Origin of the sequence: Candidatus Phyllobacterium onerii, assembly GCF_028331445.1 — a bacterium.
GTDB classification, from domain to species: Bacteria; Pseudomonadota; Alphaproteobacteria; order Rhizobiales; family Rhizobiaceae; genus Phyllobacterium; species Phyllobacterium onerii.
In genome coordinates this window covers 1-45,231 of sequence record NZ_JAQMHX010000023.1, presented here as the reverse complement: position 1 = coordinate 45,231, position 45,231 = coordinate 1, and the positions used below count along the sequence as shown (strand labels likewise).

General features: G+C 56.5%; 39 protein-coding genes and 5 pseudogenes. 9 read left to right on the top strand and 35 right to left on the bottom strand.

What is annotated here, in order from left to right:
• Positions 1 to 895: 895 nt before the first annotated feature.
• On the top strand, positions 896 to 1,276 hold the full coding sequence (locus PHA01_RS27580; RefSeq protein WP_271899462.1) for a hypothetical protein: 381 nt from the start codon (positions 896 to 898) through the stop codon (positions 1,274 to 1,276).
• A gap of 546 nt (positions 1,277 to 1,822) precedes the next feature.
• Here the strand turns inward: PHA01_RS27580 and PHA01_RS27575 are convergent.
• Positions 1,823 to 2,251, bottom strand: a complete 429-nt coding sequence (locus tag PHA01_RS27575) for a MerR family transcriptional regulator (RefSeq protein WP_271899461.1) — start codon at positions 2,249 to 2,251, stop codon at positions 1,823 to 1,825.
• Positions 2,252 to 2,331: 80 nt separating this feature from the next.
• Between PHA01_RS27575 and PHA01_RS27565 the strand changes: the two are divergent.
• Positions 2,332 to 2,991 (top strand): annotated as a pseudogene (locus tag PHA01_RS27565) (aldo/keto reductase).
• 101 nt (positions 2,992 to 3,092) lie between these two features.
• Positions 3,093 to 3,911: pseudogene (locus PHA01_RS27560) on the top strand (alpha/beta hydrolase); the annotation flags it as partial.
• On the opposite strand, the gene PHA01_RS27555 reads toward PHA01_RS27560, so the two are convergent.
• The 13 genes from PHA01_RS27555 to PHA01_RS27490 form a co-directional block, all read right to left on the bottom strand.
• Positions 3,896 to 4,183 (bottom strand): (2Fe-2S)-binding protein, encoded by a 288-nt coding sequence (locus tag PHA01_RS27555; protein WP_334312060.1) that lies wholly within the window; start codon positions 4,181 to 4,183, stop codon positions 3,896 to 3,898. The pseudogene PHA01_RS27560 and the gene PHA01_RS27555 sit on opposite strands and share 16 nt — an antisense overlap.
• Before the next feature lie 110 nt (positions 4,184 to 4,293).
• On the bottom strand, positions 4,294 to 4,575 hold the full coding sequence (locus PHA01_RS27550; protein ID WP_271899459.1) for a hypothetical protein: 282 nt from the start codon (positions 4,573 to 4,575) through the stop codon (positions 4,294 to 4,296).
• Positions 4,576 to 4,815: 240 nt separating this feature from the next.
• Positions 4,816 to 5,094: a hypothetical protein gene (locus PHA01_RS27545; protein WP_271899458.1), complete on the bottom strand. Its 279-nt coding sequence runs from the start codon at positions 5,092 to 5,094 to the stop codon at positions 4,816 to 4,818.
• Positions 5,095 to 5,273: 179 nt separating this feature from the next.
• Positions 5,274 to 5,480 carry a DUF6494 family protein gene (locus PHA01_RS27540; protein ID WP_271899457.1) on the bottom strand — a complete coding sequence of 69 codons (207 nt, stop codon included), beginning with the start codon at positions 5,478 to 5,480 and terminating at the stop codon, positions 5,274 to 5,276.
• A 109-nt stretch (positions 5,481 to 5,589) separates the two neighbouring features.
• The gene (locus PHA01_RS27535) at positions 5,590 to 6,057 is read right to left on the bottom strand and encodes a DUF992 domain-containing protein (protein WP_271899456.1); all 468 of its coding nucleotides are present in this window, start codon (positions 6,055 to 6,057) and stop codon (positions 5,590 to 5,592) included.
• The gene (locus PHA01_RS27530; RefSeq protein WP_271899455.1) at positions 6,054 to 6,314 is read right to left on the bottom strand and encodes a hypothetical protein; all 261 of its coding nucleotides are present in this window, start codon (positions 6,312 to 6,314) and stop codon (positions 6,054 to 6,056) included. The genes PHA01_RS27535 and PHA01_RS27530 overlap by 4 nt, the downstream gene beginning before the upstream one ends.
• A 124-nt stretch (positions 6,315 to 6,438) precedes the next feature.
• Positions 6,439 to 7,095, bottom strand: coding sequence for an IclR family transcriptional regulator (locus PHA01_RS27525; RefSeq protein WP_271899454.1), 657 nt, complete (start codon positions 7,093 to 7,095; stop codon positions 6,439 to 6,441).
• Positions 7,096 to 7,425: 330 nt separating this feature from the next.
• Positions 7,426 to 7,656, bottom strand: a complete 231-nt coding sequence (locus tag PHA01_RS27520; RefSeq protein WP_271899453.1) for a hypothetical protein — start codon at positions 7,654 to 7,656, stop codon at positions 7,426 to 7,428.
• Positions 7,657 to 7,680: 24 nt separating this feature from the next.
• Entirely contained in the window at positions 7,681 to 8,205 is a 525-nt protein-coding gene (locus PHA01_RS27515; RefSeq protein ID WP_334312059.1) for a DUF2231 domain-containing protein, read from the bottom strand.
• A 902-nt stretch (positions 8,206 to 9,107) separates the two neighbouring features.
• Entirely contained in the window at positions 9,108 to 9,299 is a 192-nt protein-coding gene (locus tag PHA01_RS27505) for a hypothetical protein (RefSeq protein ID WP_465248745.1), read from the bottom strand.
• Positions 9,266 to 10,363, bottom strand: a complete 1,098-nt coding sequence (locus tag PHA01_RS27500) for an efflux RND transporter periplasmic adaptor subunit (RefSeq protein ID WP_271899451.1) — start codon at positions 10,361 to 10,363, stop codon at positions 9,266 to 9,268. The genes PHA01_RS27505 and PHA01_RS27500 overlap by 34 nt, the downstream gene beginning before the upstream one ends.
• On the bottom strand, positions 10,360 to 13,524 hold the full coding sequence (locus PHA01_RS27495) for an efflux RND transporter permease subunit (protein WP_271899450.1): 3,165 nt from the start codon (positions 13,522 to 13,524) through the stop codon (positions 10,360 to 10,362). Before PHA01_RS27495 ends, PHA01_RS27500 begins: the two co-directional genes overlap by 4 nt.
• A gap of 751 nt (positions 13,525 to 14,275) precedes the next feature.
• Positions 14,276 to 14,437: a hypothetical protein gene (locus PHA01_RS27490; RefSeq protein ID WP_271899449.1), complete on the bottom strand. Its 162-nt coding sequence runs from the start codon at positions 14,435 to 14,437 to the stop codon at positions 14,276 to 14,278.
• A 342-nt stretch (positions 14,438 to 14,779) separates the two neighbouring features.
• On the opposite strand from PHA01_RS27490, the gene PHA01_RS27485 reads away from it, so the two are divergent.
• On the top strand, positions 14,780 to 15,286 hold the full coding sequence (locus PHA01_RS27485; RefSeq protein WP_271899448.1) for a hypothetical protein: 507 nt from the start codon (positions 14,780 to 14,782) through the stop codon (positions 15,284 to 15,286).
• A 441-nt stretch (positions 15,287 to 15,727) separates the two neighbouring features.
• Here the strand turns inward: PHA01_RS27485 and PHA01_RS27480 are convergent, their stop codons facing one another.
• Positions 15,728 to 16,174, bottom strand: a complete 447-nt coding sequence (locus PHA01_RS27480; protein ID WP_271899447.1) for a hypothetical protein — start codon at positions 16,172 to 16,174, stop codon at positions 15,728 to 15,730.
• Positions 16,175 to 17,010: 836 nt separating this feature from the next.
• Between PHA01_RS27480 and PHA01_RS27475 the strand changes: the two genes are divergently transcribed.
• Positions 17,011 to 18,252 (top strand): DUF6880 family protein, encoded by a 1,242-nt coding sequence (locus PHA01_RS27475; protein WP_271899446.1) that lies wholly within the window; start codon positions 17,011 to 17,013, stop codon positions 18,250 to 18,252.
• A 32-nt stretch (positions 18,253 to 18,284) separates the two neighbouring features.
• On the opposite strand, the gene PHA01_RS27470 is transcribed toward PHA01_RS27475, so the two are convergent.
• The 10 genes and pseudogenes from PHA01_RS27470 to PHA01_RS27425 all read right to left on the bottom strand — a co-directional run bounded on the left by PHA01_RS27470 (position 18,285) and on the right by PHA01_RS27425 (position 29,209).
• Positions 18,285 to 18,743 (bottom strand): helix-turn-helix domain-containing protein, encoded by a 459-nt coding sequence (locus PHA01_RS27470; protein WP_271899445.1) that lies wholly within the window; start codon positions 18,741 to 18,743, stop codon positions 18,285 to 18,287.
• 503 nt (positions 18,744 to 19,246) lie between these two features.
• Positions 19,247 to 21,448, bottom strand: a complete 2,202-nt coding sequence (locus PHA01_RS27465) for a xanthine dehydrogenase family protein molybdopterin-binding subunit (RefSeq protein WP_271899444.1) — start codon at positions 21,446 to 21,448, stop codon at positions 19,247 to 19,249.
• A gap of 3 nt (positions 21,449 to 21,451) precedes the next feature.
• The gene (locus PHA01_RS27460) at positions 21,452 to 21,907 is read right to left on the bottom strand and encodes a (2Fe-2S)-binding protein (RefSeq protein ID WP_271899443.1); all 456 of its coding nucleotides are present in this window, start codon (positions 21,905 to 21,907) and stop codon (positions 21,452 to 21,454) included.
• Between the two features lie 222 nt (positions 21,908 to 22,129).
• A pseudogene (locus PHA01_RS27455) lies at positions 22,130 to 22,898 on the bottom strand (HlyD family secretion protein).
• A gap of 408 nt (positions 22,899 to 23,306) precedes the next feature.
• On the bottom strand, positions 23,307 to 24,284 hold the full coding sequence (locus PHA01_RS27450; protein ID WP_417021055.1) for a beta-ketoacyl-ACP synthase III: 978 nt from the start codon (positions 24,282 to 24,284) through the stop codon (positions 23,307 to 23,309).
• A gap of 8 nt (positions 24,285 to 24,292) precedes the next feature.
• Positions 24,293 to 25,558 carry an adenosylmethionine--8-amino-7-oxononanoate transaminase gene (locus tag PHA01_RS27445; protein ID WP_271899441.1) on the bottom strand — a complete coding sequence of 422 codons (1,266 nt, stop codon included), beginning with the start codon at positions 25,556 to 25,558 and terminating at the stop codon, positions 24,293 to 24,295.
• Positions 25,555 to 26,193, bottom strand: a complete 639-nt coding sequence (gene bioD, locus PHA01_RS27440) for a dethiobiotin synthase (RefSeq protein WP_271899440.1) — start codon at positions 26,191 to 26,193, stop codon at positions 25,555 to 25,557. The genes PHA01_RS27445 and bioD overlap by 4 nt, the downstream gene beginning before the upstream one ends.
• Positions 26,190 to 27,332: an 8-amino-7-oxononanoate synthase gene (locus PHA01_RS27435; protein ID WP_271899439.1), complete on the bottom strand. Its 1,143-nt coding sequence runs from the start codon at positions 27,330 to 27,332 to the stop codon at positions 26,190 to 26,192. Before PHA01_RS27435 ends, bioD begins: the two co-directional genes overlap by 4 nt.
• Positions 27,329 to 28,327, bottom strand: coding sequence for a biotin synthase BioB (gene bioB / locus PHA01_RS27430; protein ID WP_271899438.1), 999 nt, complete (start codon positions 28,325 to 28,327; stop codon positions 27,329 to 27,331). The genes PHA01_RS27435 and bioB overlap by 4 nt, the downstream gene beginning before the upstream one ends.
• A 213-nt stretch (positions 28,328 to 28,540) precedes the next feature.
• Positions 28,541 to 29,209, bottom strand: coding sequence for a GntR family transcriptional regulator (locus tag PHA01_RS27425; protein ID WP_271899437.1), 669 nt, complete (start codon positions 29,207 to 29,209; stop codon positions 28,541 to 28,543).
• 132 nt (positions 29,210 to 29,341) lie between these two features.
• Here PHA01_RS27425 and PHA01_RS27420 point away from each other — a divergent pair.
• A pseudogene (locus PHA01_RS27420) lies at positions 29,342 to 29,680 on the top strand (sulfite exporter TauE/SafE family protein); the annotation flags it as partial.
• Positions 29,681 to 29,807: 127 nt separating this feature from the next.
• On the opposite strand, the gene PHA01_RS27415 reads toward PHA01_RS27420, so the two are convergent.
• From PHA01_RS27415 to PHA01_RS27405, 3 genes are all read right to left on the bottom strand, one after another.
• Positions 29,808 to 30,014, bottom strand: coding sequence for a DUF6494 family protein (locus PHA01_RS27415; protein WP_271899436.1), 207 nt, complete (start codon positions 30,012 to 30,014; stop codon positions 29,808 to 29,810).
• A 1,601-nt stretch (positions 30,015 to 31,615) separates the two neighbouring features.
• Positions 31,616 to 34,522, bottom strand: coding sequence for an ATP-binding protein (locus tag PHA01_RS27410; protein WP_271899435.1), 2,907 nt, complete (start codon positions 34,520 to 34,522; stop codon positions 31,616 to 31,618).
• Positions 34,523 to 34,982: 460 nt separating this feature from the next.
• On the bottom strand, positions 34,983 to 36,182 hold the full coding sequence (locus PHA01_RS27405) for an MFS transporter (protein WP_271899434.1): 1,200 nt from the start codon (positions 36,180 to 36,182) through the stop codon (positions 34,983 to 34,985).
• Positions 36,183 to 37,268: 1,086 nt separating this feature from the next.
• On the opposite strand from PHA01_RS27405, the gene PHA01_RS27395 reads away from it, so the two are divergent.
• Complete coding sequence (locus tag PHA01_RS27395; RefSeq protein WP_271899433.1) at positions 37,269 to 37,820, top strand: helix-turn-helix domain-containing protein; 552 nt, start codon at positions 37,269 to 37,271, stop codon at positions 37,818 to 37,820.
• A gap of 413 nt (positions 37,821 to 38,233) precedes the next feature.
• Here the strand turns inward: PHA01_RS27395 and PHA01_RS27390 are convergent, their stop codons facing one another.
• From PHA01_RS27390 to PHA01_RS27380, 3 genes are all read right to left on the bottom strand, one after another.
• Positions 38,234 to 38,968: a pentapeptide repeat-containing protein gene (locus PHA01_RS27390; RefSeq protein WP_271899432.1), complete on the bottom strand. Its 735-nt coding sequence runs from the start codon at positions 38,966 to 38,968 to the stop codon at positions 38,234 to 38,236.
• 257 nt (positions 38,969 to 39,225) lie between these two features.
• Positions 39,226 to 39,645 (bottom strand): plastocyanin/azurin family copper-binding protein, encoded by a 420-nt coding sequence (locus PHA01_RS27385; protein WP_417021054.1) that lies wholly within the window; start codon positions 39,643 to 39,645, stop codon positions 39,226 to 39,228.
• A gap of 153 nt (positions 39,646 to 39,798) precedes the next feature.
• Positions 39,799 to 40,404 carry a hypothetical protein gene (locus PHA01_RS27380; RefSeq protein ID WP_271899430.1) on the bottom strand — a complete coding sequence of 202 codons (606 nt, stop codon included), beginning with the start codon at positions 40,402 to 40,404 and terminating at the stop codon, positions 39,799 to 39,801.
• 223 nt (positions 40,405 to 40,627) lie between these two features.
• Here PHA01_RS27380 and PHA01_RS27375 point away from each other — a divergent pair, with 223 nt between their 5' ends.
• Positions 40,628 to 40,843, top strand: a complete 216-nt coding sequence (locus PHA01_RS27375) for a hypothetical protein (protein WP_271899429.1) — start codon at positions 40,628 to 40,630, stop codon at positions 40,841 to 40,843.
• Positions 40,844 to 41,346: 503 nt separating this feature from the next.
• On the opposite strand, the gene PHA01_RS27370 is transcribed toward PHA01_RS27375, so the two are convergent.
• The 3 genes and pseudogenes from PHA01_RS27370 to PHA01_RS29550 form a co-directional block, all read right to left on the bottom strand.
• Positions 41,347 to 42,462, bottom strand: coding sequence for an alkene reductase (locus PHA01_RS27370; RefSeq protein WP_271899428.1), 1,116 nt, complete (start codon positions 42,460 to 42,462; stop codon positions 41,347 to 41,349).
• A gap of 506 nt (positions 42,463 to 42,968) precedes the next feature.
• Positions 42,969 to 43,196, bottom strand: a complete 228-nt coding sequence (locus PHA01_RS29555; protein WP_417021053.1) for a gamma-glutamylcyclotransferase — start codon at positions 43,194 to 43,196, stop codon at positions 42,969 to 42,971.
• Positions 43,124 to 43,336 (bottom strand): annotated as a pseudogene (locus tag PHA01_RS29550) (gamma-glutamylcyclotransferase); the annotation flags it as partial. The pseudogene PHA01_RS29550 and the gene PHA01_RS29555, both read right to left, overlap by 73 nt.
• A 497-nt stretch (positions 43,337 to 43,833) precedes the next feature.
• On the opposite strand from PHA01_RS29550, the gene PHA01_RS27365 reads away from it, so the two are divergent.
• A complete protein-coding gene (locus PHA01_RS27365; protein ID WP_271899427.1) occupies positions 43,834 to 43,974 on the top strand; it encodes a hypothetical protein in 141 nt (46 codons plus the stop codon).
• Positions 43,975 to 44,221: 247 nt separating this feature from the next.
• On the opposite strand, the gene PHA01_RS27360 is transcribed toward PHA01_RS27365, so the two are convergent.
• A complete protein-coding gene (locus tag PHA01_RS27360) occupies positions 44,222 to 45,109 on the bottom strand; it encodes an alpha/beta fold hydrolase (RefSeq protein WP_271899426.1) in 888 nt (295 codons plus the stop codon).
• Positions 45,110 to 45,231: the final 122 nt, after the last annotated feature.

The following is a 45,231-nucleotide window of genomic DNA, read 5'->3' as shown; positions in this document are numbered from 1 at the left end:
ACGTAGAGGACGGCGATGGCAATGTCCAATTCCGTCAAAGTGTCCAACAGGAAAATCGCTGAGGTAATGAGTCCTGCAGCAAGAGGTGAAAATCTTGACATGCGATTCCCCCTACAATCCGATTGATTGCAAATAGAAAACAGTAAATCGATTACACAGCTTGGATAATTCTCAATACCATAACTCGCGCAGGTTTACTCCGCCGCAAGGGCGCGTTGCATTGCCACAGGCCAGCAAACTAAAGTATGACTTTTACAAACCAAGGCGCTATTCACCCGCACGTCTGTATGATGGATCATCCACCGTCGCCTCGTTATCCTATATTGACGAGTTGCGAAGGAGTGGCCGCCATGAAGCAGTTCAATACTTGATCATCCTATTCTGCATGACCGTAGCAGCTTCAGCGACGAAGCTCCGTCGGCAGCTCCTGCCTGTTACCGATCCTATTATTCCGGAAGCCGTACGTTTCTGGCTCATCACCACTTCCGCCTGTCTCTGATGAAACATCTTTGAGATCGAGGCGGTCACCCCAGGGCACAAGGATAAGATTATGAAAAAGCTCGATGCGATTTGGATAATGCTGCTTCTGGTCGGGTCGGCGACGATCGTGACCCTGGCATTTACAACAGGAGATGTATTCGCGCTGAATTGAGTTTCGCCTGTGGAGCGATGACGTTTCTTGATCCCGGATATTTGCTTTGCTGACAATGTAATTCACGACCTCTCACATGTAATTTACTTATCGTTACCTTGAATTACGACAAGTATATCATAAATCAGTTTAGCAAGCCGGGAACCGCCGACGATGGCTCGACATTCATCGTGACGCGACGGAACCAGACGGACTTGCAGTAGAGGGCGACGACCTTGCCCTCAAGTTCAGGAGACGCTCAACATGCGCTCTTTAGTATTACGTACGGCATTGGCCGCCTTGCTTGTCACCACACCGTTCGCCTCCGCTTTTGCACGCGGCGGGGGCATGGGCGGAGGCCACGGCGGCGGCATGGGTGGAGGCTTTCATTCGGGCCAGTCTCTCGATAGCTCCATGGGCAGCGTGAATTCATCCCAGTCCATGGGCGGCTCCCGCTTGAACCCTACCGGGAACACCGATCAGGAACCGCTTGGCGACTTCAGGCAAGATTTTGACGGCGTTCCTTTGCAGCGGCCCCATATCGGCACCAGCCATCGGGTGTTTAGTTCGGGATCGAGGATGCACATGAATTCAGTGGACCAATCAACCGCCACTCCGGGTCATACCGCCATCAGGGTGCGCTAGCCAGATTGGACGCCAGAAAGAGAGCGCTCTCTTTCTGGCTCCGCTGGAACGACGTAGGAATCAACCAAGCCATAGCCTTTGTCGTTTCCGAGAGGCGATGTCAGCAGCTCGTCTCGCCGACGTCATCGTGTTTCGCGCCGGGGTGCTCGTCCGGTCGGACGGCAATCTAGCCCACTTTCGCTCTACGAGAGATCCAGATTCTGCAACTGTCTCAACAGTTCCTGAACGCGGTTCTGCGCGTGAACCGCATCAACAGTTGCCGTATGCAGTTCACGACGAATCTCATCTACGTCCGACGCCGAAACGAACGGCGTGGGCCCAGGTCCCTGCCCCGTCACGAGCCACGGCAAACCTATTCCTAGTATCCCTGTCATAAGCGGCATGTGATAGGATTCCGGCGCGGCCCTGTCACACTCCCAATCCATCCAGATTTGTGATGTAACGCCAACTTGGTCTGCGGCCTGCTCGATGGTCTGCATTGCCGATTCGCGGGCAAGCGAAATCCGTCCGCCGAGCGTGTCGTCCTACGCCTGGTAATGACAAAAATCATCGCCCAACATATTGAGGCATCCTAGCGGTGGCGTTCACAAAATCACCAAGCAACGGCTCCTCACCTCTCTCGCCGGCCTCCTGCCATGCAATCTTGGCCCGGACATAAGCTTTGAGTTGATCCAGTTCGGCCGATTTCGCCTCTAGTCGGGCGAGCTGATCCTTCATCATCGCCAGACGGTCCTCGATCGGCAGATCGCCTTTGCGACGCGCCTCTCGTAAGTCGCCGATCTCCCGCAGTGAGAGACCGAGCGCTTGGCCGACGCGAATGACATCGGCGGAATGCACATCGGCTTCGCTGTAGATGAGATAGGGGTGGCGTCCGCCCTTCTGCCCCTCCTGCGGCTGCAGCAACCCAAGCCGCGCGTAGCAACGCACCGTTTCCTTGGCGAGTCCGGTGCAACGGCAAAATTCGGAAATCAGCATGTCTATTGACCATGTAGTGCGCTACGCACTTATACCAAACTGCAGTCCCTTTCTCAAACGCTCGCTTGGAGGATTGCACTATGACCACAGAAAACAGCATCGGCGATTTCCGGATCAGAGGAGACTTACGAGTCGACCGACTCGGCTTTGGCGCAATGCGCCTTACTGGGCCTGGCGTCTGGGGACCACCGGCCGATGTGCCGACGGCTCAAGCGGTTCTGCGCCGCGCGGTAGAACTGGGAGTCAATTTCATCGATACGGCGGCTTGATACGGACCAGGCGACAATGAGCGCCTGATCCACGACACTCTGCGGCCATATCCAGCGGGACTTATCATCGCCACAAAAGGCGGGATGAGGAAAACAGGACCCTCAACCGCGACCTCATGGGGCATCGAGATCGACGGCAGCGAGTCGCACCTTCGCCAAGGCGTCGAAGGTAGCCTCCATGACCTCGGCATCGAACAGATCCAGCTTTACCAGCTTCATCGGGTCGACCCGAACATCCCGATCGAAGAAACGATCGGCGTGCTCGCGCGGCTTCGCGACGAGGGTAAAATCCGCCACGTAGGGCTGTCGCAGGTGAGCATCGACGAGATCGAAAGGGCGCGCACCGTTGTCGACATCGCCACAGTGCAGAACGAATTCAATCTTGCCACGCGCAAGTACGAAGCGGTACTCGAGTATTGTGAGCGCGAGGCAATCGGCTTCATCCCGTTCTACCCGCAAAAGGTCGGATAGTTCGGCGATGCCGAACCTTTGAAGGCGATTGCCGCCCGAAGGCGTAACGCCGGGGATGATAGCCTTGGCATGGGTGCTGAAGCGCTCGCCGGGGACAATTCATCTTTGTCCATGGCTTCAACAACACCTATGCCGACGCCGTCTTTCGCTTCGCCCAGATCGTTCACGACTCGGGCACCGATGCGGCACCGATTCTCTTCGCCTGGCCATCGCGGGCGCGGGTTTTTGACTACCTCTATGACAAGGAGAGCGCCAACTACTCGCGCCGTGCCTTGGAGGACTTGATCATTCAGGCGACCAGGAGCCCTGATGTCGATGACGTGACCATCCTCGCGCATTCGATGGGGACCTGGCTCGCGGCGGAGGCACTGCGCGGTGTTGCCATGCGCGAAAAGTCTATCCCAGCCAAGGTCAAGAATGTCATCCTTGCATCCCCGGACATCGATATCGATGTCTTTCGCCGCCAGTTCATCGAAATGGGACCAAAGCGGCCGCATTTTGCGATCCTGACGTCGACACACGACAAGGCTCTGGAGGTCTCTGGCTGGCTCTCGGGCGGCGTCGACCGTGTCGGTGGCGCAGATCTCAAACCATATGCCTCTGTGCTTGAAGAACTTGGCGTTTCGGTCATCGACACGAGCGCCATCGCCTCGAACGATCCGCTCGGCCACAATGCCTTTGCCGACAGTCCCGAGATCGTACGCCTGCTTGGGAGGCGGCTGTCCGGGCAATCGCTATCGGGACGAGAGGCGTCATTCGCGGACCGCGCGGGAGTGGCAGCTGCAAATTTTGCCGGGTCGGCGGCCCGCGTGACCGTTGCCGCTCCTGTCTCGGTCATCAGCGGCGAGGCCCGCGATGTATTGAAACGCGAACTCTCTCCTTCGAGCGGACAGCTCGTTGACGGTCAGGTCAGGGGATGAAGCCCGTCGGGAGCTCCAATGCCTTCGATGGTTGTGACAACAGAGCCGTTGCGGCCTACGGCGAGCACCAGGCAACTGTTGATCCGATGACCGTTGAGAAGCACCATACATGCACCACATTGGCCGTGATCGCACCCCTTCTTGGCGCCCGTAAGATCAAACTCCTCCCGCAGCAGATCAAGCAGCGTCACCCACGGCTCGACAGTAGCTACCCGTATGACGCCGTTGATGATGTAGGCCACGCGATGTGCTGTGTCTGGTGCCGCATCCATGATGTCACCGAAGTCCCATCCCCTTGGTGTTCGAGTGCGCTTCTTTTGCAAATACTAGGCGCGGATTAACCTCGTGACAAGTTCGGTCCGCCGGTCATCGACAGGGGACCTCAGCCAGGAATCTCAACTGAGTGTTGAAGGAAGAAACGAGCGTTCGGTGTGTCATATAGGATCGTAAAAGCTTGCAAAAATATGCGCCCAAATACCAGCTGGTATGGCCATTCTTTCGCTAACGTGTCCTGTGAAATGATTGGAAGCTGAATAGGCTCCAGTAGGCGCTCAATGAGAACGTGGCCGAGATGGACATTCTGGATTTCAGTAGTCCCATTGACGGGCACTTGTTTGATGACAGGCGCATCCCACTTTTCGAGAAGCCTCTTATCGGCGAACACAAAAGCTGCTCCCGACCTCATCGAAATCGAAGAAAGAGACGGGATTGTTCGGATGGGAGAATCCAAATCGAGCCTTGATGCATGGATGGATCTTGAATGCATTCGCACCCGTTGCTGATCCGAGATGGTGTATTGGTATTTCGATGAGTTTTTTGCAAAAGTCCGCCAAATATTGATTGTCGGGGGATAATTTCAGGATCCTACCAATAAAGATACGCAGTGACGCGGCAATAAGTTTTATTATTTCGTCCTGTTGTTGTCGTTCTGAATAACCGGACTGAAGTGTTGCACCGTGCCGTAGCGCAAGTTCTTGAGTTCTACGATCCCTCCTTCCAAAACGGTATAGACAACTTCCCCGTTTCTGGCGGAAGCGGTGTCGCCGGGCTTTCCTTCACCTCTTAGGATTTTGTTGATGGTAACGAATTGCGATCCGCTGTCATCCTCGGCCAATGCAAACTGTGGATGAAGCAGTCCGAGAGTCATCAGCAAAGGAATAAGAGCGGTTGTTTGTCTTTTCATATTCAGTCCTTCAACAGGGCCCGCTGGTGCCTCTATCGGCCCCGGCCATCGACGCCTGCAAGAGCGTTTAAGCCGTCGCAGGAAGCGTCGGGCCGACAAAAGCTCCTAACATTCCGAATGCCACAGTGGGCAGGGATGCCAATAAAAATATGCACTCTGAGTTCACATGAGCGCAGTCGTCATTGAAGCTTGATTGTCCCGTCAATGGTGTGTGCGAGATCGACCTTCTCCAAAGTGAGCACGATTTTGACGGACAGGCTCTCGCTGCCCGTCAACCGACCATCGCTTAACGCCTCGCGGATGCTCGTCTCGATCTGGCGCTGGGAGGTAATGCCCACCAGTTTGAGGAACTGGCGTAGAGAAGTGTTGAGTGCTTCTTCGTTCATGGCATGCTCGTTGTCAAAAACCGTCACTCGCCAGGCACAGACCCAACTGGTCCGAGGCAGTTCATTTATAAGCCACCAGTATAAGCCACCAGCCGGCCCATGGAAATGATCAAGGTGCCGTGTTCAAAGTGACCGTCGCAACTCCTCCGGCAAAGTTGATGCCTTCCTGGCCCTCGACTGAAATCGGCTGCAGGGAATACGCCTTGCCTGTGCCGCCGACAAGAATGTTTGCGCCCGCGCCCGGGCCGACCGAGGCATTCGCTCGGACACCTGCGTATGCGCCTGCGAGTGCTCCTGCCGGAAGCCCACTGTTCGCCGCAACGACGCCCCAGATCAGGTGGCCTGATGCGACTTCGCCCACTGCGACACCGTATTCGTCGATCGACCCCGTATAGTTATCGGTCTTGCCGCCCTTGTGGGGCTTGAATGTGCAGGACAGTTTTTGTTTCTCCACGACAATCATTCCTATTCCTTGGGAAACGTCGCAGGCGAGTGTTCCAACCTGAACAGATTCCGCACTTGCATCCAAGGGCATCAACGCGGCGGCACCGATAAGAATTTTACGAAGAATGTTCATTTCGTCACTCCTGTGCTTTTGGGATGCAACTGTTTCAGATGAGACCCAGCCACCGCTCCCTTGATGCCGAACGAGTCTAGGACATCCGAGACCGTCGTCGCCAGATCATCCAGAGCTAGAAATTGATCAATGACTTCCTGGCTTGGACGAGGGAACTTTATTTTGGAGATGCGTTCGAGCGGAACTTGCCCCCAGACCCTTCCCGCCTCTTTGTACTCAGAATAATCGCGTTCTACGTCTTTACGTGTCTGACTCATATTTTATGCTCCTTGGATGTTTTGGGCAGCCCTATGCCGCCGGAGAATTCTTGAAGTCTTTTTCGAGTGCGGCAGCTTCGCTTTGGAGTAGCTCCACGTAGCGATTGGTTAAGTCTCCATTCAATTAGCTCAGAACTCCCGCGATACTCATCGCGTCGATTTGGCCAGCCGGACCGCGGACGGGCACGGAGATCTCGAAGCCATGAGGAGTAACTTCTCCATGACTGACGGCAAATCCGCGCTTTGCGATTGCGGCAAGGTCTTCCGTCAGCGCCGCGCGGTCGTTGGCGGCGACGAGTTCGAAAGCTCTTTCTCTGGTATCGTTGTCAGCGTGAGCCAGCAAAACTTCGCTGGTTGCGCCTACGTGAAGGGGTCTGGTCTGTCCCTCCCGTGCAGTGAAACGCAGCGTGTCGGGGGACTCCTCAGCAACCAGCACGATCCGGTGCACCCCTTCGATCCTTGAGAAGAATGCGGTGTCGCTGGTTTGGAAAACCAAACGTTTTAGAACGGGCCTTATCTTTTCTTCCATACGTGAGAAGGGGTTGTGAACCAGTCCACCCAACCGAAATATCGTGCTGCCTAACTCGTATGTGCCGACTTCGACGTTTGATCGAATAAATCCATACCCCTCAAGCGTGCCTAACACGCGCAGCAGACGACTGCGGTTTTGGCCCGTCCTTTCAAAAAGATCCTTGAGACGGACAGGAACGTCACGGTCAAAAGCCGCCAATACCTCTAATGCCGCAGATACCGCCGCAATATGTCGACCGGCTTCTTTCATTTTCTATCCTGTAGAAATTACTTTCTATTTTCTGGCCGTTGCGCGGGGACGCGAATGGGGCATAGGGATATCCTTTCGGCCTGCGCATGAACTGGAAAAGGGGCACGTCGCAGTGCATCCCGATCCCTTCGGGCGGCAGCTTTCTCTAACAGGCAAGGATTTGCCGGCGACACATACGAATTCGGCTTTCTCTTGAAGAACTTGACACTTCCTTGAGGCCGCGACCACATCAGATTTGTTGCAGACACTGCAGGATAAACGCTGTTGGAATTATGTGACGTACGGCTGCATTTTGGATTGCAGCAAAAGGGCGTTCGTTGAACGAAGATATTATAATTGCCTTCTCAGGGATTTGAGATTTTGACGCCGATCGTCAAACAAACCGCCGAAATACGGTCGTTCGACAACGCCGAAGGTCTTTTCCCATTCGACGGCCAGCTCCGGGGTCAGCCCGTCAAGCATGTGCTGCTTGTACCCCGCACTGTATCTCCAGGCGTCCACACCGCTGTATTCGTAACGGAGCGCGCGATAGACCCGGTAGCGATATAGAACCCATTCCATCGGAGCATCCTTTCTGGTGCTGGCCTACCCCAAGCGCAGGACCTCTTGAGTGACATCAACCGGCTGGCTTCGGTTCTCGATCAACAGGGGACGGCTCGACGGTGCCGAGACGCCTACGCCATCGCGGAAAATCATCACGAAGCCCATCCACTCGGTAATTAGGAGGATGACCACAATTATCGCGGACAAGGTCAGGCCGCAGGGAACGACTGAAGTCCAGGCGTCATGCGTGTGGATGAACATGTTGAACGTGGCCAGAACCAGCAGGATCACGCTGCCGACGAGATGGATCCGGACGGATGTCTGAACACGCACGCGGGGCTCACCGAGAAAATCGACCAGTGTGGCTATGAAGGCGAGGCCACCCATGATCAGGCCGACGGTGACGAGCCATGCGGAAAAGTCGGCCCACATCATCTCCGCGGTCCGCGAGTAGGTAATGTCGGTGAGCAGCGCGCCGATGAAGCAGACAATGGGAAAAGGCGCGAGCAAAGCGCGGATCGGTATTCCCGCTATGCGTGCGGTTGCGCGGGGATGTGAATGGGGCATAGGGATATCCTTTCTACCTGCACATGAACTGGAAAATGGACACGTCACAATGCATTCCTATCCCTTTGGGCGGCAGCTTTCTCTTGAAGAACGGGGGAGCTGTTGCGGCGCTGTCTTTGATCGGGCTGACGAGCCCGCGCGCCTCAGCGAAAGCTGCACGTGACGTCAGCCATCCGCCGGTCGCGGCGAAACCTGCTCCGGTGCAGCAAAAGCAGAAGTTACGACGCGGAAGCAGGTGCCGGTTCGATAATGTCATGGTGTCGCCTTCGCTTCTTTGAACTGGACACTCATGCTTAAAACCACAAGCTAGTTCTCGGCGATCGCGCGCTTTGCGTCGAGCAATGCTTCCCGACATAGGTGTGCATTCCCAGCATGATCAGCTGAGCGCGCACGGGCCAATGCCGCCAAGGCTTGTTCGCCTTTCTCACCCTCACCTGCTTCCGCTTCCGCCTGCGCGATCGAATCTGGTGTAGGTTCGTGATGCAATCCCGCAGCTTGGCTCTCAGGGAGTGTAGGCCCAGAGTCCGCCCTTGATTCGATTATGGCGTCGACATCAACCTGGAGGGCTTCGATCTCCTTCGTGCAGGGCCCCGCCTTTGCGACTGTCACGAACGCGAACGTTAATATCGCTTGGACTCCGAGAGCGGCGACAAGAAAGCGGGTTCGCCTAAGGGGCGCGCGTTCAATTGCGGATATGGTTCGTGGTGCTTCTTTTGTACATTGCGCAATAGCATTGTGGTTCTCGGTTGAATCGCCCATAACTTTAACCTTCCTACCGAATATAGCGGCCATATCAAATCGGGTTTGAATAGGAATAACAGACGTCATAGGTTCCAGGATTGAAGCGTAGCGGCGGAGCTGGAACGTTCGAAGCGTATTCGTGGTTACCACGGCCCTGTCCACTATCGCGCTGGTTTAACGGGGACGGGGGCGGCGGCGACGCTGACTTTGGTGCCTTCGACCAGTTGCACGGGCGGGTTGCGGATGACCTTGTCGCCTGGTTTGAGGCCGTCGTTGACTTCAATGGTCGTTCCCAAATCCCTTGCCACTGATATCTTCCTCAAATGAACGACACCATTCTCGACAACTGCCACCTGCAACCCGTCGGAATTGAAGATAAGTGCCTCGGACGGGACTGAAAAACTGGCCGTCTTGCTGGGGATTTGCAGCTCGACGGTGCAGTAAATGCCTGGTTCGAGCAGCCGTCCGTATTGGGCACATCGATTTCGGCCAGCAAAGTGCGGGTGCCCGGCTGCAGCGAGTCCGACATTCGCGTCACCGTTCCGGTGAAAACACGACCCGGGATTTCGGGAACATGGATGATCGTTTTGTCGCCGGGGCTGATCCCGAACGCCGCGTCCTGTGGCACGAAGACCTGCGTGCGGATGACGTCGTCCTGCATCAGGGCGAACATGAAGGTGCCGCTGGTCGTGTCGGCCTGCACAAGGCTGCCCTTGTCGATGTTGCGCTGGGTGATGATTCCGTCAAAAGGTGCGACGACCTGTTGATAGAGCTTTTGCTGGTTGAGAACCTGGAGTTGGTCCTGCTGTGCCTTCACATTGGCCTGGGCTACACCCACGGTCGCCTCTTGTGCCTTCACGGTCTCGACATCGATAGTGCCCTGCTGCTGGGTATCCCAGCCTTTGGTAACGAGCGTCTTGTCGCGGTCCCACGTCACCTGCGCAAGGTCTGCATTGGCCTGCGCCTGTTTGAGCGTTGCCTGCAGCTGTCCCAACGTAGCCTGCGCCTCCAGAATTTGATCATCCAATTCCGGCACCGCAATCTTGGCCAGCAACTGGCCTTTCTTTACGTGATCGCCGATATCGACCTCGCGCTGTTCGATGTAACCGCTGGCGCGTGCGAAGACCTGAATATCCTGGAAGGCTGACGTCGTTGCAGGCAGAATGACGTTTGACGAGTTACCACTCGCCTTTATCTCGGCAACGTGCACGGTAGGCACAAAATTCTGGAGCTGGTTGTGAGTAGCGTTAACGTCTTGGGCCCGCGAATGATATTTCCATGCGCCGAAGCAGAGCAATGCGACGAGCACAAGCAGAGTGCCAAGTCCAACGAGCCGACCACCCCCTCTGCGTGATGTTTGCGGTTGCGGATCCTTGATCTGGCTGTCGTGTCGTTTCGAGGGTTTGGGAGGTTTCATGTGAGGTCCTCCCTAAATACGCCATGAGCGGTCTTGCCATCCTGTCCGCTGCGGAGCACTGCGAAGAGGTAAGGCACGAAAAGGAGCGTCGTGGGAGTTGCGAACAGCAGACCTCCGATAACGGCGCGGGCCAACGCGGCGTTCTGTTCCTCGCCGGGGCCGCCGATGGCCATGGGGATCATGCCGACAATCATCGCAGCTGCGGTCATCAACACGGGTCTGATACGGGTGTGTCCGGCGTCGATGGCGGCTTGATGAGCGGATTTGCCCGATAGTTGCTGCTCCCTGGCGAAGGTCACAAGCAAGATGGAATTTGCCGAGGCAACACCGACCGCCATGATTGCTCCCATCAGCGAGGGTACGTTGAGGGTCGTTCCAGTTATGAAGAGCATGGTGAGAATGCCGCACAAGGTTGCCGGCAACGCCAGGATCACGACAAACGGATCCCCAAAATTCTGGTAGTTCACCACCATCAGCATGTAAACGAACACGGCAGCGAACAGCAGACCAATACCAAGATCGACGAACGCATCGTTCATACTCTGAATCTGGCCTGCTACCTGAATGGTATTTCCTGGGGATAGCTGCTTTTGCATATCAGTGACGATGGCGTTGATCTGGCTTGCAACGGTGCCGAGGTCGCGGCCCTGCACGCTGGCGAAGACCTCATACAGAGGCTGGATGTTCGCCTGGTTGCTGTTGGTCGAAATGCCCCCTCGTTTGAACGTTGCAACGTTGCTGAGAAGTCCGGGGATCTGGTTTCCGGATGAAGATATGGCCGTTGAGACGGGCGTATTTCCGAGGTCATTCAGCGAACTGATTTTTGACTCAGGAGTTTGAACCGCCAAGTAGTAGGGAATGCCGCTTGCGGGGTCTGTCCAAAAATTGGGCGTCACCTGCTCCGAGGAACTCAGGCTCACGTTGATGTTGCTGGCGATGGTGTTTGCATTGAGCCCGAGCTGAGCTGCCCGGGTACGGTCGATCACCGTATTGAACTCCGGTGCATTAACCTCCTGTTGCAGATGGGCATCCACGATACCGGGAATGGCGGCAATACGGCGACGCAGCTCTGTTGCAACCTGCAGGTTCTTGACACGGTCGTACCCGACCGTGCGGACATTGATTTGTGCAGGGAGACCAAAATTGAGAATCTGCGTGACGATATCGGCCGACTGGAAATAGAAGAGGACATCAGGAAAGGCCTGCGGCAGCGCCAACCGCAACTTGCGCAGGTACCCAGCAGTCGGCGCATGGCCGGGTTTGAGGGCAACGAGAATGACCCCGTCATTGACGCCGATCGTCGAGCCGTCGCTGAAGGCTAGGTTATACGACCGTGCGGGCAGGCCTATATTGTCGACGATCAACTCCCGGTCGCTCTCTGGGACTATTTCTCGTATCTTGTCCTCGACTTGCTGGAAGATGCGTTCGGTCGCCTCTATCCGTGTTCCGGCAGGTGCACGGACGTGAAGCTGGATCTGCCCGCCGTCGATTACGGGGTAAAAGTCCCGGCCGACAAAAATCGACAATGTTGCGCCAAGGGCAAGGATCAGGATTGCCACGACCGGCATGATCAGCCGCCGCGTCAGCAGCAACGTCAGCAGTCCCACGTAACGGACGCGCATCGCCTCGAAGCCGTGATCGAACCTCGCCTGAAAGCGGGAACTTGGCGCACCATGGTGCTCGCTCTTGAGCAACAAGCCGATGGAGATCGGGGTGAGCGTTCTCGAAAGGCCATAGGAGGCCAGCATGGCGAATACGACGGCAAGCCCGAGTGGGGTGAAAAGATACTTTGCCGGCCCTTCAAGGAACACCACCGAGGTAAACACGCAGCTGATCGCCAAGGTCGAAACCAGCGTCGGCACCGCAATGCCTGCAGCACCATGCAGCGTTGCCTGCGGAAGTGATTGCCCCTCCTCCGTCAGCAAACGGTGGGTGTTCTCAATCGTCACAGTCGAATCGTCAACGAGGATGCCTACCGCCAGCGCGAGGCCGCCCAGTGTCATGGTGTTGAGCGTCTCGCCGAGGAAATACAGAACGACGATCGACGACAGGATCGCGAGCGGTATCGTTATCATGACGACCAGTGTCGAACGCCACGATCCCAGGAACACAAGGATCATAAGTGCAGTAAGGGCCGCGGCAATGGCACCTTCGCGTAGCACACCCGCAATGGACTGCTTGACGAATACCGATTGGTCGAAGATTTCCTTTATCTCCATGCCGGGCGGCGCGGAGGCACGCGCGGTGACGAGCGCCTTCCGGACTGAGTTTACCACTTCAAGCGTGGACGCGTTACCGTTCTTGATGACGCTAAGAAGCACTGATCGGCGGCCGTCCTCGCGCACGATATTTTGCTGAATGAGCCAGCCGTCATGTACCTGACCTACGTCCTTTATAAAAACCGTCGCTCCATTGACGACCTTGACCGGAATGTCGTTGAGTTCGTCGATTGAAGCGGGTGTCGCATTGGTTCGTACCACATATTGGGTATTGCCGATCTTGGCCGTGCCCGACGGCAATGTCAGGTTCTGCGTGTTGACAGCATTGACGACGTCAAGTGGCGTAAGACCCTTGGCAAGTAGCTTCGAAGGGTCGAGATCTACCATGATCTGGCGGTATTTGCCGCCCGCAGGTGTCGGCAGCGTGAGGCCAGCTATCGGTGCCAACTGCTGGCGTATGCGATAGATGCCATAGTCGTAAAGCTGCTGCTCGTTAAGGGTATCGGAGCTCAGGCTGATCTGCAGGACGGGCACGCTTGATGCGTTGAACTGCACGACGAGCGGTGCCTGGATTCCCGGAGGCAGGAGGGCGCGGACCGAGTTTGTGGCGGAGACGATCTGGGCAATCGCCAGGTCCAGATTGACGTCCTCCTGAAAATAAATCTTCTGAACCGACAGTCCGCTCAGCGTCTGCGCTTCGATATTCTTGATCCCGCTCACGTTGGCGCTGATTGCATACTGGCTATAGGTGGTGACGCGCTGTTCCATCTCCGGAGTGCTGAGACCGATGTAGCTCCAGACCACCGTCACCACCGGAATATTGATCTCGGGAAAGATATCCGTCCGCATCGAATAGCTGGCGACGCCGCCCAAAAACAGTATCAAGCCAGCCAATACATAGAAAGTGTGCGGAAACCTCAGTGCGAACCGAACTATACCCATGGGCGCTGACCGGCAACATTAGTCAGGGTAGTATTGGACTGGGCCAGCGAACTAGGTGCGACTCTCATTGACATGACACCCGAAGCGGCGGAACTTCATATTCGGGTCGCTCCGAAAGCATGTTCAACATTCCATTCCATCTCGATTTTGACATCGACGATAGCATTGAGAAGTCCTTGTCGAATTGCTCAGACGGGCCGGAAATTGGACAATCATATCGGTCGCTTCCATTCGTCACTTATTTTTATCGGGTCTGGAGACTCTTGAAATGCATGCCGCCCTCATCTCAACGCCAGCCGAAGTGTTTACGGCGCATTAACACGAGAGGTTCGGGTTCCATCCTGCAAATCACCTTCACTTCTGGGACAGCAGCTACAGGTTGCCGTGGCAGGGAGGAGACGCCACGGCCGCGGCAACAAGTGGTCAAGCAGTCGGAAGTATCCTGCACTGTTGCAATGGCAATTGGATTGCGCGGACAACTCGTAAATTGGACAAACGTACTGCATCGTCCGGAAACACAGGACCGCGCAACAGCGCTGGCCGCGCTGCGATGTTGACGCCGTCGCTTGCTCGCTTAGGTCTAAGGCTCGTAAAACCAACGTATGATACCGCTCCCCGCCGAGCGTCCCTAAGTCCGGATATGCCCTCAAAGAAATGAAGCAATAATCAGGAGCAAATCATGCGAAAATCGGTATCAATCCTGGCCGTTGCCGCCTTGGGCGTGGCAATGGCGTTGGGCTCGGCGACGGAATCAATGGCCCGCGGTCACGGAGGTCATGGCGGCCACCACGGCGGCGGTTACCAAATCTTCAGGAACCACGGCTTCCACGGTGGCCATCACTTCGGCGGCTTTCGCGGCCACCGCGGCCGGTTCGAACGCCACAGTTTTCACAACCGGGGTCACTTCCGGCATTTCAGGCACCGCGGCTACTATTGGGACAATCCCTACTATTCATGTGGGTTCCCGTTTGTCTTCGGGGGCGGTGATCCTTATTACTGCGGATATTGATGCCCGCAACGGAAGACGCTCTGCGGTGTGTTGAAACCATTCGATCGCTTTGGGTGGGTAAGGAGGGTATTGATGTCAGTACGTGACCTTCCCCTTTTCCCGACGGAAAGTCCTCGACAATAGCGATTAAGCCATAAGACTACATCTACCGAAACCATCGTATAATTAAAGCTTCGCACCGCCGCTCCCATATTTGGGTTTGCCTCCGTTTTAGTTGCGGAAGCTACCAAGTCTAGGAGTGAAATCATGAGAAAATCTGTAACAGCCTTGGCAGTACTGGCCTTGGGCGCAATGGTGGCCGTCGGCTCGGCGACTGAATCGATGGCGCGCGGTGGCGGCGGTGGCGGTCACGGCGGTGGTGGAGGTCACGGAGGCGGCAGCCATAGCGGCGGATTCGGTGGTGGCGGCTTCGTGAGCGGTGGCGGTCACGGCGGCGGCGGATTTGGCGGAGGCCATGGATTTGGGGCAGGCCATGGATTTTCCGGCGGCCGAGGCTTCGGCGGTTTTGGCAGGGGCGATCATGGTATCGGCCGCAATTTCGGAGGAGACCGCGGCAATGTAGCCCCGCGATCTGACGGTGGTGTCTTCCGGTCGGGTGGCATCTTCGGCAACGGACGCGGCTTTGCGGCACACCACAATCGGTTCGAAGGACGAAGGGAGCACTTCCGGGATTTTCGCCGCGACGATAATTTCGGGTTCTATTCCTGCGAATATCCCTTCTACTGGAATACCCCGCTAGACTACTGTGAATGACCGCGGTTTCCGTTGCATGAATATCGTGGGCCTTGAGGGTTCCGAAAACGTGACCGGGTCGCGATACCTGATCCGGTCGGGGCCATCTGGCTCGACAAACGTTCTGCTCTCACTCTGAAAATGAAGTTTTCCGATATTGCTTGCAACGGTACTTCCGTGGGGACAGTATAGCTCTCCAAACTGAGAACTGCCTTCGCTTGCTCGACGCAAGCCCAATTCCTGTGGGGTGCCATACTCGAGCAAATAATCCCGTGGGCGGCGTTGATTGTCATTGTCACCACTTCATCATCAGATACTCTGCCGCCTCGGAAATAGAACAAATGTTCCGGGGCTTTCCTAAGCGGCGCGATTCAATTGTCACTGGTAAAATGGGTGGCTCATATTTGCCAAAATGTGCCCGTTGTTCATTTCAATTCAATTCGCAGAATTCGGCAATAACCGTCACCAAAGTCTGCTTTGACGCAAAAAACTGACCTCCTCCCTCGAGACATGGCGGCCATCAAAGGAGAATGGGAGCCTATTCGCCGCAACAGCAGTGCGATGCAACTCAGCCAGGACGGTTATCAGTTCGTTATCGATTGTGATCAGCGTGGGAGCGTTGTGGCTCACTTTAACATCGGCGCGCACACTGCCATCCGTAACCCAGATTTCGGCATGGAACTTTGCCGATTGCTCGGTAAAAATCCTCAGTTCCGAGTCCAATTCAAGTCTTGGTGCGACTGTTAGTTCGATCAACTCGCCGGATGGGAGCTTGCCCTTGAAACATCTGACGCGGTGACCGACAATCCTTTGTCGCTCAGGGTCAGGATTGAAACGAATTTCTGAACTCGCGATCAGATGCAATTTCTGATGGACCAGAAAACTCGCGTCTTGCACTTCGATATTCATTGAACGACCTTAGATTTGAGTGTTCGTCGACAATCTGACTGGCACAGCAAAACTCAAAGCGACTCATGATGTCTTGGATATTGTTCGCATATCTTGGACCCGTCAGTCCATTCTCGCAACTCGATTGCTCTTGAGTGATGTCCTGCGGAGGCACAAGCGCTGCTCCGTGAAAACAACGCAAAGTAACGAGGATATCGCAACGACCGCGCCTGCGGAAAACAAGCTTTCCAACGTCATCGGTCGTACCCCTGCTTCGAAGGGTCGTCGCTGCTATAGAAGGCCTTGTTCATGGCCTGCCGAAGATCAGTCTCGCGGAATGACTCCAATCACGCTGTCCGTTTTTGTCGTTTGGATTATCTCTCATTTGCGTTCCGATCATTTGGCCCGCGCACCAGGCGGTTGCTATCAGTTATTGAGACGATGCTTACCCAAAGCCACCGTCTCGCGGCAGTAATGGTGGGCGAAAATGTAGGGGTTTTGAATTATACACTGGTATCGAAGCACTGAACCTTGGTTGATACTCCTAGACCGCACCATTTGTATTCGCCTCATCATGCATGGGCTGGCATCGGACCGTCGTTGATGATTTGCGTCGCCGTCGGGTTAATGGCAGCAGCGCCGTTCGCGCTTATTGGACGGCAGCTGCGGATACGACCGAGGAATCAGTTTCGGCAACGGGACAATGGCACGGCCTTCAAATTCATCGCAGTAATTGCGTAGATTGCGGCGCTCCCCCCGCGGTGATGGTACTCTGATTTAGACGATTTTCCGAGGATCGTTGGCCCGGCCCATCAACGCCTGTAAGGTCTCGACGACGAGGAACGCAGGAACAACAAGTGGCATCAAAGACGACATTGAACGCAAAAAATCTTGAGGCGCTCGGCGCTGAAAGGCTGGCCGCGTTGCTGATCGATATCAGTACGGGAAGCGCAGCCAACAAACGACGTTTGCGGATAGAACTTGCGGGAATGCAGAGCGGCGAAGAGGTCGCCCGGGAAGTAGCCAAGCGTCTGTCATCCATTGATCGGTCAAAATCGAAGATTGGCTGGCGGCGGGTCAAAGCGCTCAAAAGCGATCTCGACACCCAGCGTCGTGTCATCGCCGAAACAATTGCCGGAAGCGACGTGGATGAAGCGCTGGAAGTGATGTGGCGCTTTATGGGGGTGGCCCACTCGGTCTTTGGTCGTTGCGCCGACAGCAATGGGACGATCATGGCCATTTTCCGTCACGCTTTGACGGATCTGGGCGTGATCGCAATGGCAGCGGAACAGAACCCGCGTCGCCTGGCGGACCGCGCCTTCAGTGCCTTGCAGCAGAACGATTATGGCCAGTACGATACGCTGATAGAGGTGCTAGCGCCCGCCCTCGGCTTGGAGGGTCTTGACCATTTGAAGATGCTATTTGTGGAATGGTCAAAGCACGTCGAGGACATTCTGCCAGGAACTGACGGCCGAAGCGATGCCAGAGTATCCTATGAGGACATCCTCAATCTCCGAAAACGCGATCGCACCATACGTACGGCTCTGGAACAGATCGCCGATGCTCAAGGAGACGTCGACGCATTCATCGCACAGCAGAATAAGGAAGCGAGATCAGAGCCGACGGTCGCCGCAGAAATTGCGCGCAAGTTGGTGGCCGCCGGGCGAACGGCCGAGGCGTTCGACGCCATTAACATGGCCGATCTCACAGACAGCCACCCCGTTGATCACTATCCGGATGTCCACCGCGCCTTGGCATTCCTGGTGTCGTGGCCAGCGCTGGATCACGCGGCGAGGCTTGCAATTTCGAGAGCGGCAGAACTTGATGGTGACCGTTATGAATTCCTGACATCCGCAGCCGAGGTGCTGCGGGATAAACACGCCCTGGCATCAGTCATCACGCTGCGTGCAATGATCGACTTCGCGCTCGACCGCGCACGGACTGCCCGATATAAGCACGCCGCCCGTCATTTAGCTTTAGCCAAGCGGCTTTCAGCGGCGATCAAGGATCGAAACCCAATTGATTCTCATGAAGACTACCTCGCGGGCCTGAGATCCCGGCATGGGAGCAAGATGAGATTTTGGAAGCTTGCAGTTTAACAATCCAGGAGACACGGTCGTGGTTTGATACTTTAAAGCCGAGAAGCGCGCTGCTCCCTGGGCAAAGCCTCACCTTCCCGCGCGAAAGCCCTGTTCAGTGTTTTCATGCCCAAAAGTCCGCAAGCGACGGCAACTTCGGTGAAATTCAGATCAGTCTCGAGGAGCAACTGCTTTGCCTTTCGTACCCTGAGTTGATCCCGCACTCTCAAAGGTGACTTTCCGAGTTCTTCCTTAAAGATTCTTTCCATCTGTCGACGCGTTGTTCCGATACGTCGGGCAACGTCTGTCATGCTGATGGGGTCTTCCATCGTTCTTTCAAAAACCCGCAGCGCTTGCTTAACAACCCGGTTCGACACCCCTGAAAAAATGAGCGCTGGCTGCTCATTTGTCCGACGTTCGAAGGGGATCATCAATATTGAGGCACATTTTCTCGCAAGTTCTTCACCAAGTTCTGCGGTGATGATTTCCAGACCAAGATACCCCGAGCCCATTCCCCCTGCGCAGGTATAGTGTCTGCCGTTGGCCCGATAGAGGCTGATCGAATCCGCCGAAAACTCCGTAAACTCCTCTCCAAACTCCTCGGTGTGAAGCCAGCTGACACAACACTGGTTCTCCGGCAGGACGTTCGCCTCGGCACAGACATGGCTCCGGCCATTCCATAAGGAGGTTAGATTTTCGGCGTGACAGGCCGATAGATTTCCCTTTTAAGACAACAAACGTTTCAAATTTTCGATTGCAACAACGGACGGTAAAATGCTTGCAAGGCGCGCTGCCACACCATGATCAATCCGGCGTCGCACTGAGCCCAAGCTGCTTTGATCCACAGGCCGAGCACTTCAGCTTCGGTGCCAATTGTGCATGGCGGTTGTTTCTTCCGAGCTCCTTTGCCAACATCTGTAGATCGATTTTTGACCAGTGTCTGCATCCTAGTCGCTGACAAAACGCCCAGAGCGTACATACGTGAATATTTAGTCCACCCCGAGTTGCGATGCCTTCACGATGATTTCAGCATCTCCGGATCGACAGGTAGCGTCCGGATCCGCTTGCCCGTGGCCGCGAATATTGCATTGGTGACAGCGGCACTGACGATAGAGGTAGGCACCTCACCGATACCGCCTGGAGCTTCTGAACCTTTGAGGAGATGCGTTTCAATGACGGGCACTTCATCGATCCGCATCGGAAGGTAATTGTCAAAATTACTTTGTTCCACGCGGCCATCCTTGATGGTGATCGCACCGTGCAAGACAGCAGTTAGGCCGAAGATGGAGCCGCCCTGGATCTGCGCTTCGATCGTATCGGGGTTGACCGACATACCGCAATCCAGTCCGCAGACAATGCGATTGACCTTGACGGCCCCGTCAGGACCAACTTCCACCTCGGCCACCTGCACGACATAGGAGCCGAAAATGAAGGCTACCGCAACGCCGCGACCCTGACCTGCGGGCATTGACGCCCCCCACCCGGCTTTTTCCGCAGCCAAGTTAAGCACGGCGAGCGCTCGCGGGTTGTTTGCGAGCAGCGCCTTGCGAAAGGCAACCGGATCCTGTTTGGCAGCATGGGCGAGTTCATCCATGAAACTCTCGACCACGAACACATTGTGGGTTGGACCAACACCTCGCCAGAACGCGGTAGGCACACCGGGAGGCTCAACCTGGACATAGTCCACATGGATATTCGGCAAGGCGTAAGGCGGTTCGGCTGCCGCCTCGACTGCATCAGGGTCGAGACCGTTGACGAACAATTGCGGGAGATAGCGTGCGAATATCGAGGAACCGGCGATACGATGGGTCCATGCGACCGGCTTGCCATCAGCGTCCAGTCCGGCCGACATCCGATCATAATAATAGGGCCGGTACATGTCGTGCTGGATGTCTTCCTCTCGGCTCCAGACCACCTTCACAGGGCCGTCGATGTGCCTTGCTATCTTGACGGCCAATACTGTGCCATCTGGCTCCAGTCGCCGGCCGAAACCGCCACCAAGCAGATGGTTGTGAATGCGGATTGCATCCTTGGGGAACCCTGTCACATCAGCAACCGCCATCTGCGTCAATGTCGGAGCTTGCGTACCCACCCACACTTCGCAGCCGTCCTTTTGCATTTGCACCGTACAGTTCATCGGTTCCATCGCCGCATGGGCAAGGAACGGCACCTGGTAAATCGCGTCGATGCGCTGTGCCGCCGATCCGAGCGCCTTTTCAGCGTCGCCTTCATTGCGAGCGACCGCGCCGGGCTGCTTCGACTTTTCTTCGAGCTCCTTGATAATGTCCGCAGTGTTTACCGTGGCGTGCGGGCCGTCATCCCATTCGATGGCAGCGGCTTCCAGGCCTTTCTTGGCCGCACCCAGATGATCTGCGACCACCGCTACAGCCTCATCGATCTTGACGACCTGATGCACGCCCTTCACGGCGAGGGCTGCCTTTTCATTAACCGCCTTCACCTTGCCGCCGAACACCGGCGAAATTGCAATTGCTGCGACTTTCATCCCAGGCAATTTGATATCGATGCCATAAATCGCGCTTCCGTTGACCTTCACCGTAGCATCGACCCGTTTCGCGGGAGTTCCTATCAGGGCGAAGTCTTTCGGTTCCTTCAACTTGACGCTGTCAGCCGCCGGTACTGGCAGCTTCGATGCTGCCTCGGCCAATTCGCCATAGCTCAGATGTTTTGAACCGGACTCGTCGGTGACCACACCATGTGCGGCTTTGCAGGTCGCAGGATCACTGCCCCATTCTTTGGCCGCAGCCGCGATCAAAAGCGTGCGGCCGACAGCGCCCGCCTGACGCAATGGCGTCCAGAACGCTCGTACCGATGATGAAAGGCCGGTTGACTGAATATGCAAGATCGAATTTGCATAGAGCGCATCGTTGGGCGGCGCATGCTGCACCTGGACCTGATTCAGATCGACTTCCAGCTCCTCGGCCAACAGCATGGCGAGGGAGGTATATATCCCCTGGCCCATCTCGACCATTGGCATGACCAGTGTGACCGTGCCCTTGGGATCTATACGAATGAAGCCATTCGGGGCGAAAGGAGCCTTTACTTCATCTTCGGTCACTTGCGCTGCGTTGGCTGCAAAGACCGATGTCGTCGTGCCACCGAGCAGGGCGAAGCCGAGAAGCAGTCCGCCGCCTTTCAGGAAGGTGCGGCGCGACGTGCTGGATCCGGAAGTCGGTGCGTCGAGATTAAGCGTGTCCATGGCTCAGGCCTCCGCTGCTTGCTTGATGGCGGCGCGAATGCGCTGATAAGTGCCGCAGCGACAGACATTGCCGGACATGGCGCTGTTGATGTCTTCGTCGGTGGGCTTCGGTGTTTCCGTCAACAGGGCGGCAGCCGACATGAGCTGGCCGGATTGACAGTAGCCGCATTGAACGACCTCAAGGTCCAGCCAGGCTTTTTGCAATGCCGCGCCTTGCGGCGTCTCTCCGATCGCTTCGATTGTTGTGATGGCGCTATCGCCGATGCTGTCGACGGTAGTAATGCAGGAGCGCGTTGCTATGCCGTCGATATGGACAGTGCACGCACCACAGAGGGCAGCGCCGCAGCCGAACTTTGTGCCGGTCATGCCGAGCACGTCGCGTATTACCCAAAGTAGTGGAGTGTCGTCATCGACGTCCACGCTATGAGCGGTTCCGTTAATCTTGAGATTAAAGGCCATGGCTGTGCTTAATCCTGGCTTGGCTCTAGAACTGTCAGTTGGTACGGTCGCACCGGAATTCCCCTGACGGGGGGCGTTCCTCGATCATTCTGCACTTTTCCAGGCTACTCGAATTGAAGCCAAGGTGCAGGATTGGGACAATCCGACTAAAGGTGACAGTGCGGAGTTGTTGGTCGCAAAAGGCCGCTGGGTTGCAGGTATGTTTTGAGAATGACGTGAGCATTAATGTATCTCCACCGTCGCGCTCCTTCCCGAAACCAGCAGCACATCGGGAGGGACTGAATCGAAGACAATCCTGACCGGGATGCGTTGCGCGAGCCGCACCCAGCTGAAGGGTGGGATTGATGTTGGGAAGAAGGCCATTGCTCGGCGTGCGTTCCGAGTCCTCAATTCCCGCGGCGATGCTCGCCACATGTTCATGGATGGTTTCCGGCTGTCCCATAAGCCTTATCAGTGCCGCGTCACCAATCTGCACGCGCGCAAGTTTGGTTTCCTCGAAGTATGCCTCTATCCGGAAAGAGTCGGTGTCCACCAAGGCAATTTGAGGACTGCCGGTCGTGACGTAGTCTCCCGGCCGAAGGATGAGATTGGTGATTTTTCCGTTGACCGGGGCCTTCACTTCGGAACGTTCCCGGTTGAGACGGGCCAGCGCCAGATTGGCGGCAGCCTGCCGGTTCGCGGCGTCGGCCTGGTCCAGCGAAGCCTGGCTTCCGGCAAGGGCGGCTTCGGCCTGGTCAAGGGCGATCTGGAATCTCTGGACGTCCACCTTGAAGAGCGTGTCGCCCTTCTTGACGAGATCATTGTCCTGCACGAGGAGATCGCTGACGAGGCCGGAAAGGTCCGGTGCAACACCCACGATATCGGCACGCACCCGCGCGTCCCTGGTCCATGGTTCAACCATGTAGTAGTTCCACAACAGGCGTCCGGCAAACAAGTCCAATCTTAATTCAATGATTTCAACTGGATATATGTAAACTCCTGGCCAAAACAACAGTCTAAAATCAATAGCTTGCGGCGAAACTGTAAACCGTAAGGCGCTCCCGATATCGGAGCATCGAAGAATTCAGATTCAAGAATGGATTTAGTGCTCGAAGGAAGCACCAGCATTGGCATTCGTATCCGCGTCGACGTGGTGCTACTCAAACCGCCCCATCCCATCTGGAAAAAGAAAAATCAGCTAAAGCTTCGCTAAGCAGCGATTTCTGCAACTACATGCCGAGCAACATCTCCTTGAAAAGTTGAACGCTTGCTACATCTTGCGATCCTTGCTCCAGGACAGTTCCTCGCGGACCTGATCAATTGTCTTCCGAAGCAAATATATGGAAGCGTTGCCCGGAAGGAGGACGGTCCGGAGAGCGATCTTGACGTCGGCCACACAAGCGTAGTCTAGACGCGGCCGCTATAAACCAAGCACCACTGCCCCGCCCGCCAGTCCGGCGCCAGCTGCGGTCAACAGCAATTTTTCTCCCGAAACGAACGGCCGTTCGCGATGGGCCAGCGACAGCGAGAGCGGAATGGTTGCAGCCGAGGAGTTGCCGTACTCAACGATCGTGCGCTCGATCCTGTCAGGCTCAATGCCAATATTCTCGCCAACGGCGTCGAAGATACGGGCATTGGCCTGATGTGGGACAAGCCTGCTGACGTCTGATGGCTCAAACTTGGCGCTTGCCAGCGCCCGCTTGGCGCAAAGAGTCATCATTTGCACAGCTTGCGCAAACATATCTCTGCCGTCACGCATGGTTATCTGGCATTCTTCAACGGCCATTCCCTCAGCAAACGGCATTTTGGAGCCTCCAGCCGGAATGGAAATCAGATCATAGCGACTTCCGTCCGATGCGAGATCCACACCGAGGAGCCCCTGTCTCGTATTATCTGATGGTGCGAGGACGACAGCGCCCGCCGCATCGGCAAAAAGAATAGCGCTCGCGCGCTCTACAGGGTTGATGCGCCTGCTCAAAATATTGGCTGCCACCACGAGGACCGGCCGCCCCTGACTGCGGACAAAACCGTCGGCAAACGTAAGGGCATAGATGAATCCTGAGCATGCTCCTGCGAGATCAATCGCGCCCGAATTGGCGAGGCCAAGTCGATGGGCAAGCAGCGGGGCCGAGGGCGGCAACAGGTGATCCGGCGTCGATGTGGCGAGGATCGTCAACGCAATGTCGGCTGGATGGACATGGGCGTCGTAAACGGCAACGCTCCCTGCCTTGGCTGCGATATCGGTGAGCAGTTCTCCGTCGCGAGCCCAGCGCCGCGAACGAATGCCGGTCCTTCGCTCGATCCAGCCGTCTTCGAGACCAAGCTGGTTTTCTATCTCCGCATTGTCAACGCGGCGATCTGGCGCGTAGTGGCCAAACCCAGCGATGCGGCTTGCCATTGCCCGGCTCATCGACCACCTGCAAACATGTCGGCTGCCTCATCGATCGCATTGTAGGTCCGGTCGAGATCGTCTGCGGTCACGCAATAGGGCGTCATCAGATAAATCACATTGCCAAGTGGGCGGATAAGCAGATTTCTTGCTCGAAAGAACGATCTGAGCTTCGGACCTGCATCTGAAAGGTACCCGGAAGCCGGAACATTGACGTCAAGTGCAATGATCGTCCCGGTCTGGCGCACATTGCTAAAGCGGGGATCTACCCTGAACCGCTCCAACCTTGTCCGGTGCATGGCTTCCAACGAGCGTATCCGTATCGCCACCGGCTCCCTCTTCCACACTTCAAGATTGGCCAAGGCAGCAGCGCACGCAATCGGATTGGCGGTGTAGGAGCTCGAATGAAAAAATGTCCGGCTTCGATCGGTAGAAAGATGGGCATCGAAAATTTCTGCTGAACACAAGGTTGCCGCCAGTGGCAGCGCCCCGCCGGTCAAGCCTTTGGATATGCACAATATATCCGGTGTGATGTCCGCCTGCTCACAGGCAAACAGAGTGCCGGTGCGTCCCCACCCCGTCATCACCTCGTCGGCGATCATCAGGCCGCCATACCTTGTCGCAATTGCCTTGAGCTCGGACAAAAGTGATGCCGGATACATCCGCATGCCTCCTGCCCCCAGTACCAATGGTTCTATCAACAGCGCCGCAACTTGCCCGCCCCGGCATAATGTCTCGAAGGCATCGAGCGTATCCTGCTCCTGTCCCGATATAGGAAATGGCAGACGATCGACACCAAAAAGAATTGGCTCATAGGCGGCGTTGAAGACACCCCTTTCGCCCGCCGACATCGTACCGATGGTATCACCGTGGTAGCCATGCTCCATGACGACTATGCGGGAACGCGGCGAGCCGGCGTTGTGGAAGAAACCGAGCGCCATCTTCAGCGCAACCTCGACACAGGTCGAGCCGCTGTCGGAATAGAACACATGATTGAGACCGGGCGGGGTGATAGCGACCAACCCTCTTGCCAGTTCTTCCGCCGGTTCGTGGGTATACTCGGCAAAGATGATCTGGTCATAGGTCTCGCAGGCATTGCGGATCGCCGCCATGATGAGAGGATGGCGATGGCCATGCGTAATCACCCACCAGGAAGAGATCGCATCCAGGATTGCGTGTCCCTGCTCATCATAGAGATGGGCGCCTTCCGTCCGGACAATGCGCTTCATTGCCGGTTCCAGAGCATGCTGGGTAAACGGGTGCCAGACGGGCGATAAGGTCAATGGATACCTTTCTGAAAGCAGGAAATATCGAAATGATCGTTGAAGGCTTGGGCGAGGGTGTCAGGCGTCAGCGGGTCAAGCAGCGGTAACCGGCCGAGACAGTTCACCTTGCCGAGCTTCTTGATGATCGCTTGTGTCTCCGCTTGTTCGTCTCCGATGAGAACGGCACCGAAAACCGGAATAGAACGGCGGCGCAAGGCTTCAAGTGACAGCAGCGTGTGGTTGATCGTTCCCAGCCCGGTGCCGGCGCAGAGAATGACCGGTATCTGCCAGCGGGCAAAGACATCGGCAAACACCTCGTTTTCCGTCAGGGGGACCAGCAAACCGCCTGCCCCCTCGATGATGAGCGAAGTCTGCGTTGACGGAGGTGATAGCGCCTCCGGAGCGATCCGGACATTGTCGATTCTGGCGGCAAGATGCGGCGAAGCCGGCGTATTGAGCCGCCAAGCCTCGGGGCAAATACGCGACGATGGGATCCGGCCGAGACGCTGGACTGTCTCGCTATCCGTTTCGCCTTCGAGCCCAGACTGGACGGGTTTCCAGTAGCCAGCACCAAGCGCATGGGCCAATGCTGCCGAGAACACCGTCTTGCCGATATTCGTATCGGTTCCTGTAACGACAAACCGGAGCATCATGCTGCTTCCTCGACGGATATGGAGGCGAGAGTATCGAACATGCGAACAATTGCGGGCCGGTCGACATTGAGCGTGATGGCAATCCTCAAACGCGCTGTCCCTTCCGGGACCGTTGGCGGGCGGATGGCGCGGATATCGAAACCTTCCGCCCGCATGCGCTCCGCAATGTGCATAGCGCGACTGTTGTCACCGATCATGACCGGCAATATCTGCGATCCGCTGCCCTCCAATCCGAGCACAGACGTCAGTTGTGCATTGGCGAAGGTCCAGAGTTGCTCGAACTCCGTGCGGTGCTGCGGTTCGTCCACCAGGATTCTCAGGGCTTCACGAACACCCGCGGCCATCAGCGGCGAAGGTGCGGTGGAGTAGATGAAGGCGCGTGCCCGGTTCACCAGGTAATCGCAAATCACCTGGCTTGCACCGACAAGCGCGCCCGAAACGCCAAGTGCTTTCCCGCATGTGTGGAGGAGGATAACATTGTCCCGGCCTTCCATGCCGGCAGCTAGACCGCGGCCACCGGAGCCGAAGACGCCAGTCGCGTGCGCCTCGTCGATCACGAGGAAGCCATCGTGGCGATCTGTCAGGGCGAGCAGTTCTGCCAGCGGGGCGCGATCCCCGTCCATCGAATAGAGGCTCTCAACGGCGATCCATGGATGTCCCGCTCCACCTGCCTTGCGCCAACGGCGAATTACATCCTCAAAACTCGCAGCATCATTGTGCCGTGCGGCGACCGCCTCGGCGCGGCTGGCCGCAATGCCCTCATGTGCGCTGGCGTGGATCAGAGCATCGTGAACGATGAGATCGCCTCGCTGTGGCAGAGTTGAAAAGAGCGCGGCATTGGCTGCATAGCCGCTTGAAAAATAGAGCGCCCGCTCCGTTCCGAAAAAAGCGGCGGCGTCAGCTTCGAGCGCCTCGTGCTCGGGGTGATTGCCGCGCAGCAGACGCGACCCGCCTGAACCGACGGCAACTCCCTGCGCCATTGCTGTGGCAATCGCCAATCTGATGCGCGGCGAGTTGGCCAGGGCAAGATAATCATTGGACGTGAAATCGATGCCATCGCGTTGCAGGAGCCTGCGCTGCCGTCCCTTCCGCTCAAGTCCAACAAGCGTCTTTTCAAAGCCGACAAGGCGCTCACTCATTCAATGGCGTCCAGCGCCATCGGTTTCAGCCCGAGGCGGCGGAACAGTCCGGCGTCATGATCTTCGCCAGGATTATCCGCTGTCAGGAGCGTATCACCGACAAAGATGGAATTGGCACCGGCAAAGAAACACATCGCCTGCATCTCGTCGCTCATCCCCGTGCGCCCTGCCGACAGACGGACATGGGTTTTCGGCATAAGAATGCGGGCGAGTGCTATTGCGCGGACAAATTCAATCGAATCGACCGGCGCAGCATTCCCAAGCTTTGATCCGGGAATGGGGATTAGCATATTAATCGGCACGCTTTCAGGCGGAACCGGCAGATTGGCGAGCGTTACCAGCATGGCGATATGGTCATCAGTCGTCTCGCCCATGCCGAGGATGCCGCCCGCGCAAACCTTGATACCCGCCTCCCGCACGTTCGCGAGCGTCTCCAGACGATCGGCGAAAGTGCGCGTGCTGATGATTTCGCCATAGAAACGTTCTGACGTGTCGATGTTGTGATTATAGTAATCGAGCCCGGCATCGCCAAGCCTTGCCGCCTGCGCCGGCGACAGCATACCGAGCGTCATGCAGGTCTCCATGCCAAGCTCCCGGACGCCCTCGACCATGGCGACGACCATGTCCATGTCGCGGTCTTTGGGGCTACGCCAGGCAGCCCCCATGCAATAGCGCGTCGCGCCGCCCTCCTTCGCCTTGCGAGCCTCGGCAAGCACGCGCTCGACCTCCATCAATTTGGAAGCCTTGAGGCCCGTGGGATAATGGGTGGACTGGCTGCAATAGCCGCAATCCTCTGGGCAGCCCCCTGTTTTGATCGACAGGAGCCTGCTCAACTGCACGGCATTGGGGTCGAAATGCTCCCTATGGACGATGTGCGCCTGAAACAGGAGGTCATTGAACGGCAAATTATAGATTTTACTGGCCTCTGAAAAACTCCACAAATCACCAATGGAAGGGGCTGTATCGACAGATCTCAACTTTGATGCTTGTGACATGCGGGGAGTTCCTCAGTTCTTCCGGTCGGGTGAGAAAAATTATAGATAGAATCAATACTTATCTATAATTCTAACCAGCACGCCAAAAAACGCAACCGCGTTAGAGACGGCCTCTGAATCAGAGCGGCGTTTGTCAGAACAACTGGGGAGAACCGAACAGCCTTCGGTAGGAAGTCTGCACAGCAATAGGAGAGGCCACAACGATGGGTTAAGCTAGCCAACGATCGCGAAAGCGTCGCGCGTCGAACCTGTAGCGCTTCTGACAGGCTTTTGCCCGATCCACTGGACGTGACGTTCAAGGACAGAAACGGCGTTGTCGATGTTGCCCTGGCGCAGAAATCCGAGGATGGCGCGATGGTCATGATCGGTGCGCACTTCCCACTCAGATCGCCAGGCAGAAAACAGGAAACGCGCGCTTACCGAATGCAGATCATCAATGGCGGCCAGCAGCCGCGGCATGCCGCATGGCACGAGGATCAGCCGGTGAAATCGCCGGTTTGCCTCCTCCCAGGAGCGCACATCGCGTGAATTGTCGCCGACAACACTTGCCTCTTCAGCCTGTTCCAGAATTGACGATGTCAAATGTTGGGCAGCCTGCCGCAACGCAAGACCCTCGAGCGCGGCGCGCATCAGTGCAACTTCCCGCACCTCCTTCAGATCAAAGGAAGCGACCCGTACGCCTCGCCGCGGTTCGCTGACCGCCAGCCCCTGCGCCTCCAGCTTACGGAACGCCTCCCGGACCGGCACGTGGCTCGCGCCAAATTCCTCGGCGATGTGATCCTGCCGCAGTTTTGCACCCGGTTCCAATTGTCCAGTTACAATCCTGTCAGCAAGGATACGGCTGATGCGGTTGGCGATTGTGTCTTCAGTGGTTGCGGCCATGTTTTATAGATATTTTGCTTACCGGTGCCTGTCGAGCCCGGGCGAATTTTTTCTCGTATATAACATCACTGCATCTGCAATATGTTCGGCGATGGACCTTTGCGGCTCGCCTGCCTCCGAGAACAACCACCCATGGTGGCTCACTCGGGCGGTCCCTCGCTTGCGATATATTTGCTTCCCTTGCGCCAAGGAAATCCACGCGGGGAACCACCAGTAGGTTTTTCACCGTCGGCAAACGCGATCAAGGTTGTACCGTGGTTGCTGCTTGTGAAACAAACCGCCGATGTCTGGCGCTGATGGCGATTGCATGTTGGCCCTTTCCAGCGGCGTATGGATGGGTTGGCGGCTTCATGGCGTCTCGACCAGCGGCAGATGTATCGCGCCTGCTACGGATTGCTTGTATTGACCGCGTTGAAATTGTTCTGGGACGGTCTCTCCGATACTTGGCCTGAGCGTGACAGATCCGCGTAGCGCCGCATTGCCCCCGCAGGTGCCAGTTTCGAGGGCAATCTCAATCTTACTCGAGGCTTGCTGGCTTGCCAGGTGACGCCTTTCTCCCGCCACACACGGCAGTGATCTTCGAAATTCAGCGCAGCCGTTATTGAAGCTCAACCATTCCGTCGATGGTGTGGATAAGTCCGATTTTGTCTACGGTAAGCACGACTTTGGCTGACAGCGTCTCGCTGCCTTTCAGCCGACCATCAGCTATAGCCTCGCGGATGGTCTTTTCGATCTCGCGCTGGGAGGTGACGCCGACCTCTTTGAGGAATTTGCGCAGCGAGGTATTAAGAGCCTCTTCGTTCATGGCAATCTCCTTGTAAAACCTCACCGACCGGATCGTAAGCGTGCCCAGAGTATATGCACCGGCGACATCATGACATTGTGTGCCGTTTGCGGTCAACAGCTCCCCGGAGCGCAATCCAGACGTGTCCTTGTTCCGATAAAATCGATCAAACGGGTACCTGATCCCACACGGCCGGATGTCTATATGAAAAGCGCCCCCGCTCCGGGATGAGTGGGGACGGGGCCGCGATATCGGGGGGACGCCATGCCTATAACCAAAGCACAGGTCCTGCGGTGTTGTTCGTCGTAAAATCTCGTTAAGCGGCACGCCCGACTGGAGTGCAATCGCCTCTTCGGAATTTGAGGCGCGATAGGGTATCCGTCGCGGATGTTAAACAACCAGATAAATGGAGTTATACCGACGTATTATACTGCCTCGGACTTGCCGCCTCCATATCAGTATAAGTTTACGCAAACATCGAGAACTTAGAAAAGCAGGAATAAATAATGAAAAGGACAGCGACAACTTTAGCGATATTGGCTTTAGGAACAATGCTGGCGGCCGGATGGGCGACTGAATCAACGGCTCACGGCGGAGGTCACGGCGGCGGCGGACGTGGCGGCGGCCACAGCGGAAGTTTTGGCGGAGATGGTGGTCGAGGCTTTGGCGGCGGTGACCATGGTAACGATCGCGGCGGGTCGCACGGGGCACATGCAGCCTCCCATAGCCCCCACTCCTCCGAGCGCGGAAGACGCGCGCCTACGACTGACGACGGAGTGCTCTCCCCCATGAACGATCCACATCAACAATACTTCTTCAGGTCTCTCTTCCGTTGAGAAGTCATCACCTGCACAGTCTGGCATGCGATCGGCGCACTGACCGTGCCGCTGACCCTCAACCCAACGGAGATAAGATCATGAAATGGATCACCCGCGAACGTCCGGTCAGTTTGTTTACCCCCGGCTGATTGATCGCTTCATGGATAAAGAACCCGACTTCCTGTTTGTCGCGTCCTCCGTTGGTGCGGCAACGGCGGAGCCACCTTTGATCCCTATGCCAATATCGCGATGGGCTGCTCGGTGTGCTTAGTCTTGTCAGTCCAGCTCCTGGATCGCCCCGGCCGGTCCGGCCGGGGGGTTTTCATGGGTCTCGCGGCGCTTAACACATGACGAATGCGCCGCGACACACCAAAGAGAATGTCGCCATGCAACCGATCTCGTTGTTTTCGTGATGACAGCGATCTATCTATCCGCGTTGTTGGCTTGACGGTCTGCGCGCAATTGAGATGGAGGCGATGACTGCAACAGTAATAATCTGCGGGGCCGGACCAGTTTGACTTGCAACAAGTCACCCACGCGTACGGACAAATCTAAGGCCCTTGTGGTCTCCAGCCCCTCGCTTGAGTTGTTCCAAGGGGCCGGGCTGACGCCCGCATTTATTGCGGCGGGTAACAAGGTGCATCTCAGCCAGATTATGAATGGCGACAAACAGCTTGCGTCGATTGATCTGAGTGAGCTTGATACCCCTACCCCTACGCGTTGATGGCTGCAAAGCGACACCGAGCGCACATTGGAAGCACACCTTAAGGAACTTGGTATTAGGTCGGACGCGCCGGTCTGTGCTTATGCCAGGCTGTCGAGGAGACCCTTCGCAGCTCTCAGATCGCTCGTCGCAAAGCCCTCCGTGAACCGAACGTAAACACCATCTAGCAACGCGCGCGCTTCCTTGCGGCACCCACGATCACGTTTCAGCCGCGCCAGACTCGTTGCAGCGCGGAGTTCCCATGATAATGCGCCTTGGCGAGCTGCAAGGTCGAGAGCTTTTTGAAATTGCGCTTCTGATATTGCGATGGCATTCGGCCCTCCTTCCATCAGGACGATCTCGCCACTGAGGCGAAGAAGCTCAGCCTGAAACCAACGATCGTTCCGACGCTCGCCGATGTCCAGCGCCAGATTGATGGTCTCCAGTGCTTTTCCTGGTTCACCTGACAGCGCCGTGGCAAAGGCAAGCTCCCCGAGAAAGCGGGTGTGGTGCAGGCTAAAGGAGCCCTCGGGGATCTGCTCCACCGCAGCCGCAAGCACCTTGGTGGCGGAAGCCGCCTCGCCCTGCCGGGTAAGAATGGCTCCTTTCCAGCATTGGCTCAGCAGTGACCACTGCTGCAATGGGTCGATCATCACCTGTCGCGACAGCATCGCAAGATAGCGTTCCGCGCCAGGAAGGTCGCCGGTGATCAGCGCAATCCGGCAGGCCGCATACGCCAGCACGTAGGTGATGGAGAGCTCGTGCTCCACCTCAACGGCGCTTTGGAGACTTTGCTCCGTCATTAGCAGGGCCTGATCCGGAAACCCCTGCAGCCAGAGGATCTTCACTAGGCTGACACGGGCCATGACGGTCTGATCGAACTGAAACCGAAGGACTTGCGAGCCATTTTGGGTGGGGGGAAAGGCGCCAAGCGCATGCTCGATGTGCATCTGCGCAGCCCTCAGATCTCCAACATAGAAAGAGGCCATACCCTTCATTCGCCCCAGAAGCAGAGCGTGGTCGGCTGCCGCTAAATCAAGGGCCAGCTTTTCGAACCGTTCGGCGAACGCTGTCGCGCGTTGGAGATGGCCAGCGGTCATGGTCGCGGTCCAAAGTCCCCTCAGCGCGCGAAGCTGGTAGTCGATGTCCCCGAGGGCCTCGGCGATCTCCAAAGCGCCATGCCACATCTGGCTCGCATTTGAGCCAGCCCCCCCCGTATAAAGGAGGGTTGTGCCCAGGGCGGCAAACAACAGCATCCGACGACGATCGGGAAGCCCCTCGGCGGTTTCCAAGTTTGAGAGCGCGGCCTCAACGCGGCAACGGCATTCTTCATTGAGTGACAGATGGGACCAGAGCGGCACCGCAGCGATGGTCAAGTCCACCCCGAGCTGCCGGTCGCCCGCGGGTGAGAAGGTCCAATCCAGCGCGGCGCGCAGGTTGTCGATCTGCCCGCCATAGGCGTTGATCCAGTCGGCGCTCGACCGCTCTCCGGAGTGAGCATTCGCCTGCTCCAGAAAATCAAGGACGTACCGGGCGTGCCGCCGTAAACTCTCGTCCAGCTCTCCGCTCTCCGAAAGGCGCTCCTTGGCATAGGCCCGCGCGGATTCCAGCAAACGGTATGATGTGGTCTCGTGGCTAATGTTCGCTGCGACGAGCGATGCGGACACCAAGTCCACCAAATGCTCGGATACCGCCCATGCGGGCAAATCGCCGCCAGCGACGATTTCGACCGCCGCTTCCAGGGTGAAGTCGCCTGCAAAAACGCAAAGCCGCCGAAACAACGCGTGCGTGGGTCGGGGCAAGAGCTGGAAGCTCCAGTCGAACGTCGCGTTCAGTGTCTGATGACGCGGCAGGGCTGTGCGGCGGCCGCGTGTGAGCAGGCGAAACCGGTCGTCCAGTCTGCGCGCTATTTCCCCGCAGCTGAACGTGTCCGCTCGGCCAGCGGCCAGTTCGATCGCAAGGGGAATGCCGTCCAGCCGCCTACATATTTTACAGATCGTCGACGCGTTAGAGTCTGAAAGTTCAAATGAACTTAGTGTCGCGGTCGCCCGGTTTACAAACAGCTGAACAGAAGGAAAGGCCAGAGCAGCATCAGCGGTCGAGCCCTCGGTCTCGCTCGGCGTTTCCAACGGCATTAGGTACTGGATGAACTCACCTCGGGCGCGTAGCGCTTCGCGACTGGTTGCCAGAACATGCACATCGGGAGCGCTTTCACAGATTTTCTCCGCGAGAGCCGCGGCGGCTTTCAGGACGTGCTCGCAATTATCGAGTACAATGAGCATCCCTTTTTGGCGTAGGAAAGTCACTAGAGCGCGTAGCGGGTCCCCGGAGCTGACCGTCACTCCGAGCACCGAAGCTAGCGTGCTAGGCACAAGGGTCGGGTCGGCGATCGGCGCCAAATCGACAAAACGTACCCCGTCACGATAAGATGAACGCAGGATGCTAGCAACTGCAAGGGCGACCGTGGTCTTTCCGATGCCGCCGAATCCTACGATTGTCATGAACCGGCGCTGGGGAATTTGCGAGACCATTGTCGCGACGAAGCGGTCCCTGCCGAATATCCGTGTGAGGATCGTGGGCAGGTTGTCGAAGGGCACCATCGCCGACTTAACCCCCGCAGAGGCCCCATACCTACCCTGATGCGAGATGGGGGCAACGAAACTGTAGCCCCTACCCGGAATTCCGACGATGAAGCGGCGACCGCCCAGCCCATCGCCAAGGGCCTTGCGGAGCGCGGCGATATGGACGCGGAGCGTGATGTCTTCCACGACGAGTAACTTGGGCCAAGCGAAGGTGATCAAATCTTCCTTGCTGACGACCTCGCCAGCCCTGCCGACTAAGGCCAGCAGAAGGTCGAAGGCGCGGCCGCCGAGGGCCACGTGCCGTCCGTCCTCCACAAGTAGGCGCTTCGACGGGAAGAGGAGAAAAGGCCCGAACGCCAGCCCTGCGCCGCTGGTGTAGGGCGCGCTATTGATCCCGACCACGACATCCAAACTTTCGTCCGCCAACTTACTCCCCTGAATGTGAATACCGCTTCTGTTCCGGATCAAAACCTACGGTACAAATTGCGTCGATAAAATTCATAGGTGGCGATCCGATGAACCCTGCCACGAAAAGGCTTGCAGGAATTTGGACTGGTAGGCCAAGTCAGCCACTACATTCCCGCTGCACCCATCGCATGTGGTCTACTATGTGATGACCATCCCAGCAATTCCGATGTCGACGCAGAGACTGACCCCGGACGGAATTTCAAGCAATAGCACTTAGGTATCGATCCCGAATCAGATGATCTCAATCGGTAACGTCTAAGTGACGTCACCTGTCGCGGATTGGCCAAAAATGCCCTGCTTTGGCCAGATTTTCAATAGATTGCATAATATCCTCTCCGGAGATGGCCACCGTTGCGCCGCCCGCGGCCCGAGGTGCGACATCTTATCGAGCCGAATTCGCGGCGAGCGCCAGCTTAAGCTAGCGCGCTAGCGATCGGGTACGGCTATCCAACATAAGCAGGATCGGAGCAATCAATGCGATGCCCGCAAAGATCGTGAAGGTCTCAACGTAGCGAGTGCCCTCGGCGGCCATGATGTGCAGAGATGCCGAACCAAGGCCAGCGCCCACAGCCAGGGCCATGTAGTTGATGCCGTAGAGCTTGCCGAAGCTTCGCATTCCGAAACGTCTCGACAGCAGGTATCCGATTGCATCGCCCTCGGCTCCGGTGGCGAGGCCGAAAAAGACCGCGCTAACATAGACCGGGATTTGCCCCTCGGAACTCGACAGAATCAGATGACCGGCAACCGGTGATAGAGAGGCCAGGCTGGTTAGTGGGACGGGGGGCAGTCTATCAAGCAACGCCCCAAAGCCGAGGCGCGCGACAATGAAGCTCAATCCTACAAGACTCATGACCAAGGCTGCATTTGCTGGACTGGCTCCCCGATCGACCAGCACGACGGGCAGCGCAATTGATCCGGCTGCGGCTGCGAAGTAATTGAGAAAGAAAGCACCCAACATCAGCCAGAAGCTAGCCGTCGCTACAGCCTGACGAACCGTGCAGCCCTCTGCTCTTGTGCTCACAGGCACCACGGGTGGGTCGCGAATAACAAAGAGCGCGACTGGAAGCGTGACCGCCATCGATGCCAGGCCAGCCACCATGAAGGCAAAACGCCAGCCCCATTCGGAGATTATAATCGCAAGGATTGAGGGAACGGTCGCGATCCCGAGCCCCACGAAGGAAAGCATAACTCCCAGCGCGAGGCCACGCCGTGCGTGGAACCATCCGACCACCACATATGTATAGGGCACACCGGTCTGCCCGGAGCCCAGCAAGCTCGCCACGGCGAGGGCGACGACGAAAATTGGCAGGTTCTGAGATGCGACCCCGACCCCGATCAGGCCGATCGCCATCAACACCGACGATACGGTGAGCACCCTGCGCGGGCCGAACCGGTCCGTCAATGCGCCGACCACAGGCGACATAAGGCCGTTTACGATGGCCATGGGTGCGACGACGGCGGCCACCAAAGTCCTGTCCCACTGAGTGTCCTCGGCGATCGGCACGATAAAAACGCTAAACCCGTAGATCAGGACGATACCGAAGCTGAGATACATACCCGCGCCCGAGCCCAGTACGATTGCAATCCGCCTGGTCCGCCCTGCACTCGTCGTGTCCATATCCAACCGTGCCCTTGTTAGCGTCGCGCGCAAAACCGCACTCGTTTCGCGGGACGACTATTGCGACGGGTTGATCGAGGCTGTTCATTCACGCACCGGCGGTACGGGTAGATGTTAACGCAATACAGCAAATATTGGTCGGTGGAAATGGCGGGAGGCCCCTGACAGTCGTAACAATGGTGTCTGTCAGCAGTCGACCAACTACGGCAGTGCTCAGGACCCGACCGGACTTCCATCTTAGGATTGTGACTGATCACAAGCGGCACATTACCTCGCTTATGTGGGAGAGCATGTCCGGAGATTTATGGGCCATCGCAGAAGGATGACGTCTGCTTGCCTGCCGACCATCAACCAAACTCCTGTCGTTGGAGCAGAAGCAAAATAGAATGATGCCAACCTTGGTTCCAGGTGACTAACCGACCGGTTCATAAATGTCGAATCGACAGCCTCCAAGTTGGGCGTCCACCTTCCACAAACCCGGTCATACCGTCGATTGCCCGATCGCCTTGTACCTGGCCGAGCTGCCAATCGAATACACATTGCGTCCGCCTTGTGAACTGCAGGTTCCCATCCAGGGAGCACTTCTTAACAAAACTTAACGGGCTCCCGGGCCTGCCCGCACGTAATTATGCGGGGGCAGAGTCAGTTTCTCTCACCGTAAGGGAAATAACATGGACGTTTCCATAAAAGACCCATCCAGCGCAATCGGAGTTCCGCCTGTCATACACCATCGTTCGCCCAGCATAGAGGCCGGGAATATCTTCCATCGGGAGGCAAGGCCTGGGGGCGCACCAGTATCGCTGCTGAACGGCTTTCCGACCTCCTCGCACATGTTCCGAAACCTCATGCCGTACTTGGCCGATCGGCATCATGTGATCCCCGCTATCCCGGCTTTAGACTTCGGTCGAACAACCAGCGGTTCTCCAGGCCACACATTAGCGTTCGAAGCTGTTTCTGCGGCTAAGAGATCAACGATCAACGTTTTCCGATCTCACGATCAGCGAATGTTTTGATCGTCATGGGCTTGGAAATATCGGAGTTTCTGGCCCGTCAACGTGTTGACGCCCCAATATGGAGTTTCGTGGAATGCGATCAGAGATGCAATTAATCCGCGCGGCCGATAGTGTCGTCTTGCCTTTATTCTCAAGCCCGGTGTCTGGCACCGAACTTCTAACCATACTGCGTGAACTCATATCGAGCACCTGGGGCATCGATAACGGTACGTCCGACATATACGCTGTCGAGGCGGTGCTAGCGATCGAAGCAAAGATGCATCTAAGCCCCGTAACTGACCGGGGGCGAGGTCAGGGAGGTTTGGGAATATGCCGCATGCGGAAGGTTGCCAAGTTCGTCGATGCAAATCTGCACAATCGCATTTCAGTCCTCGATCTTGCCTGCCTGGTCAAACTGAGTTCCAGTCAGTTTCAGCGCGCATTTAAGCAAAGCTTTGGAGAGGCGACACATATGTATATCATCAAACAACGTGTTGTGCGGGCAAAGGCAATGCTCACTACATCCGACATCAGCGCTGCGCAGATTGCCCTTGCTTGCGGCTTTTCCGACCAATCTCACATGACTCGGTTGTTCACGCGGCTCGTCGGTGAATCGCCATGCAGTTGGAGGCGGAACAGGCTCTGATGGCCGTGCCACGAACAGGTTGTCCGGCACCAATGGCTTGCACGCGCGCGGCGCGCAACTACTTGGGTGTTGGTTGACTGTGGGAGTTCAAGCAAAGACGATTTCCTCGGCTTCCACTTGTGCTCATCGATTTCCATCGAGAGCCCGGGGCGCGTTCGGTACTTCAATAATGCCATTCTTGACCTCAATAGGTGACGTGAGGAAATGCTGGTGTACGGAATTCCATTTGACGAGGTACTCCTGATACGGCGTGGCTCGCACAGATGATACTCGCTCAAGTGTCGAGTTCGTCGAAAGAAGCTGGTGTTCCCCACGATGTCTGGAGTATGACCATTGAACCAAGGAAAGTGATGCTTTCGCATATCGATTGGTTTGAACAGGATTAGTAGCGTCGATTCACGGCCCGTTTTTTGCTAATCCGCTTCATCAGGTGGACATGGCCACGCCGATGGGGTTTTCAGGCCGGGCGGCAGTTTAGTATTGTCATCGCCGCAGGCGTGATTAATTTGGTCTTGGTGCAGCCCTTGTGCAGCAGATAGGTCCACCCCCTCTATTCTGGTGAGCAGCATAAAAGTGTGATCCAGAAGAAGCGCCCCTTCAAATTTCGCTTGGGTGAGATCTGCGCGCGACAAGTCGGCATATGAGAATCGAGCACCAGTCAAAACTGCGTTGTCGAAATCGGCGCGTCCCAATTCCGCCTTCTCAAAATTTGCTCCGGTGAGCTTGGCACCTGTAAAATTGGTGCGCTGCAGCTCTGCGTTCTTGAAGGATGCTGAATCGGCAGAAATGTGCTTGAAACTGCTTCGGTAGGCTTCGACCTCTGTAAAATTGGCTTTCTCGGCATTCGCATCTGCCAGCGAGGCGCGTAGGAGACTTGCCTCCGAGAGGTTGGCCGCCTTCAAGTTGGAATGACTGAGATCGGTCCCGGTGAAATCGGTATTGACAAGGTTAGCCCCCTCAAGATCACTCCGGGGGATCATGATCATGTTTTTCCTGCAATCGCTCCAGTCTAACCCGGGAGCGGGCCTGGCGCTGCAATCTGCCGCCGACGCAGGCAAGATCAATGCAACAAGGCCGATGGTCACAATCGCAACAAGAGTCGAAATCCGTACTAGCGGCCTCCTAAGTGTGTGTTCAAGGATGCTCATCTGTTGCTCCGATAAAGTCCCTCTGCGATATCTCCTTCAGACAATATGGTGTCGCGCATGATTTAATCCAATCGCCGCTACATATGAGCATGTCTATGGCGGGCAGCGGATGCGGCAAATTCATCCACAATGCTATGGAGAGGGCCAGCATCGTCGCTAGTCTTGGCCGAAAAAACCAGTCAAGCGGGGAAGGCCGTGTCACCGTAGAAAATCCAGCTGACGGACTGGGTGTTCTCCGGAGGAAAACGTGAGGAACGCTACTGTCCCCCGCCAGCTATCTTCGTGAAGATCTCGTCGGCTACAGCCTTCGCTTTGCCCGGATACTTGATGGCCTTCAGGCTGTCGAGGTTGCATTCGTACATGTTGACGCCTTCGGCCGACACGGTGACGGTGATGTCGCTGCTGATGTTTCCTTTCCACTCAGCCTGTCCTTCCGGAATTCCGTTCTTGATCGAAACGGAATCGTGACCCTTGTCCGTCGCAACGAACGTCACCGTATCTCCTGGCTCGGCATGGACGATCATCGGCTCGAAACCCATCATCCGACCATCCAGGGTTTTGTTGAGCATCTGGACGCGATGATCGGCGGAATAAGCGGGCAGAGCCAAAGAGAAAGAAGGGAGGCAATCAGGATTCGCATTTGTATTTTCCTCGATGGGGTCAATGGAGGACGTCATCGCGAAGCTACAGCATCGGCCAATTCGAAAGATTTGAACCAAAGACGCACCTCTTGGACGGTTGGGACCGTTTGTGCATCAGGAAGGTCGCACCAACTGGTGAGTGGGGGGCGGACAGGCAGGATTTCACGCCCAGCAAGGACGGCATCCCGGTCAGCCGTGCAGAACGATGGGCTTTTGCAGCGATGGCCTGCGATCTATCGGGACTTCTATGACGCCGCAAACTTCAGTGTTCACGTTCAGTAACACCAACCCTTTGCCATCGGGGAAAACCGTCACGATAGCGGATGTCCAAGGACGATGCTGTTCGACTGTCCCCCTTTCGAGCTTATCTTGAAAGTCGGACAATTCCACCGCATCGAGCAACCTGTGCCGACCGCCTCTTTCATGAATAAGCTCAAGCCAGGCATCGATCGAAGGACACGTTTCGGCGCGAGCGAAATCGGGGAATGCCACAAGTGACGTGCAGACAAGAGCTGCGCTCAAATTCGTCCAACGTTGCTGGAGATCTTTGTTCATGTCGTACCCTATCAGCCGAGAAAACGCCGTCATTTTTGCATCCGGGGGAGGATTTTGATTGCAGCGACAGCGCATTATTTGAACGATGCAGCTGTAAACGGGGTCAATAAGGGCGAATACGTCGCTGGTGGTAAATGCCAGCGCCACCAGACCAGGGGACCACAGAACGAACAACGTCCTAATCTTGTCTAAATGGTTCACGGCTGTGTCCTCCAAAGGAGTTGCCATCGCGCCCATCATACGGGTCGCTTCCAAAGCATTCTCTGATTGGCACGCCACGCAAAGATGGTCGCCGCTTCGGCGCGGTCTTCGTGGAGAATTGGCTGCCCCACAGGCGACCGGGGCGGTAATTGTTGCCTGCACTGGAACCAGCGGAGACTTCGAGCTATGAGGATATAAGCTTGCGGTTGGGTGACTGTGACGACGAATGTCACATCACCCTAACATTCACCAAGAGGCAGACATGGAAACAATCACTATCGAAAATCGCAGCGACTTCGCTCTCTGGGCAATTGAACGAGCCAAACTGATTGTGAGCGAGGAAGGCACGGCCCTTGCTATGGCTGCGCGTGACATGCAGGAGGATGCTATTAGAGACAGTGGTAATGCCCTCGGTAGCGCAATCGCAGTCGCTCTACTCGAGGTGTTCGATGGGCTGGCGCCAAGTGACGAGACATAATCCTGACCTGTAACCACCTCAGTCAGTTGAGTGCCCATGGTTGACTGAGGTGTGGGTTTGTGAACGGTAGGTGTCCGACAGTGTGAGTTGCGTATGCCAAGCCTTCCATTATCTGCAAGGTGGCGTTCGTGGGGGTAGTCCCCAGCCCGTGTGGCTTGACGCTCTCCAAACGGAACCACAGGAACAGGGCCTATTAGGACGCAAGGGTCATAGGGGGCTTGCGCATTCCTTGTATGATTTCATGCCACCTCGGACTTTCGTCAGTTTCAATTGGACCTCAGGCACGCGCTTGTCGGCAAGGGGAATGACTTCACCCGTGTTCTTGATCCGGAAGCCGCTAGACGCTGTTTCGACGTTTTGGTCCTGTCCCTCAAAACAATCCATCGAGGAACAGCATTCAAATCCATATGCCCCCCGACGGGGCATCATGTGCCGCTGCAGACGTTGTAGCGAGAAGGACAAACAACAAGGTTCGCACCAACCTTGGCTTTGGCACCGTCACGCTATCGAGGCCGCGCGGGATAATCCGTGTAGCCCTTCGCCCCGCCACCATAAAACGTCGCTTGATCAGGCTGATTGAGCGCAGCGTGCTCGCGCAGACGCTGGACCAGATCGGGATTGGCGATGAACAGTCTACCGAACGCCACCAAATCGGCATCGCCGTTCTCCACTGCGGTTTCCGCCAGTTTCTGGTCATAACCGTTGTTGACTATCCACGCGGCCTTGCCTCCGGCTTGCCCGTATGCCGCGCGCAGAGCTGCATAATCGAACGGCTTGTCGCCCTGCTGGAAGTCGCGCGAACCCTCCGTCGCACCCTCGATGATGTGCACGTAGGCGAGATTGTGAACTGCCAGTCTCTCAACAACGTGGGTGAAGAGAGGTTGCGGTTCGGGATCCCACGCATCGCAGGCAGGAGTGACCGGAGAGATACGGATGCCGGTTCGTCCCGCTCCAATTTCCTTTGCGGTTGCCCGGAGCACTTCAGCGAGAAAGCGCGTGCGGTTTTCGATCGCGCCGCCATAATCGTCAGTACGGCGATTGCTGCCCGACCGCAGGAATTGATCGATCAGGTATCCGTTGGCGGCGTGAAGCTCAACCCCATCGAATCCTGCATCGATGGCGGCGCGTGCGGCTTTTCGATAGTCCTCGACGATGCCTGGAACCTCCGACAGGTCAAGCGCTCGCGGCGGGGATGTGTCCACGAAAGAACCCGGGCCCTCCGCACCGATCAGGAAGGTCTTGGCTTTTGCCGTTATCGCGGAGGGTGCGACGGGCGCTGCGCCGTTTGGCTGGAGCGTATTGTGGGAGACGCGGCCGACATGCCACAGTTGGACGACGATCTTCCCTTCGACAGCATGGACGGCATCCGTGACCTTGCGCCAGCCCGCAAGCTGTTCAGGCGCATAAAGACCGGGAACGTCGGCATAGCCTTGTCCCTGGTGCGAAATTGCAGTTGCTTCGGTGATCACGAGCCCGGCGGTTGCACGCTGGGTATAATAGGTTACAGCCAAGTCAGTCGGAACAGCGTTCGGCGAACGATTGCGCGTCAAGGGTGCCATGACGACACGATTGGCAAGTTCGATATCGCCAACCTTGATGGGATCGAAAAGAGTGGGCATGGAGAACCTTTCATTAGGGGCACGGTCCCGGCATGTGAATTGCAGCGGCCAGCCGAGAAATGGTGCTATCGTTTTTTGCAGTCGTGTGACGACCACTTGGCATTAAACGACCCGGACCACGTCGACGCGGCAATATGATCTGTTGGTCATCGGGCATCTCAAGGCCAGGGTCTTGTCTGGATGGCCCAGTTTTGGGACGCAAACGGCAAAGATAAAAAGCGGTGCTCGGTTTGACGAACTCCCGGAATGTTTGTGGGACAATAAACTCCCGGAATGTTTGTGGGACAATAAAAATGCCTATCGAGCAGACAGCCAATGCAGGAACCACGCGTCCCCGGGATTGCTCCGGCAACGTTGCTTCTTCGGCTTGCGCGTGGTTTGTGACAGCGAAACGCGCCCAGATCGCTTGCACTTTCCCACTGCGTAAGCTCTTGTGTTCACCAAAACTAATTGCCGCTGATCGAGCCTGGTGCAACGTCGAAACTGCCGATCACGAGTTAGGCAACTCATCGCGGTTTTGAGTTCAATTGGATCGAACCTGACAGCTCCTCAAGATGGCCGTCTGAAAGTCCCAGTCCCCTGAGATGGCTCAGGGTTTCCTCGAGATATTCAAGACCCGTTCCCAAACCGCCTTTCGCGCTCGAAAGGGCGGAAACGATGTCTACGTCGGATATGCCACCCCTGTAACGCTTGCTCGCATGGTTCGCGACAAACGCCACCGTCTGGACTGGCACGGTGTCGACCTTGATTTCCGACCAGATCGGCCGGGGGGTAGACGGAAAGCAACACCTTGGGCGTTTCCCCCTCGATCAAGAGCAAGGGTAAGTCCGGGTTGTTTAGCGCTTCCCCGGCCCGCCACATCCAATACGCAAAAACAACGATGCCAAAATCAGGCAGCACCGCCCCTCGCCGCTCTGCGTAGTTCAGTGCCGGGTTCCACATCAGCGAACCGTATTAAAAAACCCATACGTTCTTTTGCCGACGGCCGGCGACGAATTCTGCGAGTGTCGAATGAAGCTCCTCGTCTGTCCGCACATGCATGTCGATGCCTGCACTTGCGACCAATTCTCGAGCCGAACGGAGGAACGTTCCGTCCGCCAACGTTTCTCGGGAAATCGAAACCATGTTGGATCCATAGCCATTCAGCGAGGAGCAGAAACGCAATATTTCAGCGCCGCGGTCCTGTCGGGATGGCTCAGTTTTGGGATGCAAACGCCAAAGATGAAAGGCCGTGCTCGGAGTGGCGAACTCCCGGGATTCTTTTGGGAGAACAAAGATGCCAACGGTGCTGCTACCGTTCAATCCGGATCGCCCTATTTGGTCTAATCGTATCGGGTTCGATACTAGAACCGGGAACGCAAGGCTCGACATTTGGCTAATTTGGCGCAGCAACACATCGTCATGACGTCGCACGGCAAGATTGCCGTCAAGGAGATCGGCAATGGCGACCTGCCGGTCCTCCTGATCCACGGCAACTCGTTAAGCACGGCCGTGTTCCGGCATCAGTTCTAAAGTCATTATCGAAACGCTTCCCGCCACTGGCCGGCAACGGGCAAGCGTTTCTTGAACTGGCGACAATTGTCGGCAACACATACAAATTCAGGTTTCTCTGAATTACTTTGTCAAACGGTTCCTTGTTTCGGGAAACAAGTTTGCTTTGCTTGTACATGTAGACGGTCTGAAAACTATTAGAGGTTCGGCAGCTTTTGGATTGCAGCAAAAATGCATTCGTTGAACAAAGAGCTTACAAAGGTCTTCTTCATGCAGCTCTTTGTGCCCCGCAGAATTCCCCCAAGACGTGGGCAAATCGCTGCGTTTCCTCCAAGTGAGCGAAGTGCCCGCTCTCGGCAAACTTGACCAACTGCGATCCGCGGATACCGTCCCGCAGTTCGTATGCCCAGCGAGGTCCGCAGATAAAATCATGGACACCCACCAGGATCAAGGTTGGTACTGTGATCAACGCCAGTCCGTCCGTGTTGTCGAAACGCTTGGCGGATCCGACATACGACCCCGTAACGGCATTCCGCAAGGCGCGGAATTCTTCCTCGCGTTTCCAATAATCCGCGAAATAGGCGGGAAACAGATTGTAAAGGGTGGAGCGGAAGGATGCGTCGCCGGCGATGCCGCCCAGAGAATACCAGGCCCGCATGATGCTTGCGGTCTCGGGCCTATCCTTGTTGCGCTGACGGAACGACTCGAGGTTGCGTGTTGCCTCGGCAAAGAGCTCCGTCCCCGCCGCGGGTGCGGTGTCGTAGAGAATTAGACCAGCCAACTTTTCCGGATGGGCAACGGTAAAATTCTGCGCGACGAAACCGCCGTGCGAATGCCCGAGCAAATATACCTTCTGCAGATTGAGATACTCGACTAGGCCGTAGAGGAAACGTGCGTATGTATCCACGTCGTAGCCGTAAGGATGGCTTTCGAACCTGCCCGACTGGCCCGTGCCCACCGGCTCGATGTAGACCATCCTCAACCGTTCCTCAAGAGCAAGCATCCTGAGGTATTCCCAGGCAATGCCGGGACCACCCGAATGCGCGACGCATACGGGTCCGTCTCTCGAACCGGCGACGAAAAAGCGTTGCTCCATTCCGTCGATGTCTATCGAATGATAACCGTCCATGAGCGGAGCGGGGTGGGAGTCATGCATCACTTTGCTCCTTACCGGTCTCGGGCGCTGTTCAGCTTTTCCACCGTGGTTGCCGTCGTCCAGACTGCGTTGGCAAACCAGCGGAAGTTAACCAGGGCAGCCCGGTAGGCATCGCCCTCCGG

What these genes read in the sequence shown, in the direction of transcription:
- PHA01_RS27580 (WP_271899462.1), top strand. Translation starts at nt 896, where the DNA reads ATGCGCTCTTTAGTATTACGTACGGCATTGGCCGCCTTGCTTGTCACC.
- PHA01_RS27575 (WP_271899461.1), bottom strand. Translation starts at nt 2,251, where the DNA reads ATGCTGATTTCCGAATTTTGCCGTTGCACCGGACTCGCCAAGGAAACG.
- PHA01_RS27555 (WP_334312060.1), bottom strand. Translation starts at nt 4,183, where the DNA reads ATGGATGCGGCACCAGACACAGCACATCGCGTGGCCTACATCATCAAC.
- PHA01_RS27545 (WP_271899458.1), bottom strand. Translation starts at nt 5,094, where the DNA reads ATGAAAAGACAAACAACCGCTCTTATTCCTTTGCTGATGACTCTCGGA.
- PHA01_RS27540 (WP_271899457.1), bottom strand. Translation starts at nt 5,480, where the DNA reads ATGAACGAAGAAGCACTCAACACTTCTCTACGCCAGTTCCTCAAACTG.
- PHA01_RS27535 (WP_271899456.1), bottom strand. Translation starts at nt 6,057, where the DNA reads ATGAACATTCTTCGTAAAATTCTTATCGGTGCCGCCGCGTTGATGCCC.
- PHA01_RS27530 (WP_271899455.1), bottom strand. Translation starts at nt 6,314, where the DNA reads ATGAGTCAGACACGTAAAGACGTAGAACGCGATTATTCTGAGTACAAA.
- PHA01_RS27525 (WP_271899454.1), bottom strand. Translation starts at nt 7,095, where the DNA reads ATGAAAGAAGCCGGTCGACATATTGCGGCGGTATCTGCGGCATTAGAG.
- PHA01_RS27520 (WP_271899453.1), bottom strand. Translation starts at nt 7,656, where the DNA reads ATGGAATGGGTTCTATATCGCTACCGGGTCTATCGCGCGCTCCGTTAC.
- PHA01_RS27515 (WP_334312059.1), bottom strand. Translation starts at nt 8,205, where the DNA reads ATGCCCCATTCACATCCCCGCGCAACCGCACGCATAGCGGGAATACCG.
- PHA01_RS27500 (WP_271899451.1), bottom strand. Translation starts at nt 10,363, where the DNA reads ATGAAACCTCCCAAACCCTCGAAACGACACGACAGCCAGATCAAGGAT.
- PHA01_RS27495 (WP_271899450.1), bottom strand. Translation starts at nt 13,524, where the DNA reads ATGGGTATAGTTCGGTTCGCACTGAGGTTTCCGCACACTTTCTATGTA.
- PHA01_RS27490 (WP_271899449.1), bottom strand. Translation starts at nt 14,437, where the DNA reads ATGCCGGAAGTGACCCCGGTTGTGAAAACTGTGGCGTTCGAACCGGCC.
- PHA01_RS27485 (WP_271899448.1), top strand. Translation starts at nt 14,780, where the DNA reads ATGAGAAAATCTGTAACAGCCTTGGCAGTACTGGCCTTGGGCGCAATG.
- PHA01_RS27480 (WP_271899447.1), bottom strand. Translation starts at nt 16,174, where the DNA reads ATGAATATCGAAGTGCAAGACGCGAGTTTTCTGGTCCATCAGAAATTG.
- PHA01_RS27470 (WP_271899445.1), bottom strand. Translation starts at nt 18,743, where the DNA reads ATGGGCTCGGGGTATCTTGGTCTGGAAATCATCACCGCAGAACTTGGT.
- PHA01_RS27465 (WP_271899444.1), bottom strand. Translation starts at nt 21,448, where the DNA reads ATGGACACGCTTAATCTCGACGCACCGACTTCCGGATCCAGCACGTCG.
- PHA01_RS27460 (WP_271899443.1), bottom strand. Translation starts at nt 21,907, where the DNA reads ATGGCCTTTAATCTCAAGATTAACGGAACCGCTCATAGCGTGGACGTC.
- PHA01_RS27450 (WP_417021055.1), bottom strand. Translation starts at nt 24,284, where the DNA reads ATGGCAAGCCGCATCGCTGGGTTTGGCCACTACGCGCCAGATCGCCGC.
- bioD (WP_271899440.1), bottom strand. Translation starts at nt 26,193, where the DNA reads ATGATGCTCCGGTTTGTCGTTACAGGAACCGATACGAATATCGGCAAG.
- PHA01_RS27435 (WP_271899439.1), bottom strand. Translation starts at nt 27,332, where the DNA reads ATGAGTGAGCGCCTTGTCGGCTTTGAAAAGACGCTTGTTGGACTTGAG.
- bioB (WP_271899438.1), bottom strand. Translation starts at nt 28,327, where the DNA reads ATGTCACAAGCATCAAAGTTGAGATCTGTCGATACAGCCCCTTCCATT.
- PHA01_RS27425 (WP_271899437.1), bottom strand. Translation starts at nt 29,209, where the DNA reads ATGGCCGCAACCACTGAAGACACAATCGCCAACCGCATCAGCCGTATC.
- PHA01_RS27415 (WP_271899436.1), bottom strand. Translation starts at nt 30,014, where the DNA reads ATGAACGAAGAGGCTCTTAATACCTCGCTGCGCAAATTCCTCAAAGAG.
- PHA01_RS27405 (WP_271899434.1), bottom strand. Translation starts at nt 36,182, where the DNA reads ATGGACACGACGAGTGCAGGGCGGACCAGGCGGATTGCAATCGTACTG.
- PHA01_RS27395 (WP_271899433.1), top strand. Translation starts at nt 37,269, where the DNA reads ATGCGATCAGAGATGCAATTAATCCGCGCGGCCGATAGTGTCGTCTTG.
- PHA01_RS27390 (WP_271899432.1), bottom strand. Translation starts at nt 38,968, where the DNA reads ATGAGCATCCTTGAACACACACTTAGGAGGCCGCTAGTACGGATTTCG.
- PHA01_RS27385 (WP_417021054.1), bottom strand. Translation starts at nt 39,645, where the DNA reads ATGACGTCCTCCATTGACCCCATCGAGGAAAATACAAATGCGAATCCT.
- PHA01_RS27380 (WP_271899430.1), bottom strand. Translation starts at nt 40,404, where the DNA reads ATGATGGGCGCGATGGCAACTCCTTTGGAGGACACAGCCGTGAACCAT.
- PHA01_RS27375 (WP_271899429.1), top strand. Translation starts at nt 40,628, where the DNA reads ATGGAAACAATCACTATCGAAAATCGCAGCGACTTCGCTCTCTGGGCA.
- PHA01_RS27370 (WP_271899428.1), bottom strand. Translation starts at nt 42,462, where the DNA reads ATGCCCACTCTTTTCGATCCCATCAAGGTTGGCGATATCGAACTTGCC.
- PHA01_RS27360 (WP_271899426.1), bottom strand. Translation starts at nt 45,109, where the DNA reads ATGCATGACTCCCACCCCGCTCCGCTCATGGACGGTTATCATTCGATA.